Raw genomic sequence first — 57671 nt, 5'->3', positions numbered from 1 at the left:
GCCAGGGAGGTGGTGGCGGAGCGGCGGTTCCAGGGGTGTTCGGCCGCCAGGTCCTCGGGGACGCCGCGTGCCGTGAACCAGTTGTCCAGGGGCCAGTTGCCGGTGGAACGGGCGAGACGGCGGATGCCGTCCACAGGCAGCTTCTCGACGGGTTTGCCGAGCAGACAGCCCGCGGCCCGCCCGAGCCAGGCGGCTTCCAGGCGGCCCGCGGCGGGGCCGGCCCCGGGTCGCCGGTCGTTCGCCCGTGCCGCCGGGGTGTCGTCCTGGGCCGGACGCGACGCAATGTCGTCCTGGGGCGCACGCGCCGGGATGTCGTCCTGGGGCGCACGCGCCGGGATGTCGTCCTGGGGCAGACGTGAAGGGGCGTCGTCCTGGGCCGGACGCGCCGGGATGTCGTCCTGGGCCGGACGCGGCGGGCGGCGCTCGCACGGGTTGGGCCGTCCGTCCCGCGTCGGCCAGTCCGGGCACAGGGCTCTGATCCTGTCCAGGTCCGTCGGCTCCGCGTCCGCCAGCCGGCCCGGCAGCTCGGCCAGTTCGTCCAGCAGGTCCTCCGCCAGCAGGCGCAGGTAGCGCGAGGCACGGCCCGGGGACGCGCCCGACCGTGCCGGGGCGTCGGGGCCGCCCGCGGCGCGCCAGCGGGCCGCGACCGCCGAGGGCTCGCGGCCGTCCTGCACCGCCTGGCGCAGTTCGTGCCCCAGCAGGTCCTCCGGCTGGACCCAGGTCACTCGGAGCATCCCGGGCCCCCGATCTCGGCGAACGCCTGCTCGTGGGCGCGGCGCCGCCGTACGTCGCGGGCGAAGATCTCCCGGGTCACCCCGGCCAGCGTCCGGGCCGGCTCCCACAGGTCCAGACGGCTGGCCTCCGCCACCGTCTTGGCCCACTCCTGCGGAACCGGTGATCCGAGCGCTCCCGTCAGCGCCCCCGCCATCGTCGCGATGGAGTCGCAGTCACGGCCGTAGTTCACCGCGCCGAGGACCGCCTGGCGGCAGTCGCCGCGCGCCACCACCATCATGCCCAGCGCGACGGGGAGTTCCTCGATCGCGTGCAGGCGGGACGGGCGGCGGGCGCCCAGCGACGGGTTCCGGTAGTCCGGGCCCACCGTGTCGAAGGGCGCCACCGCCTCCCGCAGCGGGCCCAGTGCCGACTCGAAGTCCGTGTACCGTACGGCCACTTCGCAGACCTTCTCGATCGCCGCCCGCGTGCCGTCCTTCGCCAGCGACAGGCAGGCCGCCACCACCGAGCCCGGTGTCGCGCCCGGCGCGCACGCCGCGGCCACCGCGGCCGCCAGGACGCCCGCCGCCTCACGCCCGTACGACGACTGGTGGGCACCGGCGACCTCCAGCGCCTCGGCGTACGCGGCCGCCGGGTTGGCCGCGTTGACCAGGCCGACCGGCGCCATGTACATCGCGGCACCGCAGTTGACGATGTTGCCGACGCCGGCCTCTCGCGGGTCCACGTGGCCGTGGTGCAGCCGGGCCACCAGCCACTTCTCCGCCAGGAAGATCCGGTGCAGCGGCAGTGCCTCCGCCTCCAGTTCGGGGATCCAGCGCGGGTTCGTCATCAGGTCCGGGACCAGGTGGTCGGCGACCGCGTAGGCGTCCAGGTGGTCGCGGACCCGCGCGTACACCCGTACCAGCGCGTGCGTCATCAACGTGTCGTCGGTGACGTGGCCGTCTCCCTTGTGGTACGGCGCTACGGGACGGGCGGTGCGCCAGGCGTCGCCGTGCCAGGGGCCGACGACGCCGTGGACACGGCCGCCGTGGCGTTCGAGGATCTGGTCGGGGGTGTAGCCCTCGACGGGGCCTCCCAGGGCGTCGCCGACCGCCGCGCCGACCAGGGCACCGGTGATCCGCTCGTCCAGCAGCGCGCCCCGGCTCACTCCTCGGCCCGCTCCCTGGCTCTCATCTCCTTTGGGCGTCATGACCCGAATCATCCTCCTGGAGAGGCCGGTTGTGCCGCTTCCAGGAGTTCGGCGAGTTCCACCAGATCCGTACCGGTGAGCCGGGGCAGTGCGCAGCCGGACAGGGTGCGGCAGGCCTCCCGCCAGGACGCCGGGATCGCCTCGCCGCCGCTCAGCGCGCCGGTCAGGGCGCCCGCCAGGGCCGGGGCCGAGTCGGCGACCCGGGACAGGCAGGCCGTGGCCGGGACCGCCTCCGCGATCCGGCCGCCCGCCGCCGTGACCAGGGCCAGGGCGACCGGGACGGTCTCGGCGGCGGCGATGCCGTAGCTGTAGACGTGGTCGACGATCTGGTGTTCCAGCAGGGGGACCAGCGCGAACGCCCCCGCGCTGTCCGCGGCCAGCGTCAGCGCGTGACGGGCGTTGCGGCCGATCTCCGTCTCCCGCGGCAGTTCGGCCAGCGCGGCCCCGACGCAGACGCCGACCTCCGCTCCGGCCAGCGCCATCGCGAGTGCCGCCGCCATCGCGCGCGCCCCGTGCACCCCGTCGCCGTCCTGGGTGTAGCGGGCGTCGAACTCGGCGAGGTCGGCGGCGCGTCGGGCGTCGCCGGCGTGCGCCACGGCCAGGACGCAGGCCCGTACGCAGGCCGCGTCGTCGAAGTAGTGCGGATTGTCGTGGCCGGTGGCGGGCGGGCGCAGCCCGGTGGCGAGGTTGCCGAGGCCGGCCCGGACGGAGATGCGGGCCCGCAGCGGCAGCACGGCCGACTCCACCTCGGGCGCACGGTCGGCCGCCGCGGCGACCTCACTCGCCACGGCGTTCCAGGTGAGGTCGATCGCGGCCCGGGTCCGCCGCTCCCGGCCGAGGTCGGCGAGCACGGCGTCGTCCCCGGCCCGCAGCAGCGCCTCCGCCGCGAACGCCGCCCACTCGGCGTCGTCGGAGGGCCCCAGACGCAGCGGTCCGGGGGGCTGGTTGAGGGCGATCGGGACGGGGAGTGTCGTCGTCGCGTTCTGCTCGGCGAAGGTGTCCAGCTCACGGGTGAGGCGACGGGTCCACTCGGGCATCCGGGCGGCCCGGTGCCGGGCGGCGGGCCACCCGGCGGCGTCTCCCGCGGCCAGCCCGAGCAGCAGCCCCTCGACCCGGCGTGTCATGGCCTGGCCTCGCCTTCGTCGGTGGTGAGGGCGTAGGTGGTGGGGTGGGGGGTGGGGTCCTGTGGTGCGGGGTGGGGGTCGGCGTCTGTGGGGTGGGTCCTGGCGGCCGGTCCGGGCAGGGGCCTCTCGGTGTGGCGTGTCATGGCCTGGCCTCGCCTTCGTCGGTGGTGAGGGCGTAGGCGGCGGGGTGGGGGGCGGGGGCGCCGTCCCGCCGTACGAGGCCTGCGTCCAAGCCCGCGGGGAGGGTCCTGGCGGCCTGTGCCACCAGCAGGTCCGCCACCTCCAGGACATGCTGCCCCGCCATTGACGGCAGGCAACTGCCCCGCGCCGGGCCGACGGCCGCCGCCCACTCCGTGGGAATGGCCGACACCCCCTGTGCGGCGCCCGCCAGGGCACCCGCCACCGCCGCCGTGGTGTCGGCGTCGCGGCCCATGTTCACGGCGGTGAGGACCGCGTGCCGGAAGTCGCCGTCGGCGGCCGCGTACGCGCCGAAGGCCAGGGCGACCGCCTCGGGGGCCAGGTCCGTCCAGGGATAGCCGCCGATGACCACGGCGGAGCGCACGGCGCGTTCGCCGCGGTGGGCGACGGCCGTGGCGCGGCGCAGGGAGCGGGCCGTCCAGGAGTCGTCGGGTACGACGGCGAGGGCGGCGGCCACCACGGCGACCGCCGGAGCGCCCGCCATCGCCGCCGCGACCCCGGCCGCCACCGCCTGGCCCCCGTAGATGCCCTCGCCCTCGTGGCTGACCGAACCGTCGATCGCCACGAGACGGGCGGCTTCGGCGGGGCGCCCTGCCGCGAAGACCCCGAACGGCGCGGCCCGCATCGCGAGGCCGTCGCTCCAGGCGTGCCGGTGCTGGGCCGAGATGGGGGCGGCCAGTCCCCGGCGCAGGTTCTCCAGCGTGCCCCGCTCACTGAAGCCGGCGCCGCGGAAGGGGCCCTCGGCACGGTCGGCGATCCACTCGTGCCAGGCCGCCTCCACATGGGCCGGGGTGAGCGCGGAGCCGTGCCGGGCCAGCAGGAGTCCGGAGAAGATGGCGTACTCGGTGTCGTCCGTGCCGGCCGGGTGCCTGACCACGTAGCCGGTGATACGGCCCCAGCGGGCCCGGATCTCGGACGGTTTCAGGTTCTCCGCGGGCGCTCCCAGGGCGTCTCCGACGGCGAGGCCGAGCAGTGCGCCGCGCGCCCGCTCGCGGAGCACGTCCGGGGGGACACCGGCGGTCGATCCCATCGCGGGCTCTCCTCTCGGGGGCGCCGTGCCGGGCGCGGAACCCTTTGCGGAACTCTCCCCGATGTGCGGTTGCGCGCAGCCTCGGGAGGCGCAGCATCACCCGGACGACATCTGTGCGAGCTTCCGCACTAATGAGCACCAAGGGTCAAAGGTGCAGGTAAGCCCAGCCTTTCCTTGCTGGCGAGGGTGAAATTTACGGCGTAGATTCTGTGTTGTCGAAAAGTAGAACAAGTCCAAAAGCAAGCCTTACCTAAGCCCCCGGGGATCACTCATGGCCATCATCGACACCGAAGCGACACTTCACGAGGCGCACCGCGACAACCACACGCACCGTGACGTGAACGGCGGCTGGCTGCGTCCCGCGGTCTTCGGTGCGATGGACGGCCTGGTCTCCAACCTGGCCCTGATGACCGGTGTCGCGGGCGGTTCGGTCGGCCAGCAGACCATCATCCTCACCGGTCTCGCGGGCCTCGCCGCCGGGGCGTTCTCCATGGCGGCCGGCGAGTACACCTCGGTCGCCTCGCAGCGCGAGCTGGTCGAGGCCGAGCTCGACGTGGAGCGCCGCGAGCTGCGCAAGCACCCGCAGGACGAGGAGGACGAGCTCGCCGCCCTGTATGTCTCGCGGGGTGTCGAGCCCGGGCTGGCCCGCGAGGTGGCCCGGCAGTTGTCGAAGGACCCCGAGCAGGCGCTGGAGATACACGCCCGCGAGGAGCTGGGCATCGACCCCGGTGACCTGCCCTCGCCGCTGGTCGCGGCGGTGTCGTCCTTCGGTTCGTTCGCGCTGGGCGCCCTGCTGCCCGTGCTGCCCTACCTGCTGGGTGCCACCGTGCTGTGGCCGGCCGTCCTGCTCGCTCTCGTCGGCCTGTTCGGCTGTGGTGCGGTGGTGGCCAAGGTGACCGCGCGCACCTGGTGGTTCAGCGGTCTGCGGCAGCTTGCCCTGGGTGGCGCCGCGGCCGGTGTGACGTACGCCCTGGGTACCCTGTTCGGAACGGCCGTAGGATAACGGGACCGGGACTTATGCGATGGGCCGCATAAGTAGCCGTTACATGCTGGTTTCGACTGCTTAACCAGCGGGCATGAGCCGTAAGCGCTGCGGGCAATGACGCCTGCAGTGCACCCGCGGGGAGGGCGACGACGCTTCCCCGCCCTCTCGGGCCGACGGACCTCGATCCGACCGATCTTGTCCTCATCGGCCCCCACAGCTTCCACCGCCGGGCGCGGGACCCCCGCCGCAGACCCGCGGCGTCCGCATGTTGGAACGGAGTATCCGGTTCCCGGAGCTCACCCCATCATGTAATCTGCACGAAATTTTGCACTCACGCAGAGGGCCAACGTCGTCCCTCGGTACCTGCTCCGACCAGGGCCAAAGACGGCCTGGGAGCAACCCCCAGCCACTGACGACGACGGGAGAGCCGATGCGTACGCCGCGCCAGCCGTCCCAGCACTCCGCGAATGGCCAGAACTGGTCCTTCATGGATGCTCGCCCTGCTGCGCAGGGTATGTACGACCCCCGCAACGAGCACGACGCCTGCGGCGTCGGCTTCGTGGCAACCCTCACGGGTGAGGCGAGCCATGCGCTGGTCGAGCAGGCGCTCACCGTGCTGCGCAACCTGGAGCACCGCGGGGCCACCGGCTCCGAGCCCGACTCCGGCGACGGTGCGGGCCTGCTGTCCCAGGTGCCCGACGCCTTCCTGCGTGAGGTGGCCGGATTCGACCTCCCCGAGGCCGGTGGATACGCCGTCGGCATCGCCTTCCTGCCGGAGGACGGCACCGAGGACGCCGTCTCACGTATCGAGACGATCGCGGCCGACGAGGGCCTGACCGTCCTCGGCTGGCGCGAGGTCCCGGTCGCCCCCGAGCTGCTCGGCGCCACCGCCCGCTCGACGATGCCCGTCTTCCGCCAGCTGTTCGTCAGCGACGGCGCCAGCAGGGGGATCGCACTGGACCGCAGGGCCTTCGTGCTGCGCAAGCGCGCCGAGCGCGAGGCGGACGTCTACTTCGCGTCGCTGTCGGCCCGCACCCTCGTCTACAAGGGCATGCTGACCACCGGCCAGCTGGAGCCCTTCTTCCCGGACCTGTCCGACCGCCGCTTCGCCTCGGCGATCGCGCTCGTCCACTCGCGCTTCTCCACGAACACCTTCCCGTCGTGGCCGCTCGCCCACCCGTACCGCTTCGTCGCGCACAACGGCGAGATCAACACGGTCAAGGGCAACCGCAACTGGATGGTCGCCCGCGAGTCCCAGCTGGTCTCCGACCTCTTCGGCGACCAGGACAAGCTGGACCGGGTCTTCCCGATCTGCACCCCGGACGCCTCCGACTCCGCGTCCTTCGACGAGGTCCTCGAACTGCTGCACCTCGGCGGCCGCTCGCTGCCGCACTCCGTGCTGATGATGATCCCGGAGGCGTGGGAGAACCACGACTCCATGGACCCCACCCGGCGCGCCTTCTACCAGTACCACTCCACGATGATGGAGCCCTGGGACGGCCCCGCCTGCGTCACCTTCACCGATGGCACCCAGGTCGGCGCCGTGCTCGACCGCAACGGTCTGCGCCCCGGCCGCTACTGGGTCACGGACGACGGCCTCGTCGTCCTCGGCTCCGAGGTCGGCGTCCTCGACATCGACCCGGCCAGGGTCGTCCGCAAGGGCCGCCTGCAGCCCGGCCGCATGTTCCTCGTGGACACCGCCGAGCACCGCATCATCGAGGACGACGAGATCAAGGCGACCCTCGCTGCCGAGCACCCGTACCAGGAGTGGCTGGAGGCCGGCGAGATCGAGCTGGGCGACCTGCCCGAGCGCGAGCACATCGTGCACACCCACGCCTCGGTCACCCGCCGCCAGCAGACCTTCGGCTACACCGAGGAGGAGCTGCGCGTCATCCTCGCGCCGATGGCCAAGTCCGGCGCCGAGCCGATCGGTTCGATGGGCACCGACTCGCCCATCGCGGCCCTCTCCGAGCGTCCGCGTCTGCTCTTCGACTACTTCACCCAGCTGTTCGCGCAGGTCACCAACCCGCCGCTGGACGCGATCCGCGAGGAGCTGGTCACCTCGCTGCGCAGCTCCCTGGGTCCGCAGGGCAACCTCCTGGAGCCCACCGCGGCCTCCTGCCGCAGTGTCGTGCTGCCCTTCCCGGTGATCGACAACGACGAGCTGGCCAAGCTCATCCACATCAACGCCGACGGCGACATGCCCGGCATGAAGGCCGCGACGCTGTCCGGTCTGTTCCGGGTCTCCGGCGGCGGTGACGCGCTCGCCGCGCGCATCGAGGAGATCTGCGCCGAGGCCGACGCGGCGATCGACAACGGCGCCCGCCTGATCGTCCTGTCCGACCGCCACTCCGACGCCGAGCACGCGCCGATCCCGTCGCTGCTGCTCACCGCGGCCGTCCACCACCACCTCATCCGCACCAAGCAGCGCACCCACGTCGGCCTGCTGGTCGAGGCCGGCGACGTCCGCGAGGTCCACCACGTCGCCCTGCTCATCGGCTACGGCGCCGCCGCCGTCAACCCGTACCTGGCGATGGAGTCCGTCGAGGACCTGGTCCGCGCAGGGACGTTCCTGCCGGGCATGGACGCCGAGCAGGCCATCCGCAACCTGATCTACGCCCTCGGCAAGGGCGTGCTGAAGGTCATGTCCAAGATGGGCATCTCGACCGTCGCCTCCTACCGCGGCGCCCAGGTCTTCGAGGCCGTCGGGCTGGACGAGACCTTCGTCGAGAAGTACTTCAACGGCACCACCACCAAGATCGGCGGCGTTGGCATCGACGTCATCGCCAAGGAGGTCGCCGCCCGGCACGCCAAGGCCTACCCGGCCTCCGGCATCGCTCCCGCGCACCGCGCGCTGGAGATCGGCGGCGAGTACCAGTGGCGCCGCGAGGGCGAGGCGCACCTGTTCGACCCGGAGACGGTCTTCCGCCTCCAGCACTCCACGCGCACCGCCCGCTACGACGTCTTCAAGAAGTACACCGAGCGCGTGAACGAGCAGTCCGAGCGCCTGATGACGCTGCGCGGCCTGTTCGGTTTCAGGTCCGACCGCAAGCCGGTCCCGCTCGAGGAGGTCGAGCCGGTCTCCGCGATCGTCAAGCGGTTCTCCACGGGCGCCATGTCGTACGGCTCCATCTCCCAGGAGGCGCACGAGACCCTCGCCATCGCCATGAACCAGCTGGGCGGCAAGTCCAACACCGGTGAGGGCGGCGAGGACCCGGAGCGCCTGTACGACCCGGCCCGCCGGTCCTCCATCAAGCAGGTAGCCTCCGGCCGCTTCGGCGTGACCTCCGAGTACCTGGTCAACGCCGACGACATCCAGATCAAGATGGCCCAGGGCGCCAAGCCCGGTGAGGGCGGCCAGCTGCCCGGCCACAAGGTGTACCCGTGGGTGGCCAAGACCCGGCACTCGACGCCGGGCGTGGGGCTCATCTCCCCGCCGCCGCACCACGACATCTACTCCATCGAGGACCTGGCCCAGCTGATCCACGACCTGAAGAACGCCAACCCGGCCGCCCGCATCCACGTGAAGCTGGTCTCCGAGGTCGGCGTCGGCACGGTCGCGGCCGGCGTGTCCAAGGCCCACGCGGACGTCGTCCTGATCTCCGGCCACGACGGCGGCACGGGCGCCTCCCCGCTGACCTCGCTGAAGCACGCGGGCGGCCCCTGGGAGCTCGGCCTGGCCGAGACCCAGCAGACCCTGCTGCTCAACGGCCTGCGCGACCGCATCGTCGTGCAGACCGACGGCCAGCTCAAGACCGGCCGCGACGTGGTCATCGCCGCGCTGCTGGGCGCCGAGGAGTACGGTTTCGCGACCGCTCCGCTGGTCGTCTCCGGCTGCATCATGATGCGCGTCTGCCACCTGGACACCTGCCCGGTCGGCATCGCCACCCAGAACCCGGTGCTGCGCGAGCGCTTCGCGGGCAAGGCCGAGTTCGTGGTGAACTTCTTCCAGTTCATCGCCGAGGAGGTCCGTGAGCTCCTCGCCGAGCTGGGCTTCCGCTCCATCGAGGAGGCCGTCGGCCACGCCGAGGTCCTCGACGTGACCCGCGCGGTCGACCACTGGAAGGCCCAGGGCCTGGACCTGGACCCGCTGTTCCACGTGCCCGAGCTGCCCGAGGGCGCGGTGCGCCACCAGATCGTCGCCCAGGACCACGGCCTGGAGAAGGCGCTCGACAACGAGCTGATCAAGCTCGCCGCCGACGCCCTGGCCGCGAACTCCGCGACCGACGCCCAGCCGGTGCGCGCCCAGGTCGCGATCCGCAACATCAACCGCACGGTCGGCACCATGCTCGGCCACGAGGTGACGAAGAAGTTCGGTGGCGCGGGCCTGCCCGACGACACCATCGACATCACCTTCACCGGCTCCGCGGGCCAGTCGTTCGGCGCCTTCGTGCCGCGCGGTGTGACCCTGCGCCTGGAGGGCGACGCCAACGACTACGTGGGCAAGGGCCTCTCGGGCGGCCGGATCGTGGTCCGCCCGGACCGCGCGGCCGACCACCTCGCCGAGTACAGCGTGATCGCGGGCAACACCCTCGCCTACGGCGCGACCGGCGGCGAGATGTTCCTGCGCGGCAAGACGGGCGAGCGGTTCTGCGTCCGCAACTCCGGCGCGCTGGTCGTCTCCGAGGGCGTGGGCGACCACGGCTGCGAGTACATGACCGGCGGTCACGCGGTGGTGCTCGGCGAGACGGGCCGTAACTTCGCGGCCGGCATGTCCGGCGGCATCGCCTACGTCGTCGACCTCGACCGGGACAACGTCAACGTCGGCAACGTGAAGTCGATCGAGGCGCTGGACGACGCGGACAAGCAGTGGCTGCACGAGGTGGTGCGCCGCCACCAGCAGGAGACGGGCTCCACCGTCGCGGAGAAGCTGCTCGCCGAGTGGGACACCGCGGTGGAGCGCTTCAGCAAGATCATCCCCAGCACCTACAAGGCAGTGCTCGCCGCCAAGGACGCCGCCGAGCGAGCCGGTCTGTCCGAGACCGAGATCACCGAGAAGATGATGGAGGCGGCGATCAATGGCTGACCCGAAGGGCTTTTTGAACCACGGCCGCGAGGTCGCCAAGTCCCGCCCGGTGGAGGAGCGCAAGAAGGACTGGAACGAGGTCTACGTTCCCGGTTCCCTGCTCCCGATCATCAGCAAGCAGGCCAGCCGGTGCATGGACTGCGGCATCCCGTTCTGCCACAACGGCTGTCCGCTCGGGAACCTCATCCCCGAGTGGAACGACTACGCCTACCGCGAGGACTGGGCGGCGGCCTCGGAGCGCCTGCACGCGACGAACAACTTCCCGGAGTTCACCGGGCGCCTCTGCCCGGCGCCGTGCGAGTCGGCCTGTGTGCTCGGCATCAACCAGCAGCCGGTCACGATCAAGAACGTCGAGGTCTCGATCATCGACAAGGCCTGGGAGACCGGTGACGTCGCCCCGCAGGCGCCCGAGCGCCTGTCCGGCAAGACGGTCGCGGTCATCGGCTCGGGCCCGGCGGGCCTGGCCGCCGCCCAGCAGCTGACCCGGGCCGGCCACACGGTGGCCGTGTACGAGCGGGCGGACCGCATCGGCGGTCTCCTGCGCTACGGCATCCCCGAGTTCAAGATGGAGAAGCGGCACATCAACCGCCGTATCGAGCAGATGCGCGCGGAGGGCACCCGCTTCCGCACCGGCATCGAGATCGGCCGTGATCTGAAGGCGACGGACCTGCGCAAGCGCTACGACGCCGTGGTGATCGCCGCCGGTGCCACCACCGCGCGCGACCTGCCGGTGCCGGGCCGCGAGCTCAAGGGCATCCACCAGGCCATGGAGTACCTGCCCCTGTCCAACAAGGTGCAGGAGGGCGACTACGTCACCGCGCCGATCTCGGCCGAGGGCAAGCACGTCGTCGTCATCGGCGGCGGTGACACCGGCGCCGACTGCGTGGGCACCGCCCACCGCCAGGGCGCGGCCTCCGTCACCCAGCTGGAGATCATGCCCCGCCCGAACGACGAGCGGCACCCGGTCAACCAGCCCTGGCCGACCTTCCCGATCCTCTACAAGGTCACCTCGGCCCACGAGGAGGGCGGCGAGCGGATCTACGCGGCCTCCACGACCCGCTTCGAGGGCGACGAGGAAGGCAACGTGCAGTGGCTGCACCTCGCCGAGGTCGAGTTCGTCGACGGCAAGCTGACCCAGAAGCCGGGCACCGAACGCAAGATCCCCGCCCAGTTGGTCACCCTGGCCATGGGCTTCACCGGCACCGACCAGGAGAACGGCCTGGTCGAGCAGTTCGGCCTGGAACTCGACGCGCGCGGCAACATCGCCCGCGACGCCGACTTCCAGACCAACGTGCCGGGCGTGTTCGTCGCCGGTGACGCCGGCCGCGGCCAGTCCCTCATCGTGTGGGCGATCGCCGAGGGCCGCTCGGCCGCCCGCGGCGTCGACCGGCACCTCACGGGCGCCAGCGACCTGCCGGCCCCGATCCGCCCGACGGACCGCGCCCTGATGGTCTGACCGCCGCGGCGACACCGCACCACAGACGTCCCGTACAACGGCGTACGGGCGGGTCGTCCGGGGAGTTTCCCCCAGACCCCGCAGACGGCGCCTGCCCAGTCCCCGACCGGACTCTTGGGCAGGCGCCGCCGCTGTGTCACGGCCCGGAACCCGCCCTGAGTCCCTGGAAGTTCACGGTGGCGTCCTCGGTGTAGGCGCCCACCCTGCCCCGCGGATAGGGCCGTTCACCGTCCGTGAAGCTCACCAGGGGCCTGCCGCCCACCGCGACGGCGAGCACCGGCCCACGCTGTCGCACCCGCACGTCGTACCAGGGACCGACCGGGTACGCCGTGCGTCCCGTCGCCAGGAAGCGCTGACCGCCCGGATAGGCCGGGTCCCGCTTGCCGAGCTCCCAGCCGTTGGGCTTCAGGGTGATGTAGTAGAAGTGCTCCGGGTCGGTGTACGCCCATACCAGCCACGGCACTTCCCACGGGTTGGGCTTCGGGGCACGCAGCTGCCTGACCGTCCGCATCCGCGCCTCGTAGCGCACGTCCGTGTAGAAGGCGGTGCTCACGACCAGGCCGGCGTGCGTGGTGCCCGGGTCCTCGGCCGCCCTGGGGGACAGCGACAGGGAGTCGTCGTCCCCCACATTGGTGCCGTGACCGTTGAAGACCGACAGCCACCGGCCGTGCGTGGAGCCGTCGAGCCACGGCTTCGGCGGTGGCGAACCATCGAGCGCGCACCGGGTCAGGGTGACCGCGAGCAACGCCGTCAGTGCCAGCGCCAGGGAGAGGCCGGTCAGGACCCGACCCCTGCGCCCCGCCGGAAGCGGAACTCGCCGACGGGGACGCAGGAGTGAGGCGGTCATGCTGCCGAGTATGGCCCGGACGTGGTGAGCCCGACCGGCACTTCGGCGGCGAAGTCCTCCGCCAGCTGGGCGAGGACGCGCGCCGAGGCCCGGCCGTCGCCGAACGGGTTGCCCGCACCGGCCATCCGCCGGTACTCCGCCGGATCGTCCAGCAGGCGCTCCGCGCAGCCCACGATGGCGTCCGGGTCCGTGCCGATCAGCCGGGCCGCGCCCGCCTCGACCGCCTCCGGCCGTTCGGTTGTCGTCCGCAGTACGAGGGTCGGCTTGCTCAGGCTCGGCGCCTCCTCCTGGATACCGCCGGAATCGGTGAGGACGAGGTCGCACTCGGCCAGGGTGGCCGCGAAGTCGACGTAGTCCAGCGGCTCGACCAGGCGGATGCCGGCCTGGCCGTCCAGTTCGGGCAGCAGCGCGTCCCGCACGGCCGGGCTCTTGTGCAGCGGCAGCACGATCTCCACGTCCCCGCGCCGGGCCAGCCGGGTGAGCGCCCGGCCCATGCCGCGCATCCGCTCGCCCTGGTTCTCCCTGCGGTGCAGGGTGACCAGGATCCGCCGGGCGGTGGTGCGGAAGGCGGAGGCGCCGGTGCCCTCGGCCAGCACCCACAGCAGGTTGTCGATCACCGTGTTGCCGGTGGTGAACACCTGGTCCGCGGGGACGCCCTCGTCCGCGAGATGCCGGGCCGCGCGGGGCGTCGGGGCGAAGTGCCAGCGGGCGATCCGGCCGATCAGGCTGCGGTTGAGCTCCTCCGGGAACGGGTTGTCGATGACCCCGGTGCGCAGCCCGGCCTCGACGTGGGCGACGGGGATCTTCTCGTAGAACGCGGCCAGCGCACCCGCGAGGGCCGTCGTGGTGTCACCCTGGACGACCACCAGGTCCGGACGCTGCTCCCGCAGCGCCACGCCCAGTTCCCCGACCAGCCGGGCGGTCAGCTCGGACAGCTGCTGGCGGTTGCGCATCACGTCGAGCGCGATGCGTGCCTCGACGCCCAGCAGGCCCAGCATCTGGTGGAGCATCTCGCGGTGCTGGCCCGTGGTGACGACGATCGGCTCGAACTGCGCGTCGGACGTCATCGCCCGCGCCACCGGCGCGAGTTTGATCGCCTCCGGCCGTGTCCCGAGCACCAGCATGGCGCGTACGGGCACGGTCGACGGGTGTGTGGACATGGAGAGCCCCCCTCGGGCGTACGCGGTCACCGGACCGCGCGGAGTTGAGAAGTACGGGAGTGAAGGAAGGAGAAGCGCTGCGGCGCGGGTCGCCGGGACAGCGGCGCCGCATGGGCCACCGTGGCGGCGGCACCGCTCGGGGACATGACCCGCGCGGGGGAATGTCCTCGTGCGGGGGTGTGTCCCGCACGGGGCTGTGTGTGCCGTGCGGGGATGTGTGTGCCGTGCGGGGATGTGCCCTGCACGTGGATCTGTGCGGGGATCGGTGTCGTGCGGGATCCGGCCGGCACAGGGCTGCGTGTGCCGTGCGGGTATGTCCCGCACGCGGATGCGTGCCGAGCTCGGCGGGATGGGTTCCGTGTCCCACCGGCCCCCGGGGTGCGCTACGGGATCAGCCTCCGCGCGCGGAAACCGGTGGTCGCGCTCAGGTGCGCGCGGTCTTCAGCCAGGTCTGCTTGCCGGTGAGCATCCGCCAGAACCCCCACCAGCCGGCGGCGAACCAGATGTAGCCGTAGAGGACGAAGACATGGGCGAGCAGCACCGACCGCACCAGCCCGAGGTCCCGTTCACGCTTGGCGTAGACGAAGCCGTACGCGTAGGCGGCCGTGAAGGACAGCAGGTACGGGCCGAGCAGCCACATCGGTGACACGAGCGGATGTCCCACCTGGACGGAGGCCACGGTGGTGGCCCCCAGGGCGACGAGGAAGGACAGCGGCAGCAGCGAGGTGAGCAGGATCAGCACCGGGCTGGACAGGTGGTAGAGAAGGTCCAGCGCCGCCCGGGTCGGCACGTCCCGCAGGATCAACGGGACGAGACCGGCCGACTGCAGGTGGCCCTGGAACCAGCGGGATCGCTGCCGGACCAGACGGCGCAGGCTGAGCACGGCCTGCTGCGAGACGGCGGCCGTGGTGCAGTGCTGGTTCGTCCAGCCGTTGGCGAGCAGCCGGACCCCGAGGTCGAGGTCCTCGGTGAGACTGTCGCTCCACGGACCGGTGCCGTCCGGGGCGTTCAGGGTGTTGAGCGCCGACAGCCGCATGAACTGCCCGTTGCCGCCCATGCCCACGCTGCCGATGAAGCGGCGTGCGCTCTGGAACACGTCGCCGTAGACGACGAACTCCATGTCCTGCATGCGGGCGAGCAGCCCCCGGCCCCGGTTGTACATGCGCACGCACACCTGGACGGCCCCCGTACGCGGATCGTCGAAGTACGGGTCCACCGACTGCACGACATGCGGGTCGAGCCGCCCGTCCGCGTCGACCACGCACAGGATCACGTCGTCGGGGTCGCGGCCGGCGAGCAGGCCGGACTCCCGAAGATGCCGCACCCCGTCATTGAGGGCTGCGCCCTTGCCCCGGCGGGCGTTCGGCAAAGTGCGGCGGTGCAACCGGACCCGCTCCGGACCGGCGGCGAGGGCTATTTCGCCGGTACGGTCGTCCGAGCCGTCGTCGATGACCAATGCCATGAAATTCCCGGCGGGCAGTGCGGTGATGCGCGCCAGACTTTCGGACAGTACTTTCTCCTCGTTCAGACAGGCGAGGAGAAATACGTAAAAGCGTTCTCTGCGGTCGGAACGGGAACGCCGAATTCTGCGGCGGGAGAGCAGGAACAGGCTCGTGTTGTAGCAGCCCGCCATCGTGATCAGGATGATGCTGGACCACAGTAGCGACTCGACAATCATAGCCGCTCCCGGTGTGCGCCGGAGCCCTCGAACTGCTGCCGGAGTGCGCGTCTGCGCAGCCTTGTCCGGGCGAGCAATATCAAACATGCGGTCAGGCAGTAGAACAGGAATCCGACTCCGGCAGTTGCCTGCAAGGCCTTGGCCAAAGGTAGGCCGGGTATCGCCTGCGGAGCGGCCATCGCCCCTGCCAGGGGCAGAAGTGCCCCCAGAGCGGGTCGTCCGTACATTGTCCCCCCATATTTCGGTGCGCGTCCCCATCGCGCGAAGGTGAACCTAGCAGACTTCGCGGTCCTCTCTGAAGACCATTCGGAAAAAGGACATGTCCGATCTCCGTATGAGGTCTGATGAGCCTGCGGGAATTCATCTCTCGTCCCGTTGACACCCGTCCCGGTCGCCAGAAGAATGCTGGCTTCCCGACGGGTAAAGGTTAGCCAACACTTGGTAAAGTGGGGGGAAGATTGTGAGACCATTGATCCCGCCCGGCAGGCGGGGAACTTCCAGAATTACCGTCGTCCTGCTGCTCGTCGCCGCCCTGCTCAGCGGCACATTCCAGGCCGCGGGCGCCCAGGCCGCCGGTGGGCTCCGGCATCCCGGCGAGCTCGCCGGCACCCGCTCCGGACTGAACCGCATCGACCTCGGCGGCTGGGCGAAGACCCAACTTCAGGCGGACCTGGCGCGCCGCAGCCGGCCGCGCGATGCGAGTGTGGCGTCGACCCTGACGAGCACGGCCACCGACCTGGTGCAGGCCGCGTCGGCCGTCACCCGCCAGGCCGCCGCGCTCGTCCCGGCCGAAGCGGGCGCCGCCGACCCGACCACCCTCGTGCTCTACGACACGGCGGGCCCCTACGGCCAGTTGGGCGAGCTGTACGCGATGGCCACGGCCAACCTCGCGGGCCACTTCGGCACGGTGACCGCCAAGCCGGTCCAGCAGTACACCGCCGGAATGATCGACTCGTACTCGGCCGTGATCTACATCGGCTCCACCTACTACGGCGGCAGCACCCCGGACGCCGTCCCGGCCGCCTTCTACCAGGACGCGGCGGCGAGCACCAAGCCGGTGATCTGGATGGGCGCCAACGTCTGGAACATGGCGGGCGCGGTGGGGGTCACCCAGTTCACCCAGAAGTACGGCTGGGACCCGACCACGTCGTACTACGAGGACGGCGGCTCGGTCGGCACCGTGACTCAGGTGACGTACCGGGGCCAGACGCTCACCCGGACCATCCCGGCCGGGCAGGACGGCGGAGTGCTGCGCCCCAACGTCCTGACGGGGAACGGATATCCGGCGGTCACCCGGCTCGCGGAGGGCCTGGACAGCTCCAACGGGCACACCTTCGGCTGGGCGATCCGGTCGTCCAACCTCACCTACATCGGTGAGATCCCGTTCGCCTACGTCTCCGAGAGCGACCGCGTCATCGCCCTGGAGGACCTGCTCTTCGACGCCCTCGCGCCGGCCACCGCCGAGCGGCACCGCGCGGTGGTGCGCCTGGAGGACATCAGCCCCGACTCGGACCCCGCCCAGCTGCGCACCATGGCCGACTACCTGTCCTCGCAGAACATCCCGTACGGCATCAATGTGATCCCCGTGTACACGGACCCGAAGGGCGTCTACAACAACGGCGTACCGGAGACGATCACCCTCGCCCAGCGGCCCGAGGTGGTCAGTGCGCTGCAGTACATGCTGGCGCATGGCGCGGTGCTGATGGACCATGGCTACACGCACCAGTACGGCACCGTCGCCAACCCCTACAACGGAGTGACCGGTGACGACTTCGAGTTCTACCGCTCCCACGTCGACTCCGCGAACAACGTCGTCTACGACGGACCGGTCGCCGAGGACTCCACCATCTGGGCCCAGACCCGCGTCACCAGCGCGCTCGCCGCGTTCACCGCGGCCGGCCTGCCCAAGCCGGCGCTGTGGACCACCCCGCACTACGCGGCCTCCGCGGCCGACTACCGGGTCTTCGGCGCCAACTTCTCGGCCCGGCTGGAGCGTTCGCTCTACTTCGCCGGAACGCTCAGCGGCGCCTCGTCCGACCCCAACCTGTTCATCGGACAGTTCTTCCCGTACGTCGTGAAGGACGTGTACGGCACCAAGGTGCTGCCCGAGGACATCGGGAACTACGAACCGGAGGCGTACAACAACCACCCGCCGCGACTGCCGGCCGACCTCATCGCCTCGGCCAGGGCGAACCTCGCGGTCCGGGACGGGTTCGCGAGCTTCTTCTACCACCCGTACTACCCGCTGCAGCCGTTGAAGGACACCATCGACGGCATCAAGGCACTCGGGTACACCTTCGTCAGCCCGGCGTCGCTGTGACGGCACCGGTGAGGAAGTGGAGGACCGCCGCCGCCCTGGCGGCGGTCCTCCTCGCCGCGAGCGCCTGCGTCTCGACGGGCCAGGGAGGCGGGCACGGTGGCGGACGGGGAGGCGGAGACGGCGGCGCGGCCCGGACCCCGCGGCCCGACGGCGCCGGCCGGACGTCCACGATGCGCGGCTTCGCGCTGCCCTCCTGGAACCACGCCGACTACGACAGCCCGGCCGCGGACGGGTACCTGCGCGCCATCAGGGCGACCGGTGCGCGCTGGGTCGCCCTCACCCCGACCTGGTACCAGGACCGTGCGACCGACTCGGCCCTGCACACCACCGACGAGACCGCGAGCGACGGCAGCCTGCGGCGGATCGTCGCCCGCGCGCACGCCGCCGGACTGAAGGTGATGATCAAGCCGCACGTGGATCTGCCCGGTGACGAGGACCGCGCCGACATCCGACCGCAGAACCGGACAGCGTGGTTCGCCGCGTACCGCACGTTCATCACCCACTACGCCGGCCTCGCCGCCGACACCGGTGTCGAGCAGTTCTCCATCGGCACCGAACTGGCCGGCGTCTCCGGCGACACGGCGGCCTGGACGAAGATCGTCCAGGCCGTCCGCGGCCACTACGACGGGCCACTGACCTATGCCGCCAACTACGACGAGTACCAGCGGATCCACTTCTGGAAGGAGCTCGACCTCATCGGCATCGACGCCTACTGGCCGCTGGCCGCCCGGCCCACGGCCGACACCGCCCGGCTGCGCGGCGCCTGGCAGCCGATCCGTGAGCGGCTCGCCGCCTATGCGCGGCAACAGGGCCGGCGCATCCTGTTCACCGAGGCCGGCTACGTCAGCCAGCGCGGTGCGACGACCGCCCCGTACTCATGGACCGTCAGCAGTCGCGCCGACGACGCCGAACAGGCCGCCGCCTACCGGGCGTTGCTGGACTCCTTCGAGGGACAGCGCTGGTGGGCCGGAGTCTGCTGGTGGATGTGGGACGACTGGCCGGGCAGCGGGGAGACGCCGGCGCGGCTGGCCTACAGCCCGCACGGAAAGCCCGCCGAGCAGGTGCTGCGTGAGAAGTGGGCGCACTGAGATCAGCGGACGCAGAGCACGACCGAACTCGCGGGACGCACCCGGGTACCGTACCGACGGCAGCGCCAGTCGGGGCCGCGGCGGACGTGGCGTAGCCTCGGCCCTGCAGTGTGTGGGGCGAAGGGGGAGCCGGGCCGTGGCGGCGATCAGTCTGAGCAAGGTGGAGCAGACCGCGCCCGCGCTGGTCGGCCCGTACAAGAACGCCGGGGTGTCGTTGCGCAAGCACGGCCTGGAGGGACTGCGCGCCGCCGTCTACCTCGTCGTCGACTACTCCGGTTCCATGAAGCCGTACTACAGGGACGGCAGTGTCCAGGCGCTCGCCGACCGGGTGCTGGGGCTGTCGGCGCACCTCGACGACGACGGGCGGGTGCCGGTGGTCTTCTTCTCCACCGGCATCGACGCGGTCACCGAGATCGCGCTCGCCGACCACGAGGGCCGCATCGAACGGATCGTGGCCGGGCTCGGGCACATGGGCAGGACCGGCTACCACCTGGCGATGGACGCCGTCATCGACCACTACCTCGACAGCGGCGCCACCGACCCCGCCCTCGTGGTCTTCCAGACCGACGGCGGCCCGATCAGCAGGCCCGCCGCCGAGCGGTATCTGTGCAAGGCGGCCAAGCTTCCCCTGTTCTGGCAGTTCATCGGCTTCGGCGAGGCGGACAGCCGACAGTTCGACTTCCTGCGCCGGCTCGACGAGTTGCCGGTGCCCGCTCGCCGGGTGGTCGACAACGCCGGTTTCTTCCACGCCGGTCCGGACCCAGGGACGGTGTCCGACACGGAGTTGTACGACCGCCTGGTGGGCGAATTCCCGAAGTGGCTGGTGGCCGCGCGGGCACAGGGGATCGTGCGGCCGGCCTGACCTGGTGGCGCACCGGCAAAGGGGTACGGCGGCTCAACGGCGCGCGGTACCGGCGTCGAGGACGAGGGACCGGCACTCCTGCGGTGTGCCCCAGGCGGAGCGCAGGGCGCGGGCCCTGGTCAGCCACAGGGAGAGGTCGTACTCGGCGGTGTAGCCGATCGCGCCGTGCAGTTGCAGCGCCGTGCGGGCGGTGGCGTACGCCGCCTCGCACGCGCCCACCTTCGCGGCGGCGATGTCGGCCGGGTCCATCGTCACCGCGGCGCCGAAGAGCAGCGGGCGGGCGAACTCCAGGGCGATCTTGGCGTCGGCCAGGCGGTGCTTGACCGCCTGGAAGGAGCCTACGGGCACGCCGAACTGGGTGCGCTGCCCGACGTACGCCACCGTCCGGCCGAGGAGTGCGAGGCCGATGCCGAGGGCCTGGGCCGCGGTGGCGAGGCGGGCCCAGGCGAGGGCGGCGGCCATGGCCCCGGCGACCTGGGGGCCGGTGGCCAGGAGTTCTCCGCCGGGCGGAGTGGGGAAGAGGCGGCGAGCGGGGTCGAGGGACGGGGCGAGCGGTCCGTGGGGCGCGGGAGCCAGCCGGAGCTGTGCCGGACGGTCCGTCCGGGGCACCGTCAGCCGGAGGTCCGCCGTGTCCGCGTCCAGTGCGTACGGTCCGGTCGTCAGCGTCGCCGTCGAGGCGCCCGAGGCCAGTGCGGGCAGCAGTCGCTTGGCCGGGCCGGTGTCGTCCAGCGCGGCGAGCAGCGCGGCCGCCGCCACCGTCTCCACCACCGGACCGGGCACCGCGTGCCGCCCCAACTCCACGAGGGCGACGGTCAGATCGACGGGCCGGGGCCCCAGTCCCTCGTAGGCCTCGGGAACCGCCAGTGCGAACACCCCGGCCCCGGCGAGACGGGCCCACAGTGCCCGCCCGCGGCCGTGCTCGCCGCGGCTCCAGCCCCGCACCACCGACGGCGTGTCCGCCGCGGTCAGCAGGCCGTCGAGCGAGCGGGCGAACGCGCGCTGCTCGGCATCGAGGAGGAAGCGCATCAGCGGCGTCCCTTCGGCAGGCCGAGCAGCCGCTCGGCGACGATGTCCCGCTGGATCTCGTTCGTGCCCGCGTAGATCGGGCCCGCGAGTGAGAAGACATAACCCTCGGACCAGCCGCTGTCCGCCAACTCGCCCTCGTTGCCGAGGAGGTCCAGCGCCGTCTCGTGCAGCGCGATGTCGTACTCGGACCAGAAGACCTTGTTCATGCTGGACTCCGGGCCGACGGGTTCGCCCTCAAGGAACCGGGAGGCATGGGCGTAGGCGAAGAGCTGGTGGGCGCGGGCGCCGATCAGCGCGTCGGCCACCCGCTCCCGCGCGTGCTCCGGGCGTCCCCGCGCCCGCCAGAGCGCGTGCAGGTGTTCGGCGGCGGCGAGGAAGCGGCCGGGGGAGCGGAGGGTGAGCCCGCGCTCGTTGCCCGCCGTGGACATCGCCACCCGCCAGCCCTGACCGGGCTCGCCGATGACGTCCTCGTCCGGCACGAACACCTCGTCCAGGAACAGCTCGGCGAACGCCGGCTTCCCGTCGAGGCGGCCGATGGGGCGGACCGTGACGCCCGGCGCACGGAGGTCGAACATCAGGTAGGTCAGCCCCTGGTGCGACCGGGACGCGTCCGGGTCGCTGCGGAACAGCCCGAAGGCACGGTCGGCGAAGGCCGCGCGCGAGGACCAGGTCTTCTGCCCGCTCAGCCGCCAGCCGCCGTCGGTGCGCACGGCCCTGGATCTGAGGGAGGCCAGGTCGGAGCCCGCCTCCGGCTCGGACCAGGCCTGTGCCCAGACGACCTCGCCGGTGGCCATCGACGGCAGCACACGGGCCCGCTGCTCCTCGGTGCCGTGGTCGAACAGGGTCGGCGCGAGCAGACTGATGCCGTTCTGGCTCACCCGGCCCGGCGCGCCCGCCGCGTAGTACTCCTCCTCGAAGAGCAGCCAGCGCACCAGCCCGGCGCCCCGCCCGCCGTACTCGGCGGGCCAGGACACCACCGACCAGCGGTCCGCTGCCAGTTCCGCCTCCCAGGCACGATGCGCGGCGAAGCCCTCCTCGGTCTCCAGGGAAGGCAGCGGCCGGGACGGCGCATGGGCGGTCAGCCAGGCGCGGGCCTCGGCCCGGAAGGCCTCGTCGGCCGGGGAGTGGGTGAGGTCCACGGTCGCTCTCCTCGCCTGCCGGGCCCGACCGCCCGACGGTCCGTGACACATCTTCCCTAACAAGTGTTTGGTAGGTTAGCGTGAGGTCATGACAGACGTCGAGGGTCCGGCGTACGTCCCCGGGCACGGGCTGCTCAGCGGGCGCACGGCCGTCGTCACCGCGGCGGCCGGTGCCGGGATCGGCGGTGCGACCGCCCGACGGTTCCTGGAGGAGGGCGCGCGCGTACTCGTCAGCGACGCGCACACACGGCGGCTGAAGCGGTACGAGGAGCAGCTGGCCGGGGAGTTCGGCGCGGAGTCGGTCGCCGCCCAGCCGTGCGACGTCACCGACGAGACCCAGGTACGGGCGCTCTTCGCGGCGGCCGTACGGGAGCACGGGCGCCTGGACGTCGTCGTCAACAATGCGGGCCTGGGCGGCACGGCGGCCCTCGCCGACATGACCGACGAGCAGTGGTCGAGCGTGCTCGACGTGACGCTGAACGGCACCTTCCGGTGCACCCGGGCGGCGCTGCGGCTCTTCCGCGACCAGCCCGGCGGCGGGGTGATCGTCAACAACGCATCCGTGGTGGGCTGGCGGGCCCAGGCCGGGCAGGCGCACTACGCCGCAGCGAAGGCGGGGGTGATGGCGCTGACCCGGTGCGCGGCGCTGGAGGCCGCGGAGTTCGGTGTACGCGTCAACGCCGTCTCGCCCAGCCTCGCCATGCACCCGCACCTGATGAAGGTGACCTCGCCCGGCCTGCTGACGGAGCTGACCGAACGGGAGGCCTTCGGACGGTACGCCGAGCCGTGGGAGGTCGCCAACGTGATCGTCTTCCTGGCCTCCGGCTACTCCTCGTACCTGACCGGCGAGGTCGTCTCCGTCAGCAGCCAGCACCCCTAGGACCACAATGGACCCGTGCCGACCAAGAAGAAGCCCCAGGTGACCGCCTCGAAGAAGCCCGCGGCCGCCGCGCCGAAGCCCGCGGCCGCAGTTGTCACCGATCGCCGCCACGACCTGCTGCGCACCGCCGCCGAGGTCTTCGCCGAGCAGGGCTACAACGCCACCACCGTCCGCAAGATCGCCGACCACGCGGGCATGCTCGCGGGCAGCCTCTACTACCACTTCGACTCCAAGGAGTCGATGCTGGAGGAGATCCTGCGCACCTTCCTCGACGAGCTCTGGGACGGCTACGGCACCGTCCTGGAGGCCGGACTGGGTCCCCGCCAGACGCTTCAGGCGCTGGTCACCGAGTCGTTCCGGGAGATCGACCGGCACCGTGCCGCCGTCGCCATCTACCAGAAGGAAGCCAAGCACCTCGTCGCGCAGGAACGGTTCGCGTTCCTCGCCGAGTCGCAGCGCAGGTTCGAGCAGGCGTGGCTGACCACGCTGGAGCGCGGAGTCGCCGCGCGGGTCTTCCGGGACGACCTCGACGTGCGGCTCACCTACCGGTTCGTACGCGACACGGTGTGGGTCGCCGCCTCCTGGTACCGGCCCGGCGGACAGCACAGTCCGGAGGAGATCGCCCGGCAGTACCTGTCGATGGTCCTGGACGGGATCGCCGTACGCGAATGGCCCCAACCAACCCTTTCCATGAGGGAGTTGCCATGACCGAGGCCTACATCGTCGAAGCGGTCCGGACGCCGGTCGGGCGGCGCGGGGGAGGGCTCAGCGAGGTCCACCCGGCCGACCTGGGCGCCCATGTGCTCAGGGCGCTCGTCGAACGGGCCGGTGTCGACCCGGCCGCCGTCGAGGACGTCGTCTTCGGCTGCCTGGACACGGTGGGGCCGCAGGCCGGGGACATCGCGCGGACCTGCTGGCTGGCGGCCGGGCTGCCCGAGGAAGTGCCGGGCGTCACCGTCGACCGGCAGTGCGGGTCCTCGCAGCAGGCCGTGCACTTCGCCGCCCAGGGCGTGCTCTCCGGCACCCAGGACCTCGTGGTGGCGGGTGGCGTGCAGAACATGTCGCAGATCCCCATCGCCTTCGCCACCCGGCAGGCCGCCGAGCCGCTGGGCTTCACCGAGGGGCCCTTCGCGGGCAGCGCAGGCTGGCGCGCACGGTACGGGAACCGGCCGGTGAACCAGTTCGCCGGCGCCGAGATGATCGCCGCCAAGTGGGGCATCGGCCGCCGGGACCAGGAGGAGTACGCCCTCACCTCCCACCGCCGCGCGCTGCGCGCGACCGACGAGGGACGCTTCGAGCGGGAGACCGTCCCGCACGAGAACGTCACGACGGACGAGGGTCCGCGCCGCGACACCTCCCTGGAGAAGATGGCCGCGCTGAAGCCCGTCATCGACGGCGGCACCGTCACCGCCGCCTGCTCCTCCCAGGTTTCCGACGGCGCCGCCGCCCTGCTGCTCGCCTCGGAGCGTGCCGTGCGCGAGCACGGGCTGCGGCCGCGGGCGCGCGTCCACCACCTGTCGGTGCGCGGCGAGGACCCCATCCGGATGCTGACGGCCCCGATACCCGCCACCGCGCAGGCACTGAAGAAGACCGGTTTGACCATCGACGACATCGACCTCGTCGAGATCAACGAGGCCTTCGCCCCGGTCGTCCTCGCCTGGCTGAAGGAGACCGGCGCGGACCCGGACAAGGTCAACGTCAACGGTGGCGCGATCGCCCTGGGCCACCCGCTCGGTGCGACGGGCGCCAGGCTCATGACCACCCTGCTGCACGAACTGGAGCGCACCGGCGGCCGGTTCGGGCTGCAGACGATGTGCGAGGGCGGGGGACAGGCCAACGTGACGATCATCGAGCGGCTCTGAGAGGGCCGGGCTTCGCGGGGCCCTGACGAGCACCGTCGGGGCCCTGGAATGCCGTCCCCTGAGGAGTACCGGTCGGCAACTGCGGGTCTGCGGGTCTGCGGGTCTGCGGGACTGCGGGTCTGCGGGACTGCCGGGCCCGCGGACCGGGGTCGGGTCAGCGGCCCACCGACAGGCGCTCCAGCGACGTCAGCACCTCCTCGGCCTCGGCCATGACCCGCTCCACCAGCTCGGCGCACGACGGCAGGTCGTCGATCACTCCGGCGACCTGCCCGGCCGCCATCACCCCGAGATCGGTGCGGCCGTCCACCATCGCCGACTTCAGCAGCATCGGGGTGTTGGCGGCGAGCAGCACCTGACTCCACGACAACTCCTTTGCGTGCCGCAGCGCGAAGCCGTCGCGGACCATCTGCCGCCAGGTCAGGCCCGACAGCCTCCGGAAGCCTTCCGCCCGGCGCACCGCATGCCCCAAGGCCCTGGCCCGGCCGGAACGCTCCAGCGCTTCCACCAGGTCCGACCGCAGCATGCGATGCGGCAGCCCGTCCACCGCCGTGGTCACCGCGACCTCCCGGACGGAGGCCGCCAGATACCGCGCCTTGACCGGGTCCGGCACGGTGGAGTCGGACGTCAGCAGGAACCGTGTGCCCATCGCCACGCCCGCCGCGCCGTAGGCCAGCGCCGCGACCAGCCCCCGCCCGTCGAAGAACCCGCCCGCGGCCACGACCGGTATCCGGACCGCGTCGACCACCTGCGGCAGCAGCACCGTCGTCGCCACCTCGCCGGTGTGCCCGCCGCCCTCCCCACCCTGCACGATCACCGCGTCCGCGCCCCACGCGGCGACCTTCTCGGCATGCCGCCGCGCCCCCACGGACGGGATCACCACCACGTCCGCCTCCTTGAGCCGGGTGATCAGCTCCGCGGAGGGCGCCAGCGCGAAGGAGGCCACCCGTACGCCCTCGTCGAGCATGATCTGCACCCGGTCGGGCGCATCCGCCGCGTCGGCCCGGAGATTCACCCCGAACGGTGCCGCCGTGCGCGAGCGGACCTCGCGTATCGCGGACCTCAGTTGGTCGGGCGTCATGGTCGCGGAGCCGAGGACACCCAGCGCACCGGCGTCCGCCGCCGCCGAGACCAGTCGGGGGCCGGCCACCCATCCCATCCCGGTCTGCACGATCGGATGACGAACCCCGACCAGCCGGGTGAGCGCCGTCTCCATCAGGGCCTCGCCCCCTCGGGATCCACCCGCGCGGTGTTCGGCCCCGGTGTTTCACGCCCTCGCGGATTGCCGGGTTCGGGCACCTCGCGCGCTCGGGTGTTCTGCGGGTCGATCACTTCCCGGATCAGCCGGAGTTCCTCGGTCGTGGGCTCCCGGGTGTACGGCACCTCGTCGGGGACGGCCAGGGGGAAACCGGTCGCCGCCTCGACCTGCTCGACGGTCACCCCCGGATGCAGTGCGGCCAGCCGCATCGAGTGGTCCGGGGTGGCGAAGTCGAACACGCCCAGGTCGGACACGACCCGGGCAAGGCGGTGGTAGCGGGCCGCGCCCGGATGCAGGGCCACCCGGTCGTGTCCCACCCCGCACACCATGTCGACCTTCTCCACGAAGACCCGCCGGGAGTGTTTCGGGATCCAGTAACTCGTCGGGTTGTTCAGCGTGTTGACCGGTGCGCCGCGGACACCGAGCAGTTGCCGGCTTGGTCGTGCCCAGTCGCCGATGCAGGAGATGTTCTGGTTGCCGTAGCGGTCGATCTGGCTTGCGCCCATCATCACGTGCCGTCGGCCGCCGGTGACGAGGGCGAGGTGCTGCCGGTACGGCAGCCAGCCCTCCGGGGTCCCGTCCAGACCCACGAGCATGGCTTCGCCGTCGGTCAGCAACAGGTCCGGCGAGAAGGTGTGCCGGGCGAGCCGTGCTCCCACGGAGGGGACGAGACCCATGGGGGCGGCCAGGATCTCACCGGCGTCCCGCCAGGCCTCGGCGCATGCGATCACGCAGTACTCGGCGCGGGTGGGCGGGGGAGATGGGGTGCGGGTGGGCGGGGGCAGGGGCGCGCGGTTGGGCATCGACTCGTTCATGACCACTCCCTTTGCCGCATCTGCGCGGCCGACCGGTAGGCCTGTTCGTCCCCTGCCAGGAACCGCTCGGAGAACTCCGGCCAGGGCGTGGTCGCGTACTGCTTCTGGAAGGCCTCGTCCCGTCCGTAGTCGGGGGCGCAGGAGGTGAAGTGCGCACCGCCCGGGGTCTCGACCACACCGGTCACGGTGTGCCGTTTGACCAGCAGCGTCTGCGGTGCGGCCTCCTTGGTCAGCTCGGCGGTGGCCACGAGGCGTTCGCAGGAGAGGTACGCCTCGTCCGCCGCCTCGCAGAACAGGTCGTCGAAGTAGGGGTCGGGGCCCAGGTACTGTCCGTTGCCCAGTCGATCGGCGCGGTTGACGTGGACCAGGGCCGCGTCCATCCGCAGGGCCGGCACGGCCACGAACGTCTCCGTGTCCCCGTACGGCGAGGTGACCGTGCGCAGCCCGGGGTTGACCCGCATGACGTCCGAACCGAGGCCCGCCCTGACCGGGAGGAAGGGCAGCCGGTTCGCCGCCGCCCGCAGTCCCCACAGGAACATCGCCTCGTCGATCTCCATCAGCTCCAGCGCCCCGCTCTCGCGCGCCGCGCGGTAGTGCGGTTCGAGGGGGATCGAGTCGAGGGTGACGAAGGCCGTGACCAGCTTCCGGACACGCCCGGCCGCCGCCAGCATCCCGACGTCGGGTCCGCCGCAGGAGACAACCGTGAGATCGGTGATCCGGGACCGCAGGAGCGCTCTGACCAGTGCCATGGGCTTGCGCCGCGAGCCCCAGCCGCCGACGCCGAGGGTCATCCCGCTGCGCAGCCGGGAGACGACCTGGTCGGCCGTCATCGTCTTGTCGCTCACTCAGTCACCGTCCTTCCCGAAGGAGCTGCGGACCCGGTCGGCCACTCCGCTCAGGGCCGCCTCGAAGGTGAAGCCCTGTTCGAAGCGGTAGCTGCGGCGCACGTCCACGGGGTCGATGCCGTTCAGGGCCGCCTTGGCCAGGCGGAGCAGCTGCCCGTCCTTGACGGCGATCTCCCGGGCGAGCTCCAGGGCGGCCGCTCTCAGTTCTCCCCTCGGCACCACCCGCCAGACCGAGCCGTGCGCGTGCAGCTCGGCGGCCGTCACCGTGCGCGCGGTGTAGTACAGGGCGCGCATCAGGTGCTGGGGGACCAGCCGGGCCAGGTGGGTGGCCGCGCCCAGCGCGCCCCGGTCCAGCTCGGGCAGCCCGAAGGTCGCGTCGTCGCTCGCCACGATCGCGTCGGCGTTGCCCACCAGGCCTATCCCGCCGCCCAGACAGAACCCCTGCACCGCCGCGACCACCGGCGTCTCGCACTCGTAGACCGCCGCGAAGGCCTCCGCGCAGCCACGGTTGGCACCGGTCAGCGCCTTCTGCGTGTCCGTCTGTATCTCCTTGATGTCCACGCCCGCATTGAAGCCCCGTCCCGCCGCGGCCAGCACGACACACCGGACCTCCGGGTCACGGCCCGCCATGCGCACGGCCTCGGCCAGGGCGAACCATCCGGCCACCGGCAGCGCGTTCACCGGCGGGAAGTCGACCGTGACGAGAGAAATCCCCTTTTCCGGGGACGAGGTGGAGACACCCATGGACGCATCAGCTACCTTCGCACTCAGCTACCTTTCCACCAAACATTTGTTAGGTGTGAGGCTTCGAAGCTAGCAGTCGGTGAAGACGAGCGGGAGGCCCTGTGGATAACTCGCTGCGCGGCAGAACCGTGGTCGTCACCGGCGGCACGCGGGGCGTCGGTGCCGGAATCGCGAGGGCGTTCACGGAGACCGGCGCCCACGTCGTCGCCTGTGCTCGCAGACCACCCGAAGTACCGTTCGAGGGTGTCGAGTTCGCCTCGCTCGACCTGCGCGATCCGCCGGCCGTACGGGACTTCTTCGACGCCTTGCCCCGGCTGGACGTCCTCGTCAACAACGCGGGGGGTGCCCCGTTCCGGCGGCTGGCCGACGCGGACGCCGAGCGGCACGCACAGGTCATCGAGCTGAACCTCATCACCCCGCTGACGGCCTCGCTCGCCGCGTACCAGCAGCTCAGACGGGCCCGGGGCTCGGTCGTGATGGTCGGCAGTGTCAGCGGCAGCCGTCCCTCGCCCGGCACGGCGGCCTACGGCGCGGCCAAGGCAGGTCTGGACAACCTGGCCCGTTCCATGGCGGTGGAGTGGGCGCCGGAGGTCCGCGTCAACACCCTGGTCGCCGGCATGGTCCGCACGGAGCTGTCCCACCTCCACTACGGCGGCGAGGACGGCGTCGCCGCGGTCTCCCGCACCGTCCCGCTCGGACGGCTGGCCGCTCCGTCCGACATCGGCGCGGCCGCCGTCTTCCTCGCCTCGGACGCGGCCGCGTACATCAGCGGGGCGAGCCTGCTCGTGCACGGAGGAGGGGAACGGCCGGCCTTCCTGGATGCCGCAACTGCCAACAAGGAGACGTGAGATGAGCGGAATCTGCGCGGGGCGGGTCGTCGTCGTCACGGGTGCCGGGCGCGGGCTCGGACGGGCCCACGCGCTCGCGTTCGCCGCGGAGGGCGCGCGGCTCGTCGTCAACGACCTGGGTGTCGGGCTGGACGGGACACCCAGGTCCGGCAGCCCGGCCGCCCGGGTGGCCGAGGAGATCCGCGCGGCGGGCGGCGAGGCGGTTGCGCACGGCGGCGACATCGCCACCGGCGAGGGAGCGGCCGCCCTGGTCCGCACCGCCCTGGAGACCTACGGCCGTCTGGACACCCTCGTCAACAACGCCGGCTTCCTGCGCGACCGCATGCTGGTCAACCTCGACGAGGACGACTGGGACGCCGTCGTACGCGTCCACCTGAAGGGCCACTTCCTGCCGCTGAAGCACGCGGCCGCGCACTGGCGGGGCGAGGCGAAGGCCGGACGGACACCGGTGGCACGGGTCGTCAACACCAGTAGCGGAGCGGGGCTGCTGGGCTCGGTCGGTCAGGCGAACTACAGCGCCGCCAAGGCCGGGATCCTCGCGCTGACGCTGGTCGCCGCGGCCGAACTCGGTCGGTACGGAGTCCAGGTCAACGCCGTCGCACCGGCGGCCCGTACGCGGATGACGGAACGCACCTTCGCCGGGGCCATGGCCGCCCCGGCCTCCGGCTTCGACGCCATGGCCCCTCAGAACGTCTCCCCCCTCGTCGTCTGGCTCGGCTCTCCCGCGAGCGCCGAAGTGACCGGCCGCGTGTTCGAGGCGGAGGCAGGCCGCATCACCGTGATGGAGGGCTGGCGCCCGGGGCCCACCGCCGACAAGGAGGCGCGGTGGACCGCGGCCGAAGCGGGGGAGGCGGCGCTCGGGCTGCTGGCACAGGCCGAGCCGCCGGGAGCGGTGTACGGGGCGTGAGGGGTGCCGTGGTGTACGGGGCGTGAGGGGTGCCGTGGTGTACGGGGCGTGAGCGGTGCCGTGGTGTACGGGGCGTGAGCGGTGCCGTCCGGCGGTCGCCGCCCTGGTCGCCGCCCTACGTGTCGCACTCCAGCACCGTCCGGCACAGCGCACACCGCGCCCGCACCCGCCCCCGCACCGGCACCCTGATCCGCTGGTGGCAGGTCGGACAGGGGAACGACACCCTCAGCGGGCCTCGCTGGTCCGGGGCGAAGGAATAGGGCACGTCCGGCTCGGCGACGGGCACGTGCTCCTGGGCGTGGCGCCGGTCACGGGCGTAGCGGCGGCGGCCCGCCCAGCCCGCCGCCGTGAGCGGCGGTTGCTGCCCGTCACGGCGGGCCTGCGCCATCCCCTTGACGTAGGCCTCGTAGGCCTGCGGGCTGGTGAACCAGATCGAGGGGTCCTCGCCGAACAGCAGCGCCCGCTTGGCCAGCACGTAGCCGAACTCCTCCGGCGTGAGATAGCCCAGCTTCTGCGACGCCGCACCGTGCTCACGGAAGGCGTCCAGCAGCAGCCAGCCGGCACCCAGGTAGGTGGCCGCGGTGTCCGTGAGGATCTCGTTGTCGCGGGTGCCGGGGAAGGACAGGTCCAGGCGGTGCAGATAGACGTGCATCACCTCGTGGGCGAGGGCGGCGCCGATGTCCCTGCGGTGGGTGCGGAAGCGGTCGTTCAGTTCGACGAAGTACTCAGGACCCGCCGCCAGTTCGACGTTCGCCGCGTGCTTCATCTCGCGGAAGCTGACGATGAGGCGCGCATCCGGCAGCCGGTAGTGGCGCACCAGCTCGCGCGCCACCCGCTGGGCCCCCAGGTGCAGGTCGTCGGTGTCGCAGAAGGCCACGTCGGCGGGGACCACACTGGTCGCGAACGTCTGGATCGTGTCGTACGACAGCCGCCTGTAGAGAGCAGTGATCGCGGCGCGCACCGTCTCCAGATGCGGGTAGCCGTGTTCGACCGGTCCGTCGTCCGCCACGCCCGTACCCCCAAAGACGCCCTGAACTCCTTCCCACTCTATGCGGATGCGAGCGGAATTTCCCCGGACCAGTAGCGGCCCGGACCGAAGCCGTTGATCCACACGAATCCCCGGGCCCACCCCGGCAGTTCGAGCCGTGCGTCCCCGGCCCCACGCACCCGGACCGCGCCCCGGTACAGCCCCGGGGCGAGTGCCGCGGTGCGTCCCGGGCCGTGCCCGGTCAGGGGCCGCACGGGAACACCGTCGACCGCCCCGGCGCCGGTCAGCGCCTCCAGACACGTCTCCACGCAGTTGAGACCCGGCAGGAACTCCGCGTCCCCCACCGTGAACTGGCTCATGTGCCCGACCCTCACCTCTGGCGGCGACCACCGTCCATGGACAAAGATCGTCGCTGCTTGGACCGGACGGTCCGGGACGGCGCGACGTGACCGCAGGCGAGGGGAGAGGAGCGCCGATGTACCACACCTGGATGCGGTTCTTCAGCCCCGGCCCCGCGCACCACCGGCTCGGACTGGTCTGCCTCGGAGTCGGCCTGCAGTACGGCGTGCTGCCCACCGTCGGCCCGCGCACCCTGGACCACCACGTCGCCGTCGTGATCAGCGAGGGCGGCGGCTGGTACCACGGTCCCGAGGGCCGGCGCATCACCGTCACCGCGCCCTCCCTGCTGTGGCTCACCCCCGGAGTACCGCACCACTACGGGCCGGACCCCCACACCGGCTGGGACGAGGGCTTCGTCGACTTCGCCGGGCCCGCCACCGCCACCTGCACCGAACTCGGCTACATCGAACCCGACCGGCCCGTGGTTCCCCTGTCGGCCGCGTCCGGACCCCGTGCGGTGGTCGGCCGCATCGCCCGCGCCGCCCGCCGCGGCAACCCCCTGCTGGAGGTGGAGACCGGCGCCGCCGTCCACGAGCTCCTCGTCGCCCTGCGCCGAGCCCGCGCCGACCTCGCCCCGGACGGCGCCGAACTCCTCAAGGCCCTGGCCCGCGACGCCTGCAAACCCATGACGGTCGCCGACCACGCGGCCCGGCACGGCATGACCCCGGCCGAACTGCGCACCGCCGTGCGCCGCGGGGCCGGATGCAGCCCCAAGGACTACCTGCTCGGCATCCGCCTCGGCCGCGCCAAGGAACTGCTCGCCACCACCGAACTGCCCGTCGCCTCCGTCGCCCGCCGGGTCGGCTACGACGACCCGGCCTACTTCTCCCGCCTGTTCACCCGTCGTGTCGGCACGGCGCCCGTCCGCTTCCGCGCCCAGCAGGGCCGTGCCGTCCCCGGTGGCTGGAGCAACCGGATCCCCGATCCCGGCCGTCCGCCCGTGATCGAAGGCCGGACCACCCCTTAGGGTGGGCGCCCATGACCACCAGCAGCACCGGTACCGGTGACGTCGACCCCGCCGTCCTCGAGGAGCTCGCGCGGCTGCGCGACAGCATCGACAACATCGACGCGGCCGTCGTCCACATGCTCGCCGAGCGGTTCAAGGCGACCCAGCAGGTGGGCCACCTCAAGGCCGCCCACCAGCTGCCCCCCGCCGACCCGGCCCGCGAGGCCCGCCAGATCGCCCGGCTGCGTGCCCTCGCCGAGGACGCCAAGCTGGACCCCGCCTTCGCCGAGAAGTTCCTGAACTTCATCATCGCCGAGGTGATCCACCACCACGAGCGCATCGCCGAGGGCGCCGGCAACGGCGCCGCCCCGGCAACTGGCTGACCGGCGGGTGTACAGCGGGTCCCGTGCAACGGGGCGCGTCCGGCGGGGCCCGGCGCGGGTGGTCGTTGTGGGCGGCGCATGCCGTGCCGCGGCATGCCACGCCATGCCACGCCATGCCATGCCGTGCACCACTCGTGACCGGGCGGAAGCCCCGCGTCCGCATCCCGGGCACGAGCCGGTGCCCACCCGTGGCGGAAGGATCTTCTGCCGCCCCACCGACGCCGGGTGCCACGCCCTGCCTATCTATCCCGGGCGTCACGCCCACCGATGCCGCGGACCTACGTCCCATCGATGCCGCGGACCTACGCCCCACCGTTGCCGCGGACCTACGCCCCACCGTTGCCGCGGGCCCACGTCCCATCGACGTCGGGCACCACGCCCCACCGACGCCGGGCGCCGTGTCCCACCGGCGGCACCCGACGGCCGTACCGCAGCGGCCCCCGGCACCGCCCCACCAGAACCCCCTCGTGCGCTGTCCGTGCCATCAGGCAGCATGGCGTTCATGTCCGTACTCACGCGCGACGAAGCGCAGACCCGTGCCCAGCTCCTCGACGTCCACCGCTACACGATCGACCTCGATCTGACCGCCGGGGACGAGACCTTCGACTCCCTGACCGTCATCCGGTTCACCGTGCGCGCCGGCCAGGACGCCACGGACACCTTCGTCGAGCTCAAGCCCGCCGAGCTGCGCTCCGCCACCCTCGACGGACAACCTCTCGACCCCGAGAGCCTGGCCGAGAACCGTCTGCCGCTGAAGAACCTCACCCACGGCGAGCACGAGCTGCGCATCGACGCCTCCATGCGCTACTCCCGCACCGGCGAGGGCATGCACCGTTTCACGGACCCCACCGACGGCGAGACCTACGTCTACACGCAACTGTTCCTGGACGATGTCCAGCGCACCTTCGCCGCCTTCGACCAGCCGGACCTCAAGGCCGTTTTCGAGCTGTCCGTGAAGGCTCCCGACGGGTGGACCGTCCTCGCCAACGGCATCACCGAGCACCTCGGTGAGGGCCGCTGGAAGGCCGCCCCCACGCCGCTGATCTCCACCTACCTCGTCGCCGTCGCCGCAGGCCCCTGGCACTCGGTGCGCACCGAACACCGCGGCCTGCCCTTCGGCATCCACTGCCGCCGCTCCCTGGCCCCCCACCTCGACGCGGACGCCGACGAGATCCTCGACATCACGCGCGCGTGCTTCGACCGCTACCACGAGAAGTTCCAGGAGCCCTATCCCTTCGACTCCTACGACCAGGCCTTCGTCCCCGAGTTCAACGCGGGCGCCATGGAGAACCCGGGCCTGGTCACCTTCCGCGACGAGTTCGTCTACCGCTCCGCCGTCACCGACACCGAGCGGCAGACCCGCGCCATGGTCATTGCCCACGAGATGGCCCACATGTGGTTCGGCGACCTCGTCACCCTCAAGTGGTGGGACGACATCTGGCTGAACGAGTCCTTCGCCGAGTACATGGGCTACCAGACCCTCACCGAAGCGACCCGCTTCACCGACACCTGGACCGACTTCGGAGTCGCCCGCAAGCCCTGGGGCTACGACGCCGACCAGCGCCCCTCCACCCACCCCGTCGCCCCCGACGCCGTCGACGACACCGCCTCCGCCCTGCTCAACTTCGACGGCATCTCCTACGCCAAGGGCGCCTCCGCCCTGCGTCAGCTGGTGGCCTGGCTCGGCGAGAAGGACTTCCTGGCCGGCATCAACACCCACTTCACCCGGCACAAGTTCGCCAACGCCACCCTCGCCGACTTCATCGACTCCCTCGCCGCCGCGACCGAACGCGACGTGCACGCCTGGGCCGAGTCCTGGCTGCGCACCACCGGAGTCGACACCCTCACCCCCCGCATCACCGCCGCCGACGGCACCTGCACGCTCACCGTCGACCACGACGGCAGCAGGCCGCACCGCATCGCCGTCGGCGTGTACGACCAGGACCTCGCCGACGAGGGAGGCCTCACCCTGCGCGAACGCCTCGAACTCGACATCCCGCAGACCGAGGCACGCCCCATCGGCAAGCGCCCCGCGCTGCTCCTGCTCAACGACGGCGACCTCACCTACACCAAGGTCCGCTTCGACCCGGAGTCCTTCCAGGCGGTCCGTGCGGGCCTGTCCGGCCTGCCGGGGTCGCTGACCCGCGCGGTGGTGTGGAACGCCCTGCGCGACACCGTCCGCGACGGCAGGCTCCCCGCCGCCGACTACCTGGAGACGGCCCGCGTCCACCTGCCGCGCGAGACCGACCTCGCCGTCGTACAGGGCGTCCTCGCCTTCGCCGGCGTCCACGTCGCCGACCGCTACCTGAGGCCCGAGGAACGGCCCGCCGGCCTCGCCACCCTGGCCGCCCTGTGCCGCGACCTGATCCGCCGCACCGAGGACGGCGACAACCCCGGCCTGCGCCTGGTCGCCGTACGCCACTACATCGCCGTCGCCTCCCAGCCGGACACCATCGCCGCGTGGCTGGCCGACGGCGTCGTCCCCGGAGGCCCCGAACTCGACCCCGAGCTGCGCTGGCGCATCCTCGCCCGCCTCGCCGTCCTCGGCGCCACCGACGAGGCAGCCATCGCCGCCGAGCTCCGCCGCGACCCGTCCGCCACCGGTCAGGAGGGCGCCGCCCGCTGCCGCGCGGCCCTGCCCGACCCGGAGGCCAAGAGCAGGGCGTGGGAGTCGATGTTCGCCACCGACGAGTCGTCCAACTACCTGTTCACCGCGACCGCCCAGGGCTTCTGGCAGCCCGAGCAGGCCGACCTGGTACGCGCGTACGTGCCGCGCTACTACGAGGACGCGGTCGCCGTCGCCGCCCGCCGCGGCCCCGCCATCGCGGACGCCGCCGGCCGCTGGGCCTTCCCCGCCCACGCCGTCGACACCGAGAACCTGCGCCTGGGTGAGGACTGCCTGCGCGAGGCCGACCCGGTCCCGGCCCTGCGCCGCAAGCTCGTCGACCAACTCGACGACCTGGCACGGGCGCTGAGCGTGAGGGAGGCGTGAGACTCCGGACGAGTGGGGCAGGCGCAGGACCCGGGACGAGTGAGGGGGTGTAGGACCCCGGACGTAGGGCACCGCTGGTCCCTGACGACGATGCGACGGGCGATCGTCCTTCCTAGGCTTGGACGGTCAAGGACGATCCGCCCAAGCCCCCGGGAGGCAACCCGTGATCGCAGTGACCGGCGCGACCGGCAATGTGGGCCGTGCCCTCGTCGAACGTCTCGTCGCCGCAGACCGTCCCGTGCGGGCGCTGACCCGCGACCCGCAGCGGGCCGCACTGCCCGAACCGGCCGAGGTGGTACGGCTGCGGCCGGACGACCCGGCCGCCATGTTCGAAGGCGCCACCCAGCTCTTCCTCTACGTCCAGGCCGGCGGCGAGCGCACCGCCGCCCTGCTCCGGGCGGCCCGCGACGCCGGCGTCCGGCACGTCGTGCTGCTCTCCTCCGCGATCATCCGGGAGGGCGCCGACGAGACCCACCCCATTTACGTCATGCACGCCACCGTCGAGCGGCAGATCCGCGAGAGCGGACTGGACTGGACCTTCCTGCGGCCGGGCGCGTTCGCCACCAACGCCCTGCAGTGGGCGCCGCAGATCCGCGCCGGGAACACGGTCCGCGGTGTCTTCGCCGACGCCCTGAGCGCGCCCATCCACGAGGACGACATCGCCGCCGTGGCCGAACGGACCCTCGTCGACGGCGGCCACGAAGGCGCCGTCCACCGCCTCACCGGACCCGAGGCCACCACCAACGCCGACCAGGTCGCCGCGATCGGCCACGCCCTCGGCCGCTCCCTGACCTACGCCGAGGTGCCGCCCGAGGAAGCGGGCCCCGAACTCTTCCCGCACGTACCGCCACACGCGCTCGCGGGCCTGCTGAAGACCTACGCGTCCACCGTCGGTGTCCCCCCGGAGATCACCGACACGGTGGAGAAGATCACCGGCACCCAGGCCCGCACCTTCGCCCGCTGGGCCGAGGACCACGCGTCGGCGTTCCGGGCCTGAGCACCACACCAGGCGGGCGGGCCCGGCGGCACTCGTCGTGCACCGGGCCCTCAACCGCCCCCCACGCCTCAACCCTCCCCCGCGCCTCAATCGCCCCTGCGCCCCCGCGGCCCCGCGGCCCGCGCCTCAACCACCCCCGCGCCGACCCCAACAGGGTTCCCCCGCACGGCAGTACCCCCTTTCGGGTTCCGATCGTTGAACTTTTCGGGCGTGCCGGACGTCGCACGTACAAGCTGGAGGTCCCCCGCCCCCGCGCCGAGGAGGACAGCCCATGAGTACTCCGCCCCTCGCCTCGGGCCACGAAGGCCCCGGCGCCCTGCGGCCCCTGCTCGACACCGTGCTCGACGCCCTGGACAGCGGCCGGCGCGCACGCGGGGGACCGCTGCCCGCCGGCGGGCCCCGGGCGGTCGCCGCCCGGGTGCGCGACGCGGTGGGCGACGTCCTGCCCGACCAGGGCGACCCCGACGCCCTGCGTGCCCTGGTGCACGCCCTCGCCGAGGGCGCCGCCGACCCCGCGGACCCGCTGTGCGCCGCCCACCTGCACTGCCCGCCGCTCGCCGTCGCCACCGCCGCCGACCTCGCCACCAGCGCCCTCAACCAGTCCCTCGACTCCTGGGACCAGGCCCCCGCCGCCTCCGAACTCGAAGCCGTCGTCACCCGCGAACTCGCACACGAGATCGGCCTCAGCGACTCCGTCGTCACCACCGGCGGCACCGAGTCCAACCAACTCGCCCTGCTGCTCGCCCGCGAAGTCCACGCCGGCGGCGTCCGACTCGTCTGCGGCGCCAACGCCCACCACTCCCTGCCCCGCGCCGCCTGGCTCCTCGGCCTGCCAGAACCGGTGATCGTCCCCGCCCCCACCGGCACGATCGACCTCGCCGCCCTCCACGAAGCCCTCACCGGCAACTCCGGACCCCGCGGCTCCCTCGTCGTGGCCGCCACCGCCGGCACCACCGACGCCGGTCTCATCGACCCCCTCCCCGAAATCGCCGGACTGTGCGCCGCCCATGGCGCCCGCCTGCACATCGACGCCGCGCACGGCGGAGGCCTCGTCTTCAGCGACCGGCACCGCGACAAGCTCACCGGCCTCGAAGCCGCCCACACCGTCACCCTCGACCTGCACAAACTCGGCTGGCAGCCGGTCGCCGCCGGTCTCCTGGCCGTCCGGCACCCCCGCGACCTCGCCGTCCTGCACCAGCGCGCCGACTACCTCAACGCCGACGACGACATCGAGGCCGGCCTGCCCGACCTCCTCGGACGCTCCCTGCGCACCACCCGCCGCCCCGACATCCTCAAGGTCGCCGTCACTCTCAAGACCCTCGGCCGCTCCGGCCTCGGCGCCCTCGTCGACCAGGTGTGCGCCCGCGCCCGCGAGCTCGCCGACCTCCTGAGGGACCATCCCGGCTTCGAGCTCTACGACCGGCCCACGATCAGCACGGTCCTCTTCCGGCCCGCCGGCGCGCCCGACGACGCCGTCGCCGCCGTACGCCGCAAACTCCTCGCCGACGGCCGCGCCGTCCTCGGCCGCGCCCGGCTCGGCGACCGGCTGTGGCTCAAGGCCACCCTCCTCAACCCCGACACCCGGCCCGAAGACCTGACCGCCCTCCTGAAACTGGTGGAAGGAAGCACCCCCCGATGAGACCGACCCCCCACCCCCCACGCCACACCCCCGAAGCACCCCGCGACCTGGTCGGCATCGGCATCGGACCGTTCAACCTCTCCCTCGCCGCCCTCACCCACCCCCTCGACGAACTCGACGCCGTCTTCTACGAACAGCGTCCCGGCTTCGACTGGCACCCCGGCCTGCTCATCGACGGCGCACGCATCCAGGTGCCCTTCCTCGCCGACCTGGTCACCCTCGCGGACCCCGCCAGCCCCTGGACCTTCCTCAACTACCTCAAGGCCCGCGACCGGCTCTTCCCCTTCTACTTCTCCGAGCGCTTCCACATCCAGCGCGCCGAATACGACGCCTACTGCCGCTGGGTGTCCGACAACCTCCCCGGACTGCACTTCGGCCACCAGGTCGACGCCGTCCGCTGGAACGCCGAACACGACCTCTTCGAAGTCGTCTACACCCGACTCGGCAGCGACGGCGCGGCCGAAGCCCTCGGCCGCGCCCACACCAGGAACGTCGTCCTCGGCGTCGGCACCGAACCACACGTCCCCGACCCGCTGCGCCCCCTCGTCGACGCTCCCGGAGTGCCCGTCGTCCACGCCGCCGACTACCTCGACCACCGTGACGCCTTCCTCGCCGCCGACCACATCACCGTCGTCGGATCCGGACAGTCCGGCGCCGAGGTCTTCCTCGACCTGCTGCGGCACCGCCCCGTCGGACGCGAGAGGATCCACTGGATCGGCCGCACCGAGGCGTTCGCCCCCATGGAGTACTCCAAACTCGGCCTGGAGCACTTCACCCCCGACTACACCCGCTACTTCCACGCGCTCGACGAACCGGTCCGCGACCGGCTCCTCGCCTCCCAGTGGCGACTCCACAAGGGCATCGACGCCGACACCATCGCCGCCATCCACGACGAGCTCTACCGCCGCACCCTGCACGGCGGCTGGCCCGACGCCGTCCTCACCCCCGGCGTCCGCGTCCGCACCGCCGGACGCATCGCCGCCGCCAAGATCGAACTCCACGTGGAGCACATCCAGCAGGGCACCCGCACCCGCCTCACCACCGACGCCGTCGTCCTCGCCACCGGTCACCGGGAACGCCCGCTCATCCCCCTCCTGGCCGGCCTCGACCCCTACCTGCGCCGCGACAGCAGCGAACGCCCGCGCGTCGACGAACAGTTCCGGCTGGTCCTCGACCCCGTCATCACCGCCACCGGCTGCAACGTCTACGTCCAGAACGCCGAACTCCACACCCACGGCGTCGGCGCCCCCGACCTCGGCCTGGCCGCCTGGCGCAGCGCCACCATCGTCAACTCCCTCACCGGACAGCAGTCCTACCCGCTGCCCGCCCGAACGGCCTTCACCACCTTCGGACTTCATCGGCAGACCCATCTGCCGGCCGCTCGGGAGACGGTGACACTGACTCCACTGGTCGACCAGAGGTGAGCGGCAGGGCCCGGCCCTGTGGGAAGGCACTGCGCCGCCGGAGCCGCCGCCGCGCCGGCCGGCGCTACCGCGCGCAGATCCTGCCCGTTCATGACAAACCGCAACAGACCCCGCAGGCATCGATCCGGTGACCAGCAGGAGCGGGAATGCGGTCACCGGTGTCAGAGTGGACGCATGAACCCACCGACCCCGGAAGAACCCCGGCCCGTGCCCTACGGCACCCCCGAAGCCCCCCGCATCGCCGTACGCGGCGAAGCCCATCTCGAAGTCGACCCCGAAATCGCCCGCATCGCCATCACCGTCACCGCCCGCGGCAAGGACCGCCGCTCCACCCTCGACGACCTCACCCGACGCAACGCCGCAGCCCTCGACCTCGTGAAATCCTACGGACAGGCGGTGGAACGCCTGGAAACCGGCCACCTCACCATCACCCCCGAACTCGGCCAACGCGGCCGCGGCGAACGGATCCGCACCCACCACGGCCAGGTCGGCATCACCGCCGAACTGTCCGACTTCACCGCCCTCGGCGAACTCACCACCCGCCTCGCCGACTTGGAACTCACCCGCGTGGACGGACCCTGGTGGGCCCTGCGCACCGACTCACCCGCCCACCGGGACGCCCGACAGCAAGCCGTGCGCGAGGCCGTCCAACGCGCACACGAGTACGCCGAGGCACTCGGCACCTCACTCACCGCACTCCTCGAGCTCGCCGACCTCGGAGCCGAGAACGCCGAGCCCTACCCCCGAGCGGCACGCATGCGCTCCATGGCTGCCTACGGCGCAGCGGCCGAGGACGCCGAGGCACCACCCCTCGATCTCGAACCCCAGAAGCAGCACGTCCACGCACAGGTCGACGCGCGCTTCACCATGGCACCCCCCAGACTGCAATGACCGTCCAGCGAAATAGCCCCTGAACGAAGTGGATCCGCTTTCAAATGCTCATCGGAGCGGACGCCCGCACAATTCAACACTTGTCAATAGCACTTCACTTAAAGGTTGTTGAGTAGTCACGCAGCACCAATTCTCTACCGACCGGTAAGGCCTAGGCTCACCTCATGCGCCGAGCAAAGATCGTCTGCACTCTGGGGCCCGCCACCGACTCGTACGACCAGATCAAGGCACTGGTCGACGCCGGAATGGACCTCGCCCGCTTCAACCTCAGCCACGGCACCCACGCCGAGCACGAGGAGCGCTACCACCGCGTCCGCAAGGCCGCCGACGAAACCGGCCGCAGCGTCGGAATCCTCGCCGACCTTCAAGGCCCGAAGATCCGGCTCGGCCGCTTCCGCGAAGGACCCGTACTCCTTGAACGCGGCGACACCTTCACCATCACCGTCGAAGAGGGCACCGAAGGCAACCGCCACACCTGCGGCACCACCTACGCCGGCCTCGCCCGCGACGTCTCCCCCGGCGAACGCATCCTCGTCGACGACGGCAAGGTCGCCCTGGAAGTCACCGCCGTCGACGGCCCCCGCGTCCACACCAGGGTCGTCGAGGCAGGCATGGTCTCCGACCACAAAGGCCTCAACCTCCCCGGCGTCGCCGTCTCCGTCCCCGCACTCTCCAAGAAGGACGAAGACGACCTGCGCTGGGCGCTGCGCACCGGCTTCGACGTGATCGCACTGTCGTTCGTCCGCAGCGGCCGCGACATCAAGGACGTCCACCGCATCATGGACGAGGAAGGCCGCCGCCTCCCCGTCATCGCCAAGGTCGAAAAACCACAGGCCGTCGAAGCCATCGACGACATCGTCGCCGCCTTCGACGGCATCATGGTCGCGCGCGGCGACCTCGGCGTGGAAATGCCGCTGGAACAGGTACCCATCGTCCAGAAACGCGCGATCAAGCTCGCCAAACGGAACGCCAAGCCGGTCATCGTCGCCACACAGATGCTCGACTCCATGATCGACAACTCTCGCCCGACCCGCGCCGAAGCCTCCGACGTGGCCAACGCCGTCATCGACGGCACCGACGCGGTGATGCTGTCCGGCGAGACCAGCGTGGGCAAGTACCCGGTCGAGACCGTACGCACCATGGCCAAGATCGTCGCGGCCGCCGAGGAGGACATCCTCGCCAAAGGCCTGCCCCCGCTGACCGAGAACAGCAAGCCCCGCACCCAGGGTGGCGCGGTCGCCCGGGCCGCGGCCGAGATCGGCGACTTCCTCGGCGCGAAGTTCCTCGTCGCCTTCACCCAGTCGGGCGATACGGCCCGTCGCCTCTCCCGCTACCGCTCACCCATCCCCCTCCTCGCCTTCACCCCCGAGCCGGCCACCCGCTCCCAGCTCAGCGTGTCCTGGGGCGTGGAAACGTTCCTCGGCCCGCATGTGGATTCCACCGACGCGATGGTCGACCAGGTCGACGAGCTGCTCCTGAAGTACGGCCGCTGCCGGAAGGGCGACGTCGTGGTCATCACGGCGGGGTCCCCTCCGGGGGTGCCGGGCTCGACGAACCTGGTCCGGGTCCACCACATCGGGGAGGACGACAGCCCCAAATAGCCCACGCGACAGGGCCCCTCGGCCGGTTGCCGGGGGGCCTTGCTTTCTGATGGTGACCTTGTGATCCAAGGAAAAGTGCCCCGGGTGGGATTCGAACCCACGCTGTCGGTGGTTTGAGCACCGTGCCTCTGCCACTGGGCTACCGGGGCTTCCTCTAAAACGAAGGTCGGCGGTCACCCGCCGTGCCCCACCTTACCGCAGCTAGGTAGGCTCTTGGGAGCACTACCTGCCCGCCCCGGAACAAGGAGCGCCCCCGTGACCGCCGAGTCGCCCCAGCCCGTTGACGTGTCCGACGACGACAAGTCGCACGTGCCTCCGCTGACGACCCGTGTCGTCATCGCGGAGGACGAGGCGCTGATTCGGCTGGACCTCAAGGAGATGCTGGAGGAGGAGGGGTACAGCGTCGTGGGGGAGGCCGGGGATGGTGAGCAGGCCGTGGAGCTGGCCCGTGAGCACCGGCCCGACCTGGTGATTCTCGATGTGAAGATGCCGAAGCTGGACGGCATCTCGGCCGCCGAGAAGATCGCCGAGGAGCGGATCGCGCCGGTCCTGATGCTGACCGCGTTCTCGCAGCGCGATCTGGTGGAGCGCGCGCGGGACGCGGGCGCGATGGCGTATCTGGTGAAGCCGTTCAGCAAGAGCGATGTCGTGCCGGCGATCGAGATGGCGGTCTCGCGTTTCACCGAGCTGAAGGAGCTGGAGAAGGAGGTCGCCGATCTCTCCCAGCGACTGGAGACGCGCAAGCTGGTGGACCGGGCGAAGTCGATCCTGCAGACGGAGTACGGGCTGACGGAGCCTGCCGCGTTCCGGTGGATTCAGAAGACCTCGATGGACCGCCGGATGTCGATGCAGCAGGTCGCCGAGGCGGTCATCCAGGACAGCGAGGAGAAGAAGGCCGGTAAGAGCGCCAAGGACGACAAGGACTGAGCGTTCGCCGCGTACGCACATACGTACGTACATACGACAGGGCCCGCGTCCCCGTTTCCGGGGGCGCGGGCCCTGTCGCGCCTGTGGGGTGTGGCTAGTCCTCGCCCAGGTAGGCCTTCCGGACCGACTCGTCGTGCAGCAGGTCCTGCCCGGTGCCGGAGAGGGCGATGTTGCCGACTTCCATGACATGACCGTGGTCGGCGAGTGAGAGCGCGGCCTGCGCGTTCTGTTCGACGAGCAGGATGGTGGTGCCCTGGGATTTCAGCTCGGCGATGGTCGCCATGATCTTCTGCATCATGATCGGGGAGAGGCCCATCGACGGTTCGTCGAGCATGAGCAGTTTGGGCTGGGACATGAGGGCCCGGCCCATGGCGAGCATCTGCTGTTCGCCGCCGGAGAGGGTGCCGGCCGCCTGCTTTCTGCGCTCTCCCAGGATCGGGAAGAGTTCGTAGGCGCGCTGGATGTCCTTTTCGATGCCGTCCCTGTCTTTGCGGAGGAAGGCGCCGAGGCGGAGGTTGTCCTCGATGGTCATGCGGGGGAAGATGTGCCGCCCCTCGGGTGAGTGGGCGAGGCCGAGGGAGACGATTTCGTGGGCGGGGATCTTCTTGAGTGACCTGCCGTTGAATTTGATCTGGCCGCCGACGGGCTTGAGGAGGCCGGAGAGGGTGCGCAGGGTGGTGGTCTTGCCGGCGCCGTTGGTGCCGATGAGGGTGACGACTTCCCCGGCGTCGACCTTGAAGGAGATGCCCTTGACGGCTTCGATCTTGCCGTAGGCGACGCGGAGGTCCTCGACCTCGAGCAGTGCGGTCATCGGTCGTTCTCCTTGCCGGGCGCGGCGTCCGTCGTGGTTTCGGCGTGTGCCTCGGCGTTTTCGACTTCGGCGGCCTCTTCGTCGCCGGGGGCGCCTTCGAAGGGTTCGCCGAGGTAGGCGGCGATGACGCGTTCGTCGCCCTGGACGGTGGCGCTGTCGCCTTCGACGAGTTTTTCGCCTTGGACGAGTACGGCGACGCGGTCGCAGAGGTTGAAGATGAACCGCATGTCGTGCTCGATGACGAGGACGGCGATGCCCATGTCGCGGATGGCGAAGACGAGTTCTTCGGTGGCGCGGGTTTCCTGGGGGTTCATGCCGGCGGTGGGCTCGTCGAGGAGGAGCAGGCCGGGTTCGCTGGCGAGGGCGCGGGCGATCTCGAGTTTGCGCTGTTCGCCGTAGGGGAGGTTGCGGGAGAGGTGGTCTGCCTTGGCGGCCAGGCCGACGAACTCCAGGAGTTCCATGGCGCGTTCGCGGGAGGCGGCTTCGGCTTTGTGGAAGCCGGGGCCGCGCAGGACGGCGGACCAGAAGCCTTCTTTGGTGCGGGTGTGGCGGCCGACGAGCACGTTTTCCAGGACCGTCATGTTGGAGAACAGACGGATGTTCTGGAAGGTGCGGGCGATGCCGGCCGCCGTGACCTTGAAGGACTTCGGGGGCAGGACGTTGCCCTTGTAGCGGACTTCGCCTTCTGTGGGGACGTAGAGGCCGGTCAGGCAGTTGAAGAAGGTGGTTTTGCCGGCGCCGTTGGGGCCGATGAGTCCGACGATCTCGCCGCTGTTGACGGTGAGGTTGACGTCGCGTACGGCGGTGAGGCCGCCGAAGCGCATGGTGACGCCGCGTGCGTCGAGGACGGTCTGGCCGGGGGCTGGGGCGCCCGGGGCGGTGTCCTTCGTGGTGGTGGTGTCGGTGGTCATGTGGTCAGGCCCCTGTCTTGCTGAGGACCGCGGGCGCTTCGGCCTCTTCGTGGAATTCGAGCTGGCGGCGCCGGTTGGGGATGAGGCCCTCCGGGCGGAACCGCATCAGCAGGATGAGGGCGACACCGAAGGCGAAGAGCTGGTAGTCGCCGAGGAACTGGAGCTTGTTGGGAATGAGGAAGAGCAGTGCGGCGCCGATGAGGGGGCCGGCGATGGTGCCCATGCCGCCGAGGACGACTGCGGCCAGCAGGAAGGCGGAGTTGGGCGGGATGGGGCCGGCGAAGAGGTACTGCTCGGGGGTGACGGTGTAGGTGACGTGTGCCTGGACGGTGCCGGCGAGGCCTGCGAGGGAGGCGCCGACGGCGAAGGCGATGAGCTTGACGCGGAAGCCGTTGATGCCCATGGCGAGTGCTGCGGTCTCGTCTTCCCGGATGGCGACCCAGGCGCGTCCGATGCGGGAGTTGCCGCTGCGCCGGAAGACGAGGACGACGATCGCGGTGATGACGAGCATCAGGAAGAAGTAGTTGGCGAAGCGTCCGATGGAGAATCCGCCGATGTCGTGCTGGGCGCCGAAGTCGAATCCGAGGATGTCGAGGTTCGGGATGGAGGCGATGCCGTTGGAGCCGTTGGTGACGTCGGGTCCTGAGGTGCCGTCGAGGTTGTTGGCGGTGATGCGGAAGATTTCACCGAAGCCGAGGGTGACGATGGCGAGGTAGTCGCCGCGCAGCCGCAGGGTGGGGGCGCCGATGAGGACGCCGAAGACGAGTGAGGCGAGGGCGCCGATGAGGACGGCGGCCCAGAAGGGGAAGTGCACGCCGAAGGGCGAGTTGGGGGAGCCGGAGACGAGCGAGGCGGCGTAGGCGCCGACGCCGAGGAAGGCGACGTAGCCGAGGTCGAGGAGCCCGGCGAGGCCGACGACGATGTTCAGGCCCAGGGCGACGGTGGCGAAGATGAGGATGTAGACGCCGAGGGTGGCGTACTGGTCGTCGGTCTGGGTGAAGGGGAAGAGTGCCGCGGCGACGAAGGCGCCGCAGACGGCGATGTTCTGGTGGCGGGCGGTGATCTGGGAGACGTGTGCGATCAGGCCGGATGCGGTGAGGGCGGCGAAGCCGAGGCCGGCGAGCATGAGGAAGCCGACGAAGAGCTCGTCGTATTCGGTGCCGATGCCGTAGGTGAAGACGGTCAGGCCGACCGCGAGGGCGGCGACGATGACGAGGATCTCGGCGTAGGACGGCAGCTTGCCGATGGGCCGGGGGGCGCCGGAGGAGAAGGTCGCCTTGGTGGTGTTCCAGCCGTGGCCGAGGCTGTGCTGGAGCTTCTCCCAGCTGGTGCTCTCGGGGTCGATGGGGTCGGGCTCGGGCCGTTCGAAGGGCAGCGCGAGGGCGCCGATGAGTGCGGCGAGGCTGGTGACGGCGACGATGTAGCCGCCGGGTTCGAGGTTGACCAGGCCGCCGAGCTCGACGCTGATGGCGAGGACGGTGTACCAGGCGGTGGCGAAGGTGGCCAGGGCGGCGAGTTTGACGGCTGCGTCGGCGCCGGCGGGGGTGAGCCAGCGCAGGGCCCTGATGCCGTAGGAGGCGACGCCGAGGAGAGTGGTGAGGGCGCCGCCGATCAGGACGAGGACCTGCAGGCCGCCGGGGTAGCCGTAGACGGTGAGGTCGCCGGGGAACGCGGCGGTCCAGGTCCAGGCCAGGAAGGTGGAGACGACGGTGAGTGCTCCGGCGCCGGTGGCGAGAGCGCGGGCGATGCCCGTGGGGATGCCGAACAGGCCGCTGGGGGCGGTGGCGGGGGCGCTGGGGGTCTCGGGTGCGGTGGTCTGTGTGGTCATCGGTGTCACGCCCTGTCCGCCACGCGCTCGCCGAGCAGGCCCTGGGGCCGGAACAGGAGCACGAGGATGAGGAGTACGAACGCCCAGACGTCTGCCCAGGACTGGCTGCCGAACTTTTCCATGCCGGGGAGGTCGGCGATGTAGGCGGTGGCGAGGGTTTCGGCGATGCCGAGGACGACGCCGCCGATCATGGCTCCGTAGATGTTGCCGATGCCGCCGAGGACGGCCGCGGTGAAGGCCTTGAGGCCGAGGATGAAGCCCATGCGGAAGTCGATCTGGCCGTACTTGAGGCCGTAGGCGACGCCTCCGATGGCGGCGAACGCGGCGCCGAGGGCGAAGGCGACCACGATGATGCGGTCGGTGTTGATGCCCATGAGCTTGGCGGTGTCCGGGTCTTGGGCGGTGGCCTGCATGCCGCGTCCGGTGCGGGTCTTCATGACGAAGTAGGCGAGGACGGCCATGCTGATGGGCGCGGCGATGAGGAGGAAGATGTCGCCGGTCTGGATGGTGACGTCGCCGAGGCGGAAGGGGCCGCCGGGGATCTGGGGGAAGGTGCGGGCCGACTTGGCGTCGGGGTACCAGGCCCAGACCGCCTGCTGCAGGGCGAGGGAGAGACCGATGGCGGTGATCAGCGGTGCGAGGCGTGGGGCGGTGCGCAGCGGGCGGTAGGCGAACCGTTCCGCCCCCATGGCGACGAGGACGGCGACGAGGACGGCGCCGATCAGCATGAGGGGGAGCGCGACCCACATGCTGGTGCCGTCGGGCAGGATGTACGCGTAGACGGTGAGGGCGCCGAAGGCGCCGGTCATGAAGATCTCGCCGTGAGCGAAGTTGATGAGCTGGACAATGCCGTAGACCATTGTGTAGCCGATGGCGACCAGCCCGTACATGGATCCTAGTAGCAGGCCGTTGACCAGCTGCTGCGGCAGTTCGTTCACCGCATGTCCTCCGAGACTTTCGGATGTTCGACGGATGTGACCGGATGCGAGTCCGCGCGGGGCGCCAGTGGAACAGCGCCCCGCGCGGCTTGTGAGGAGTGGTGCCGGAGGGGATCAGCCGGTGTACGTGCCCGACTTGACCGGGGCGAAGACACCGTTCTTGATGGCGTACACGGTGAGCTGCTTGTTGGTGGCGTCACCGAACTCGTCGAAGGAGACCTTGCCGGTCACACCGTCGAAGGAGACGTTCTGCATGGCCGCGGTGACCTTGGCGCGGGCGTCGGAGGGGAGCTTGCCGCCGTTGTCGTCGACGGCCTTCTTGACGGCCTCGATGATGGCCCAGGCGGAGTCGTAGGAGTAACCGCCGTAGGCCGAGTACGCCTCCTTGTAACCGCCGGCCTTGTAGTCCGCGACGAACTGCTTGGCGGAGGCGAGGGACTCGACCGGGGCGCCGACCGAGGTGGCGAGGTCGCCGGTGCTGTCGGCGCCGGCGAGCTTGCCGTAGGTGTCGTCCTTGATGCCGTCGCCGCCGACCAGCGGGATCTTGGCGCCGGCCGCCTTGATCTGCTTGCTGAGCGGGCCGGCCTGCGGGTACTCGCCGCCGTAGTAGACGACGTCGGCGCCGGAGTTCTTCACCTTGGTGGCGACCGCGGAGAAGTCCTTGGTGTCCGGGTTGATGTGCTCGGTGCCGACGACCTTGCCGCCGAGCTTCTTGAACTCCTGGGTGAAGGTGGCGGCGAGGCCCGCGCCGTAGGTCTTCTTGTCGTCGATGACGAAGACATTCTTCTTCTTGGCGTCGTTGTAGACGTACTGCGCGGCGAACGGGCCCTGGATGGCGTCCGTGGTGGCGGTACGGAAGTACGCCTTGTAGGGGCGGACCTTCTTGGTCTGCCAGTCGGGGCCCTGGGTGAGGCCGGGTCCGGTGTTGGCCGGGGAGACCTCGACGAGCTTGGCGTCGTCGAAGACCTTCTGCATCGACTCGGCGACGGAGGAGTTCAGCGGGCCGACGACGCCGAGGACGCTCTTGTCGGCGACGAGCGCGGTGGCGTTCTGCTGACCTGCGGAGGGCTGAGCCTGGTCGTCCTTGGCCTCGATCTTGAAGGTGACGCCCTTGACGTAGTTCTGCTTGTTGGCGTTCTTGGCGGCGAGGTCGGCCGAGTTCTTGATGCCGAGGCCCATGGCGGACAGGTCGCCGGTCAGCGGGGCGTCGACGCCGATGGTCACGGTGGTGCCACCGCTGCCGGAGTCGGAGCCCTTGTCGCCGCCCCGCGAGCCGCAGGCGGTGAGGGTGAGTGCTCCCGCGGCCAGCGCGGCGGTGATGGCGATGAGCGAACGTTGACGCACGGTCAGTCCTTTCCCTGGCACGGCCCTCCCCCCTGGAAGTGGCCGAGTCGCGCGCTGAGCCGAACTGACTTTGCCGACCGCGCGGTGACTGGCGGTGACTCTAGGCGTGTGCAGGGAACGTGGAGGAGGGTCTGGCCGAGGCTGTGACGCTCTTGTTATGACACTCGGTAATGCAGAGCGGTACTGGGTGGGTGGAACAGCGGAATTCCGGCCGATTCGCCCTGTCCACATTCTGAGAATCCGCAGGACGCGCGGTGCTGCGTCCAGGTGTCTCGACGGTTTTGCTGATTACCTGGAACCGTTGCCGCAGGCGACCTGCAGGGCTTCGGAGAGGGCGTGCGCATAGCGGGTCCCGGGGATGAAACTGTGAACTTCAATTGCGCGCGCATTACGAAGAGTTACGTCCAGGAAAGGCAATCCGGCGTCCTCCGGCACTTTCTCGCATTCCGTCACCCGCATGGTGATGACGATCTTCCGGGCGGTGCCCGCCGCGACGCGGAAAGGCACGGCGGGCGCGGAGGTCAGCGACAGGCCGGCGTAGGGCTGGCTGATTCGGATCACGGTGACCGGCGGTCCGGCCTGCACGCTCACCAGCACCGCCAGGCTGAAGCTCCTGGGTGCCGCGTCGCGGGGGGTGAGCACCGGGGACAGGTAGGCGACGTCGACCACCTGGGACGGGAACGGCGGTGCGGGGGGCGGCGGTTGGTGCGGCCGGGTGGCGTAGAGGTAGCCGCCGCCGGCGAACACCAGGGCGATGGCGGCGGTGCTGAGGGCGGCGCGGCGGTGCCGGTCGTAGAGGCGGGGGAGAAGGCCGGACCTGGAGCGGGGCGGGACGTCCGGGTCGGGGGTGTCCCACGCGTGCGTGCCCTCGCCAGGCTCGAGGGGGCCGACGCCGGTCAACTCCACGGCCCCTTGCCGGGGCCGCCGCCGCGGTACCAGTCGGCGCAGCCCTCCCGGGCCCTGCGGTCGATCAACGCGTCGGCGGCCTTGGCGCCTTGCCGCTTCTTCATGGCCCGGGCGTCGTCCACGACCTTGCGCAGGATCTCGTACTGGCCGTTGGACAGGCCCATGGACTGGTAGTCGCCGTAGGTGTCGTCGTCCAGCACCTTGCGCGACCAGTACCCGACGACGTGGGCGCACAGGTCCTCGGGAGGCGTGGCCCAGGGGGACGGCGGCGGCGAGGGCGATGCGCTCCGCGCGGGGTTCGGCATGCCGCCGCAGGCGCCCGCCAAGCCGCCCGCCAGGAGCGCCAGCCCGAGCCAGGGCCCGAGCGCCCCCATCCCCGGCCGCGGGCCTCCTTGCGTTCGCATGCCACGACGCTAGGGCGTGGCATGCTCCGGGGGCAACGGCGTTGCAGACGGTGGATTGCGGGCTCAGCCGGTCGCGGGCGCCCGGTGGATTGCGGGCTCAGCCGGTCGCGGGCGCCCGGTGGCCTTGCGGGCTCAGCCGGTCGCGGGCGCCCGGTGGCCTTGCGGGCTCAGCCGGTCGCGGGCGCCCGGTGGCCTTGCGGGCTCAGCCGGTCGCGGGCGCCCGGTGGCCTTGCGGGCTCAGCCGGTCGCGGGCACCCGGTCGCCGTCGCCCGGGTTGACATCCCGCAGCAGGCAGGTCAGCCGCGCGGTGCAGACCCGCCGCCCCTCCTCGTCGCTGATCACGATCTCGTACGTCGCCGTGGACCGCCCCCGGTGCACGGGCGTGGCCACGCCCGTGACCAGTCCCGACCGCACCCCGCGGTGATGCGTGCAGTTCAGGTCGACGCCCACCGCGATCTTGGAGCTGCCCCCGTGCAGCATCGAGCCCACGGACCCGAGCGTCTCCGCCAGCACGGCGGACGCGCCCCCGTGCAGCAGCCCGTACGGCTGGGTGTTCCCCTCCACCGGCATCGTCCCGACGACCCGCTCCGCCGACGCCTCCAGGATCTGCACACCCATGCGCGTGCCCAGGTGGCCCGCGGAGAACAGGGCCTGCAGGTCGACGCCGAGCGCCGCGTACTCGTCGAGGACCTCCTGCGGGAACTTCACTTGCTGCTGCTCACCCATGGGGCCTGGCTCCGTTCGTGTGATCGGCCGATCGTGACTGAGCAAACGCTCAGTCGGTCGCCGATTGTTCCAGACGCACCACGACGGACTTGCTGGCCGGGGTGTTGCTGGTGTCAGCGGTGGCGTCGAGCGGGACCAGGACGTTGGTCTCCGGGTAGTACGAGGCCGCGCAGCCCCGAGCCGTCGGATAGTGCACGACCCGGAATCCGGGCGCCCGCCGCTCCACCCCGTCCTTCCACTCGCCGACCAGATCCACGTACGCCCCGTCGGCGACGCCCAGCGCCCGCGCGTCCTCGGGGTGCACGAGCACCACCCGGCGGCCGTTCCTGATCCCCCGGTAGCGGTCGTCGAGACCGTAGATCGTGGTGTTGTACTGGTCGTGCGAGCGCAGCGTCTGCAACAGCAGCCGCCCCTCGGGCAGTTCGGGGTATTCGACCGGCGCGGCGGTGAAGTTGGCCCGGCCGGTGGCCGTCGGGAAGCGGCGCTCGTCACGCGGGGCGTGCGGCAGGGCGAAGCCGCCGGGACGCGCCACGCGCGCGTTGAAGTCCTCGAATCCGGGGATCACCCGGGCGATGCGGTCACGGATCGTGGCGTAGTCCTTCTCGAACTCCTCCCACGGCACCTTGCTGCCCTCACCGAGCACCCGCCGCGCGAGCCGGCAGACGATGGCCGGCTCGGACAGGAGGTGCGGTCCGGCCGGCGCCAGGCGGCCGCGCGAGGCGTGCACCATTCCCATGGAGTCCTCCACGGTCACGAACTGCTCGCCGCTGCCCTGCACGTCCCGCTCGGTGCGGCCGAGCGTCGGCAGAATCAGCGCACGCGCGCCCGTCACGGCGTGGGAGCGGTTGAGCTTGGTCGACACGTGCACGGTCAGCCGGGCCCGGCGCATGGCCGCCTCGGTGACCTCCGTGTCGGGCGAGGCGGAGACGAAGTTGCCGCCCATGGCGAAGAAGACCTTCGCCTCGCCGTCGCGCAGGGCACGGATGGCCTGCACGACGTCCAAGCCGTGCTCGCGCGGCGGGGCGAAGCCGAACTCCCTCTCCAAGGCGTCCAGGAAGGCCGGAGCGGGTCGCTCGAAGATGCCCATGGTGCGGTCGCCCTGCACGTTGGAGTGCCCGCGAACCGGACACACGCCCGCGCCCGGCCGGCCGATGTTGCCGCGCAGCAACAGGAAGTTGACCACCTCGCGGATGGTCGGCACGGCGTGCTTGTGCTGGGTGAGGCCCATCGCCCAGCACACGATGGTGCGCTCGGAGGCGAGGACCATCCGCAGCGTGCGGTCGATCTCCGCGCGCGTGAGGCCGGTCGCGGTGAGCGTCTCGTCCCAGTCGGCTGCGCGGGCGGCCTCGGCGAACTCCTCGTAGCCATGGGTGTGTTCGCGGACGAACTCCTCGTCGACCGCGCCCTCGGTCTCGATGATCAGTTTGTTGAGGAGACGGAAGAGGGCCTGGTCGCCCCCGATGCGGATCTGCAGGAACAGGTCGGTGAGTGCGGCACCGTTGATCAGCCCCTTGGGGGTCTGCGGGTTCTTGAACCGCTCCAGACCGGCCTCGGGCAGCGGGTTGACGCTGATGATCCTCGCGCCGCCCGCCTTCGCCTTCTCCAGGGCGGAGAGCATGCGCGGGTGGTTCGTCCCCGGATTCTGACCGGCGACGATGATCAGGTCGGCCGTGTGGAGGTCGTCGAGCAGGACGCTGCCCTTGCCGATGCCGATCGTCTCGGACAGGGCCGAGCCCGAGGACTCGTGGCACATGTTCGAGCAGTCGGGCAGGTTGTTGGTGCCGAACTCACGCGCGAACAGCTGGTAGAGGAACGCGGCCTCGTTGCTGGTGCGGCCAGAGGTGTAGAAGACGGCCTCGTCGGGGGAGGAGAGGGCGGCGATCTCCTCGGCGATGATGTCGAAGGCGCGTTCCCAGGTGACCGGTTCGTAGCGGTCTGCCCCTTCGGGGAGATACATGGGGTGCGTCAGCCGACCCTGCTGGCCCAGCCAGTAGCCGCTGCGGGTCGCCAGGTCGGCGACGGTTTGGGCGGCGAAGAACTCGGGCGTGACCCGGCGCAGCGTGGCCTCCTCGGCCACGGCCTTGGCGCCGTTCTCGCAGAACTCCGCCCGGTGCCGGTGCTCCGGCTCCGGCCAGGCGCAGCCGGGGCAGTCGAAGCCGTCCTTCTGGTTGACGCGCAGCAGCGTCAGCGCCGTGCGCCGCACGCCCATCTGCTGCTGGGCGATCCGAAGGGTGTGCCCGATGGCGGGCAGCCCGGCAGCGGCGTGCTGCGGCTCGTCGACCTGTGGTGCGTCCTGGACCGGATCACCCTTGGGCGGCTTGGTCGCCATCGCACGCTCCCCTGTTCTTCTCGGTGTTCTTCTCGGTTCTTCTCGTTCGCCTCCCGGGCGCCCCGCCGGTGTCGGCGGCCCCCGCGGCTCACTGGCCGACTGCGTGTGAAGTGCGTCTCCGATCCTCGCACGTGGCGGTGACAGCGATCCCGGCCGGGGCCGGTGGGAAGGGGAGAGCGGCGGTGCTGCCACCGGTGCCTTCCCGGTCCCCACCGCCGCGTGGGGACAACGGGCGAGACCGGCGGCGGAGATCGGTGGGGAACTCGGTGGCGGAAACCGGTGGGAGAGACCGACGGGGGGAGCGACGGGGTCCAGCGGCGGCGTGCGGCGGGGAGACCGGTGGGGCAAAAACGGAGACCGGTGGGGGAGACCGGTGGGGCAAACCGGAGACCGGTGGGGGAGACCTGCGGTGGTCCGGCCGAACGTGCGGGGGCCGTCGTGCACCGGGCCGGACCCGTACGAAGCGGCGCCCCACCCCGCCGGAACCCTCCGGCCGACCGCCGGAGGCGACCCGTGCCGAGCCGACCTCGACCCGGACTGTCAGTGGACCGTGGCAGGATCGGGGGCGTGGCAGAGACAGCATCGAAGACGACCGACAAGACCCCCGGCGGCGACCGTCCGCGACTGATGCTCATGGACGGGCACTCGCTGGCCTACCGAGCGTTCTTCGCGCTGCCCGCGGAGAACTTCACCACGGCGACGGGCCAGCCGACGAACGCGATCTACGGCTTCGCGTCGATGCTGGCGAACACCCTGCGTGACGAGGCACCCACGCATTTCGCGGTGGCGTTCGACGTCTCCCGCAAGACCTGGCGCTCGGAGGAGTTCACCGAGTACAAGGCGAACCGCTCCAAGACCCCGGACGAGTTCAAGGGCCAGGTCGAGCTGATCGGCGAGCTGCTGGACGCGATGCAGGCCCACCGCTTCGCCGTCGAGGGCTTCGAGGCGGACGACGTCATCGCCACGCTGGCCACCCAGGCCGAGGCCGAGGGCTTCGAGGTGCTGATCGTCACCGGCGACCGCGACTCCTTCCAGCTGGTCTCCGAGCACACGACGGTGCTGTATCCCACGAAGGGCGTCTCCGAGCTGACCCGGTTCACTCCGGAGAAGGTCTTCGAGAAGTACGGGTTGACGCCCGCGCAGTACCCCGACTTCGCGGCGCTGCGCGGCGACCCCTCCGACAACCTGCCGGGCATCCCCGGCGTCGGTGAGAAGACGGCCGCGAAGTGGATCAACCAGTTCGGCTCGTTCGCGGAGCTGGTCGAGCGCGTCGACGAGGTCAAGGGCAAGGCCGGGCAGAACCTGCGCGACCACCTGGAGGCCGTCAAGCTCAACCGCCGGCTCACCGAGCTGGAGCGGCAGGTGGAGCTGCCGAAGACGGTCGGCGACCTCGTCCGCGCCGCGTACGACCGCAAGGCCGTCGCGATGGTCCTGGACACCCTGGAGATCCGCAACCCCTCGCTGCGCGAGCGGCTCTTCGCCGTCGACCCGGGCGCGGAGGAGGCCGAGACCACCCCGATCGCCGCGGACGGCGTGGAGCTGGACGGCACCGTGCTGCGCACCGGCGAGCTGGCCCCCTGGCTCGCCGAGCACGGCACGGAGGTCCTCGGTGTCGCCACCGTCGACGCCTGGGCGCTGGGCACGGGCTCGGTGGCCGAGGTCGCGCTCGCCGCGCCCGGCGGGGCGGCCGCCTGGTTCGACCCCGCGCAACTGGACGAGTCCGACGAGACCGCGTTCGCGGCCTGGCTGTCCGACGCCGGCCGGCCCAAGATCCTCCACGACGCCAAGGGCGCCATGCGGGTCCTCGCCGAGCACGGCTGGAGCGTCGAGGGCGTCACCATGGACACCGCGCTCGCCGCCTACCTGGTCAAGCCGGGCCGCCGCTCCTTCGACCTGGACGCGCTGTCCCTGGAGTACCTGCACCGGGAGCTCGCGCCCGCCGCCACGGCCGACGGCCAGCTGGCCTTCGGCACCGACGACGGCGCCGAGGCCGACGCCCTGATGATCCAGGCCCGCGCGATCCTCGACCTCGGCCAGGCGTTCGAGGGCCGGCTCCAGGACGTCGGCGCCGCCGACCTGCTGCGCGACGTGGAGCTGCCCACCTCCGCCCTGCTGGCCCGCATGGAGCGGCACGGCATCGCCGCGGACCGCGCTCACCTGGAAGCCATGGAACAGATGTTCGCTGGCGCGGTGCAGCAGGCCGTGAAGGAGGCGCACGCGGCGGCCGGGCACGAGTTCAACCTCGGCTCGCCCAAGCAGCTCCAGGAGGTCCTCTTCGGCGAGCTCGCCCTGCCGAAGACGAAGAAGACCAAGACGGGTTACACGACCGACGCCGACGCCCTGGCATGGCTCGCCGCCCAGACGGACAACGAGCTGCCGGTGATCATGCTCCGGCACCGCGAGCAGGCGAAGCTGCGCGTCACCGTCGAGGGCCTGATCAAGACGATCGCGGCGGACGGCCGCATCCACACCACGTTCAACCAGACGGTCGCGGCCACCGGCCGCCTGTCGTCCACGGACCCCAACCTGCAGAACATCCCGGTCCGCACCGACGAGGGCCGGGCCATCCGCCGCGGCTTCGTGGTCGGCGAGGGCTTCGAGTCGCTGATGACCGCCGACTACAGCCAGATCGAGCTGCGGGTCATGGCCCACCTCTCGGAGGACGCCGGCCTGATCGAGGCCTTCACCTCCGGCGAGGACCTGCACACCACGGCGGCCTCGCAGGTGTTCGCGGTGGACCGTTCGGCGGTGGACGCGGAGATGCGCCGCAAGATCAAGGCGATGTCGTACGGCCTGGCGTACGGGCTGTCGGCCTTCGGCCTGTCCCAGCAGCTGAACATCGAGGCGGCCGAGGCGCGTGCCCTGATGGACGCGTACTTCGAGCGCTTCGGCGGTGTACGGGACTATCTGCGCCGCGTGGTCGACGAGGCGCGGGCGACGGGCTACACGGAGACCCTCTTCGGCCGCCGCCGCTATCTCCCCGACCTGAACAGCGACAACCGCCAGCGCCGCGAGATGGCCGAGCGGATGGCCCTCAACGCGCCGATCCAGGGCACGGCGGCCGACATCGTGAAGATCGCGATGCTCCATGTGGACCGGGCGCTGCGCGGGGCCGGCCTCCGGTCCCGCATGCTGCTCCAGGTCCACGACGAAATCGTGCTGGAGATCGCCCCCGGCGAGCGTGCGGCCGTGGAGGAGATCGTCCGGCACGAGATGTCCAGCGCGGTCCGGCTGCGGGCCCCTCTGGACGTCTCGGTGGGCGTCGGCCCGGACTGGGAGTCGGCGGCACACTAGCCTCGTGTGCCCGGCGGGGGGGGTCCTGCGGCGCCTGTGGCCGCAGGACCCCCCGGCCGCGACGGCGCCGACTCGCGCAACCGGAGCGTCCCGCCCCCGGCGGGCGCATCACTCACGTGGCCCCCGCAGAAACGCAGCCCTCACCGCCGCCCGCCAAGATGCGGGCATGGGTATACGCATGCTCAACCACCGGCCGACGGTGGCCCGGGCAGACGCCGAGGCGGCGCCCCGCACACCGCCTCCGCCCGTCCCGGTCTTCGCGGCCGACGCAAGCACCGCCCGCATTCCCGCCGACCTCACGAGGACCCTGCGCCGCGCCGTGACCGACCTCCGCCGCAGGCTCACCCCGGGCGTTCCCGGCCCGGGCGAGGCATCCCCGTGGCGCCTGTGGGCCGACATGGCCCGCGGCTACCTCGCGCTTCTCCTCGTCCGGCTCCCACGGCCGGGCCCGGGGCCCACCTTCACGGTCTTCGTTGCAACAGCGACCCCTGTCACCGGCCGCACGGGCGGCCCGCATCCGTTCCGCCCCCACCGCAACCACCGAGACGGCTGACCCCACGCAATCACCAGGCCCCGTGATCCCGGCGGTCGCCTTCAGGGCCGGTGGGCGTTTTCGTCACCGGGGTCCGCGATCTCGCCGGTCACTTCAGGACGCGTGCGCTCCTCGTCACCGGCCCCCGATCCCCGTGCACCACCAGGCCCCGTGATCCCGGCGGTCGCCTTCAGGGCCGGTGGGCGTTTTCGTCACCGGGCTGCGTGGCCTTGCCGGGCTTTCCCCGGGCTCGTGCGCTTTACGTCACCGGGCTGCGCGGTCTCTGTGGGCCTCACCAGGACTCATGGCCTTTCCCGTCACCGGGCCTGGCGATCGGGCCGGTCAGCCCCTCAGGGCCTGCGCCTCTCGTCACCGGGCCTGGCGATCGGGCCGGTCAGCCCCTCAGGGCCTGCGCCTCTCGTCACCGGGCCTGGCGATCGGGCCG

Annotated in this window: 46 protein-coding genes, 1 tRNA gene and 1 pseudogene (1 of these 48 cut by a window edge); 22 read left to right on the top strand and 26 right to left on the bottom strand. The window is 71.4% G+C overall.

Features of this window, described 5'->3' with window-relative positions; genetic code table 11:
- The 5 genes in view from AB0A61_RS06475 to AB0A61_RS06455 are tightly spaced (at most 8 nt apart) and all read right to left on the bottom strand, a layout consistent with a single transcriptional unit that may run on beyond the window.
- Window positions 1-734: the beginning of an ADP-ribosylglycohydrolase family protein gene (locus AB0A61_RS06475; protein ID WP_361287000.1), read on the bottom strand. It extends 844 nt beyond the left edge of the window; the window shows 734 of its 1578 coding nt (coding positions 1-734); its start codon is at window positions 732-734; its stop codon lies off the left edge, out of view.
- Entirely contained in the window at window positions 722-1921 is a 1200-nt protein-coding gene (locus AB0A61_RS06470) for an ADP-ribosylglycohydrolase family protein (protein ID WP_361286997.1), read from the bottom strand. The genes AB0A61_RS06475 and AB0A61_RS06470 overlap by 13 nt, the downstream gene beginning before the upstream one ends.
- A gap of 8 nt (window positions 1922-1929) precedes the next feature.
- The gene (locus AB0A61_RS06465; RefSeq protein ID WP_361286994.1) at window positions 1930-3045 is read right to left on the bottom strand and encodes an ADP-ribosylglycohydrolase family protein; all 1116 of its coding nucleotides are present in this window, start codon (window positions 3043-3045) and stop codon (window positions 1930-1932) included.
- On the bottom strand, window positions 3042-3188 hold the full coding sequence (locus AB0A61_RS06460) for a hypothetical protein (RefSeq protein ID WP_361286991.1): 147 nt from the start codon (window positions 3186-3188) through the stop codon (window positions 3042-3044). The genes AB0A61_RS06465 and AB0A61_RS06460 overlap by 4 nt, the downstream gene beginning before the upstream one ends.
- On the bottom strand, window positions 3185-4273 hold the full coding sequence (locus AB0A61_RS06455) for an ADP-ribosylglycohydrolase family protein (RefSeq protein WP_361286988.1): 1089 nt from the start codon (window positions 4271-4273) through the stop codon (window positions 3185-3187). Before AB0A61_RS06455 ends, AB0A61_RS06460 begins: the two co-directional genes overlap by 4 nt.
- A 271-nt stretch (window positions 4274-4544) precedes the next feature.
- Here AB0A61_RS06455 and AB0A61_RS06450 point away from each other — a divergent pair, with 271 nt between their 5' ends.
- From AB0A61_RS06450 to AB0A61_RS06440, 3 genes are all read left to right on the top strand, one after another.
- Window positions 4545-5276, top strand: coding sequence for a VIT1/CCC1 transporter family protein (locus AB0A61_RS06450; RefSeq protein WP_361286986.1), 732 nt, complete (start codon window positions 4545-4547; stop codon window positions 5274-5276).
- 496 nt (window positions 5277-5772) lie between these two features.
- Window positions 5773-10284: a glutamate synthase large subunit gene (gltB, locus tag AB0A61_RS06445; RefSeq protein ID WP_361287338.1), complete on the top strand. Its 4512-nt coding sequence runs from the start codon at window positions 5773-5775 to the stop codon at window positions 10282-10284.
- The gene (locus tag AB0A61_RS06440; RefSeq protein WP_361286983.1) at window positions 10277-11740 is read left to right on the top strand and encodes a glutamate synthase subunit beta; all 1464 of its coding nucleotides are present in this window, start codon (window positions 10277-10279) and stop codon (window positions 11738-11740) included. Before gltB ends, AB0A61_RS06440 begins: the two co-directional genes overlap by 8 nt.
- Window positions 11741-11876: 136 nt before the next feature.
- Here AB0A61_RS06440 and AB0A61_RS06435 read toward each other — a convergent pair whose 3' ends face one another.
- The 3 genes from AB0A61_RS06435 to AB0A61_RS06425 form a co-directional block, all read right to left on the bottom strand.
- Window positions 11877-12587: a calcium-binding protein gene (locus AB0A61_RS06435; RefSeq protein ID WP_361286980.1), complete on the bottom strand. Its 711-nt coding sequence runs from the start codon at window positions 12585-12587 to the stop codon at window positions 11877-11879.
- On the bottom strand, window positions 12584-13747 hold the full coding sequence (gene wecB / locus AB0A61_RS06430) for a UDP-N-acetylglucosamine 2-epimerase (non-hydrolyzing) (protein WP_361286977.1): 1164 nt from the start codon (window positions 13745-13747) through the stop codon (window positions 12584-12586). Before wecB ends, AB0A61_RS06435 begins: the two co-directional genes overlap by 4 nt.
- Before the next feature lie 424 nt (window positions 13748-14171).
- Window positions 14172-15425 (bottom strand): glycosyltransferase family 2 protein, encoded by a 1254-nt coding sequence (locus AB0A61_RS06425; RefSeq protein ID WP_361286974.1) that lies wholly within the window; start codon window positions 15423-15425, stop codon window positions 14172-14174.
- A 460-nt stretch (window positions 15426-15885) separates the two neighbouring features.
- Here AB0A61_RS06425 and AB0A61_RS06420 point away from each other — a divergent pair, with 460 nt between their 5' ends.
- From AB0A61_RS06420 to AB0A61_RS06410, 3 genes are all read left to right on the top strand, one after another.
- Complete coding sequence (locus AB0A61_RS06420) at window positions 15886-17745, top strand: polysaccharide deacetylase family protein (protein ID WP_361286971.1); 1860 nt, start codon at window positions 15886-15888, stop codon at window positions 17743-17745.
- An 8-nt stretch (window positions 17746-17753) separates the two neighbouring features.
- Complete coding sequence (locus AB0A61_RS06415) at window positions 17754-18833, top strand: hypothetical protein (protein ID WP_361286968.1); 1080 nt, start codon at window positions 17754-17756, stop codon at window positions 18831-18833.
- Window positions 18834-18969: 136 nt separating this feature from the next.
- Window positions 18970-19695 carry a VWA domain-containing protein gene (locus AB0A61_RS06410; RefSeq protein ID WP_361286965.1) on the top strand — a complete coding sequence of 242 codons (726 nt, stop codon included), beginning with the start codon at window positions 18970-18972 and terminating at the stop codon, window positions 19693-19695.
- 33 nt (window positions 19696-19728) lie between these two features.
- On the opposite strand, the gene AB0A61_RS06405 is transcribed toward AB0A61_RS06410, so the two are convergent.
- Together AB0A61_RS06405 and AB0A61_RS06400 are read right to left on the bottom strand one after the other, a co-directional pair.
- Window positions 19729-20721, bottom strand: coding sequence for an acyl-CoA dehydrogenase family protein (locus AB0A61_RS06405; protein WP_361286962.1), 993 nt, complete (start codon window positions 20719-20721; stop codon window positions 19729-19731).
- Window positions 20721-21860: an acyl-CoA dehydrogenase family protein gene (locus AB0A61_RS06400; RefSeq protein ID WP_361286959.1), complete on the bottom strand. Its 1140-nt coding sequence runs from the start codon at window positions 21858-21860 to the stop codon at window positions 20721-20723. Before AB0A61_RS06400 ends, AB0A61_RS06405 begins: the two co-directional genes overlap by 1 nt.
- 88 nt (window positions 21861-21948) lie before the next feature.
- Here AB0A61_RS06400 and AB0A61_RS06395 point away from each other — a divergent pair, with 88 nt between their 5' ends.
- The 3 genes from AB0A61_RS06395 to AB0A61_RS06385 all read left to right on the top strand — a co-directional run bounded on the left by AB0A61_RS06395 (window position 21949) and on the right by AB0A61_RS06385 (window position 24602).
- Window positions 21949-22740, top strand: coding sequence for an SDR family oxidoreductase (locus tag AB0A61_RS06395; RefSeq protein ID WP_361286956.1), 792 nt, complete (start codon window positions 21949-21951; stop codon window positions 22738-22740).
- 114 nt (window positions 22741-22854) lie between these two features.
- On the top strand, window positions 22855-23448 hold the full coding sequence (locus AB0A61_RS06390; protein ID WP_361287335.1) for a TetR/AcrR family transcriptional regulator: 594 nt from the start codon (window positions 22855-22857) through the stop codon (window positions 23446-23448).
- On the top strand, window positions 23445-24602 hold the full coding sequence (locus tag AB0A61_RS06385) for an acetyl-CoA C-acetyltransferase (protein ID WP_361286953.1): 1158 nt from the start codon (window positions 23445-23447) through the stop codon (window positions 24600-24602). Before AB0A61_RS06390 ends, AB0A61_RS06385 begins: the two co-directional genes overlap by 4 nt.
- Window positions 24603-24756: 154 nt before the next feature.
- Here the strand turns inward: AB0A61_RS06385 and AB0A61_RS06380 are convergent, their stop codons facing one another.
- The 4 genes from AB0A61_RS06380 to AB0A61_RS06365 are packed head-to-tail and all read right to left on the bottom strand — an operon-like array spanning window position 24757 to window position 28261.
- Window positions 24757-25815, bottom strand: a complete 1059-nt coding sequence (locus AB0A61_RS06380) for a nitronate monooxygenase (protein WP_361286950.1) — start codon at window positions 25813-25815, stop codon at window positions 24757-24759.
- Window positions 25815-26660: a CoA-transferase gene (locus AB0A61_RS06375; protein WP_361287332.1), complete on the bottom strand. Its 846-nt coding sequence runs from the start codon at window positions 26658-26660 to the stop codon at window positions 25815-25817. Before AB0A61_RS06375 ends, AB0A61_RS06380 begins: the two co-directional genes overlap by 1 nt.
- An 8-nt stretch (window positions 26661-26668) precedes the next feature.
- On the bottom strand, window positions 26669-27517 hold the full coding sequence (locus AB0A61_RS06370; protein ID WP_361286947.1) for a CoA-transferase: 849 nt from the start codon (window positions 27515-27517) through the stop codon (window positions 26669-26671).
- Window positions 27518-28261, bottom strand: coding sequence for an enoyl-CoA hydratase family protein (locus AB0A61_RS06365; protein WP_361286944.1), 744 nt, complete (start codon window positions 28259-28261; stop codon window positions 27518-27520). It lies immediately after the preceding gene.
- Between the two features lie 101 nt (window positions 28262-28362).
- Between AB0A61_RS06365 and AB0A61_RS06360 the strand changes: the two genes are divergently transcribed.
- Both AB0A61_RS06360 and AB0A61_RS06355 read left to right on the top strand, forming a co-directional pair.
- Entirely contained in the window at window positions 28363-29109 is a 747-nt protein-coding gene (locus tag AB0A61_RS06360; protein WP_361286941.1) for an SDR family oxidoreductase, read from the top strand.
- A gap of 1 nt (window position 29110) precedes the next feature.
- Window positions 29111-30016 carry an SDR family oxidoreductase gene (locus AB0A61_RS06355; RefSeq protein WP_361286938.1) on the top strand — a complete coding sequence of 302 codons (906 nt, stop codon included), beginning with the start codon at window positions 29111-29113 and terminating at the stop codon, window positions 30014-30016.
- Window positions 30017-30131: 115 nt separating this feature from the next.
- Here AB0A61_RS06355 and AB0A61_RS06350 read toward each other — a convergent pair whose 3' ends face one another.
- Window positions 30132-31025, bottom strand: a complete 894-nt coding sequence (locus AB0A61_RS06350) for a hypothetical protein (protein WP_361286935.1) — start codon at window positions 31023-31025, stop codon at window positions 30132-30134.
- Window positions 31026-31090: 65 nt separating this feature from the next.
- Window positions 31091-31213 (bottom strand): annotated as a pseudogene (locus AB0A61_RS06345) (hypothetical protein); the annotation flags it as partial.
- Between the two features lie 266 nt (window positions 31214-31479).
- Between AB0A61_RS06345 and AB0A61_RS06340 the strand changes: the two are divergent.
- From AB0A61_RS06340 to pyk, 8 genes are all read left to right on the top strand, one after another.
- The gene (locus AB0A61_RS06340) at window positions 31480-32370 is read left to right on the top strand and encodes an AraC family transcriptional regulator (protein ID WP_361286932.1); all 891 of its coding nucleotides are present in this window, start codon (window positions 31480-31482) and stop codon (window positions 32368-32370) included.
- 11 nt (window positions 32371-32381) lie between these two features.
- Window positions 32382-32732 carry a chorismate mutase gene (locus AB0A61_RS06335; RefSeq protein ID WP_361286929.1) on the top strand — a complete coding sequence of 117 codons (351 nt, stop codon included), beginning with the start codon at window positions 32382-32384 and terminating at the stop codon, window positions 32730-32732.
- Window positions 32733-33234: 502 nt separating this feature from the next.
- Entirely contained in the window at window positions 33235-35724 is a 2490-nt protein-coding gene (pepN, locus tag AB0A61_RS06330; protein ID WP_361286926.1) for an aminopeptidase N, read from the top strand.
- A gap of 163 nt (window positions 35725-35887) precedes the next feature.
- Window positions 35888-36721, top strand: coding sequence for an NAD(P)H-binding protein (locus AB0A61_RS06325; RefSeq protein ID WP_361286923.1), 834 nt, complete (start codon window positions 35888-35890; stop codon window positions 36719-36721).
- Window positions 36722-36992: 271 nt separating this feature from the next.
- A complete protein-coding gene (locus tag AB0A61_RS06320) occupies window positions 36993-38360 on the top strand; it encodes an aminotransferase class V-fold PLP-dependent enzyme (protein ID WP_361286920.1) in 1368 nt (455 codons plus the stop codon).
- Window positions 38357-39784, top strand: coding sequence for a SidA/IucD/PvdA family monooxygenase (locus AB0A61_RS06315; RefSeq protein ID WP_361286917.1), 1428 nt, complete (start codon window positions 38357-38359; stop codon window positions 39782-39784). Before AB0A61_RS06320 ends, AB0A61_RS06315 begins: the two co-directional genes overlap by 4 nt.
- Window positions 39785-39958: 174 nt before the next feature.
- Complete coding sequence (locus AB0A61_RS06310) at window positions 39959-40675, top strand: SIMPL domain-containing protein (RefSeq protein WP_361286914.1); 717 nt, start codon at window positions 39959-39961, stop codon at window positions 40673-40675.
- Window positions 40676-40839: 164 nt separating this feature from the next.
- A complete protein-coding gene (gene pyk, locus AB0A61_RS06305) occupies window positions 40840-42276 on the top strand; it encodes a pyruvate kinase (protein ID WP_361286911.1) in 1437 nt (478 codons plus the stop codon).
- 76 nt (window positions 42277-42352) lie between these two features.
- Here pyk and AB0A61_RS06300 read toward each other — a convergent pair.
- Window positions 42353-42425, bottom strand: a tRNA-Leu gene (locus AB0A61_RS06300).
- 106 nt (window positions 42426-42531) lie between these two features.
- Between AB0A61_RS06300 and AB0A61_RS06295 the strand changes: the two genes are divergently transcribed.
- Entirely contained in the window at window positions 42532-43203 is a 672-nt protein-coding gene (locus AB0A61_RS06295; protein WP_361286908.1) for a response regulator, read from the top strand.
- A gap of 94 nt (window positions 43204-43297) precedes the next feature.
- Here the strand turns inward: AB0A61_RS06295 and AB0A61_RS06290 are convergent, their stop codons facing one another.
- The 9 genes from AB0A61_RS06290 to AB0A61_RS06250 form a co-directional block, all read right to left on the bottom strand.
- Window positions 43298-44014 carry an ABC transporter ATP-binding protein gene (locus tag AB0A61_RS06290; protein ID WP_361286905.1) on the bottom strand — a complete coding sequence of 239 codons (717 nt, stop codon included), beginning with the start codon at window positions 44012-44014 and terminating at the stop codon, window positions 43298-43300.
- On the bottom strand, window positions 44011-44925 hold the full coding sequence (locus AB0A61_RS06285; RefSeq protein WP_361286902.1) for an ABC transporter ATP-binding protein: 915 nt from the start codon (window positions 44923-44925) through the stop codon (window positions 44011-44013). Before AB0A61_RS06285 ends, AB0A61_RS06290 begins: the two co-directional genes overlap by 4 nt.
- Before the next feature lie 4 nt (window positions 44926-44929).
- Window positions 44930-46753 carry a branched-chain amino acid ABC transporter permease gene (locus AB0A61_RS06280; RefSeq protein WP_361286900.1) on the bottom strand — a complete coding sequence of 608 codons (1824 nt, stop codon included), beginning with the start codon at window positions 46751-46753 and terminating at the stop codon, window positions 44930-44932.
- Window positions 46754-46758: 5 nt separating this feature from the next.
- Window positions 46759-47691: a branched-chain amino acid ABC transporter permease gene (locus AB0A61_RS06275; protein WP_361286897.1), complete on the bottom strand. Its 933-nt coding sequence runs from the start codon at window positions 47689-47691 to the stop codon at window positions 46759-46761.
- A 114-nt stretch (window positions 47692-47805) separates the two neighbouring features.
- The gene (locus tag AB0A61_RS06270; protein WP_361286894.1) at window positions 47806-49035 is read right to left on the bottom strand and encodes a branched-chain amino acid ABC transporter substrate-binding protein; all 1230 of its coding nucleotides are present in this window, start codon (window positions 49033-49035) and stop codon (window positions 47806-47808) included.
- Window positions 49036-49323: 288 nt separating this feature from the next.
- Entirely contained in the window at window positions 49324-49935 is a 612-nt protein-coding gene (locus AB0A61_RS06265) for a Tat pathway signal sequence domain protein (protein ID WP_361287330.1), read from the bottom strand.
- Window positions 49932-50345 carry a hypothetical protein gene (locus tag AB0A61_RS06260; RefSeq protein WP_361286891.1) on the bottom strand — a complete coding sequence of 138 codons (414 nt, stop codon included), beginning with the start codon at window positions 50343-50345 and terminating at the stop codon, window positions 49932-49934. Before AB0A61_RS06260 ends, AB0A61_RS06265 begins: the two co-directional genes overlap by 4 nt.
- 237 nt (window positions 50346-50582) lie before the next feature.
- Window positions 50583-51071, bottom strand: coding sequence for a hotdog fold thioesterase (locus AB0A61_RS06255; protein ID WP_361286888.1), 489 nt, complete (start codon window positions 51069-51071; stop codon window positions 50583-50585).
- 49 nt (window positions 51072-51120) lie between these two features.
- Complete coding sequence (locus tag AB0A61_RS06250) at window positions 51121-53400, bottom strand: FdhF/YdeP family oxidoreductase (protein WP_361286885.1); 2280 nt, start codon at window positions 53398-53400, stop codon at window positions 51121-51123.
- Window positions 53401-53967: 567 nt separating this feature from the next.
- On the opposite strand from AB0A61_RS06250, the gene polA reads away from it, so the two are divergent.
- Together polA and AB0A61_RS06240 are read left to right on the top strand one after the other, a co-directional pair.
- The gene (gene polA / locus AB0A61_RS06245) at window positions 53968-56694 is read left to right on the top strand and encodes a DNA polymerase I (RefSeq protein WP_361286882.1); all 2727 of its coding nucleotides are present in this window, start codon (window positions 53968-53970) and stop codon (window positions 56692-56694) included.
- A 166-nt stretch (window positions 56695-56860) separates the two neighbouring features.
- Window positions 56861-57247 (top strand): hypothetical protein, encoded by a 387-nt coding sequence (locus tag AB0A61_RS06240; RefSeq protein ID WP_361286879.1) that lies wholly within the window; start codon window positions 56861-56863, stop codon window positions 57245-57247.
- The last annotated feature ends 424 nt before the right edge of the window (window positions 57248-57671 follow it).

It is taken from the genome of Streptomyces sp. NPDC046197, from assembly GCF_040646295.1.
GTDB lineage: Bacteria > Actinomycetota > Actinomycetes > Streptomycetales > Streptomycetaceae > Streptomyces.
The sequence above is the reverse complement of the archived record's forward strand: the minus strand, read 5'-3'. Positions and strand labels throughout refer to the sequence as shown.

Coding starts and splice junctions, on each gene's coding strand:
- AB0A61_RS06470 (WP_361286997.1), bottom strand. CDS start 1,921: ATGACGCCCAAAGGAGATGAGAGCCAGGGAGCGGGCCGAGGAGTGAGC.
- AB0A61_RS06465 (WP_361286994.1), bottom strand. CDS start 3,045: ATGACACGCCGGGTCGAGGGGCTGCTGCTCGGGCTGGCCGCGGGAGAC.
- AB0A61_RS06460 (WP_361286991.1), bottom strand. CDS start 3,188: ATGACACGCCACACCGAGAGGCCCCTGCCCGGACCGGCCGCCAGGACC.
- AB0A61_RS06455 (WP_361286988.1), bottom strand. CDS start 4,273: ATGGGATCGACCGCCGGTGTCCCCCCGGACGTGCTCCGCGAGCGGGCG.
- AB0A61_RS06450 (WP_361286986.1), top strand. CDS start 4,545: ATGGCCATCATCGACACCGAAGCGACACTTCACGAGGCGCACCGCGAC.
- gltB (WP_361287338.1), top strand. CDS start 5,773: ATGTACGACCCCCGCAACGAGCACGACGCCTGCGGCGTCGGCTTCGTG.
- AB0A61_RS06440 (WP_361286983.1), top strand. CDS start 10,277: ATGGCTGACCCGAAGGGCTTTTTGAACCACGGCCGCGAGGTCGCCAAG.
- AB0A61_RS06435 (WP_361286980.1), bottom strand. CDS start 12,587: ATGACCGCCTCACTCCTGCGTCCCCGTCGGCGAGTTCCGCTTCCGGCG.
- wecB (WP_361286977.1), bottom strand. CDS start 13,747: ATGTCCACACACCCGTCGACCGTGCCCGTACGCGCCATGCTGGTGCTC.
- AB0A61_RS06425 (WP_361286974.1), bottom strand. CDS start 15,425: ATGATTGTCGAGTCGCTACTGTGGTCCAGCATCATCCTGATCACGATG.
- AB0A61_RS06405 (WP_361286962.1), bottom strand. CDS start 20,721: ATGCGCTTCCTCCTCGATGCCGAGCAGCGCGCGTTCGCCCGCTCGCTC.
- AB0A61_RS06395 (WP_361286956.1), top strand. CDS start 21,949: ATGACAGACGTCGAGGGTCCGGCGTACGTCCCCGGGCACGGGCTGCTC.
- AB0A61_RS06385 (WP_361286953.1), top strand. CDS start 23,445: ATGACCGAGGCCTACATCGTCGAAGCGGTCCGGACGCCGGTCGGGCGG.
- AB0A61_RS06380 (WP_361286950.1), bottom strand. CDS start 25,815: ATGGAGACGGCGCTCACCCGGCTGGTCGGGGTTCGTCATCCGATCGTG.
- AB0A61_RS06375 (WP_361287332.1), bottom strand. CDS start 26,660: ATGCCCAACCGCGCGCCCCTGCCCCCGCCCACCCGCACCCCATCTCCC.
- AB0A61_RS06365 (WP_361286944.1), bottom strand. CDS start 28,261: ATGGGTGTCTCCACCTCGTCCCCGGAAAAGGGGATTTCTCTCGTCACG.
- AB0A61_RS06355 (WP_361286938.1), top strand. CDS start 29,111: ATGAGCGGAATCTGCGCGGGGCGGGTCGTCGTCGTCACGGGTGCCGGG.
- AB0A61_RS06340 (WP_361286932.1), top strand. CDS start 31,480: ATGTACCACACCTGGATGCGGTTCTTCAGCCCCGGCCCCGCGCACCAC.
- AB0A61_RS06335 (WP_361286929.1), top strand. CDS start 32,382: ATGACCACCAGCAGCACCGGTACCGGTGACGTCGACCCCGCCGTCCTC.
- pepN (WP_361286926.1), top strand. CDS start 33,235: ATGTCCGTACTCACGCGCGACGAAGCGCAGACCCGTGCCCAGCTCCTC.
- AB0A61_RS06320 (WP_361286920.1), top strand. CDS start 36,993: ATGAGTACTCCGCCCCTCGCCTCGGGCCACGAAGGCCCCGGCGCCCTG.
- AB0A61_RS06315 (WP_361286917.1), top strand. CDS start 38,357: ATGAGACCGACCCCCCACCCCCCACGCCACACCCCCGAAGCACCCCGC.
- AB0A61_RS06310 (WP_361286914.1), top strand. CDS start 39,959: ATGAACCCACCGACCCCGGAAGAACCCCGGCCCGTGCCCTACGGCACC.
- pyk (WP_361286911.1), top strand. CDS start 40,840: ATGCGCCGAGCAAAGATCGTCTGCACTCTGGGGCCCGCCACCGACTCG.
- AB0A61_RS06290 (WP_361286905.1), bottom strand. CDS start 44,014: ATGACCGCACTGCTCGAGGTCGAGGACCTCCGCGTCGCCTACGGCAAG.
- AB0A61_RS06285 (WP_361286902.1), bottom strand. CDS start 44,925: ATGACCACCGACACCACCACCACGAAGGACACCGCCCCGGGCGCCCCA.
- AB0A61_RS06280 (WP_361286900.1), bottom strand. CDS start 46,753: ATGACCACACAGACCACCGCACCCGAGACCCCCAGCGCCCCCGCCACC.
- AB0A61_RS06260 (WP_361286891.1), bottom strand. CDS start 50,345: ATGCGAACGCAAGGAGGCCCGCGGCCGGGGATGGGGGCGCTCGGGCCC.
- AB0A61_RS06255 (WP_361286888.1), bottom strand. CDS start 51,071: ATGGGTGAGCAGCAGCAAGTGAAGTTCCCGCAGGAGGTCCTCGACGAG.
- AB0A61_RS06250 (WP_361286885.1), bottom strand. CDS start 53,400: ATGGCGACCAAGCCGCCCAAGGGTGATCCGGTCCAGGACGCACCACAG.
- AB0A61_RS06240 (WP_361286879.1), top strand. CDS start 56,861: ATGGGTATACGCATGCTCAACCACCGGCCGACGGTGGCCCGGGCAGAC.